Annotated in this window: 55 protein-coding genes and 1 pseudogene; 37 read left to right on the forward strand and 19 right to left on the reverse strand. The window is 69.9% G+C overall.

Annotated elements, in window-relative coordinates; genetic code table 11:
* The 17 genes from P6F26_RS15365 to P6F26_RS15445 form a co-directional block, all read left to right on the forward strand.
* Window positions 1–558 (forward strand): 3-ketoacyl-ACP reductase (locus tag P6F26_RS15365; protein WP_278029579.1); only part of this gene is annotated, 558 nt, incomplete at its 5' end.
* A 7-nt stretch (window positions 559–565) separates the two neighbouring features.
* Entirely contained in the window at window positions 566–2,155 is a 1,590-nt protein-coding gene (locus P6F26_RS15370; RefSeq protein WP_278029580.1) for a GMC family oxidoreductase, read from the forward strand.
* Window positions 2,155–3,318, forward strand: coding sequence for a dihydrodipicolinate synthase family protein (locus P6F26_RS15375; RefSeq protein WP_278029581.1), 1,164 nt, complete (start codon window positions 2,155–2,157; stop codon window positions 3,316–3,318). Before P6F26_RS15370 ends, P6F26_RS15375 begins: the two co-directional genes overlap by 1 nt.
* Window positions 3,319–3,328: 10 nt before the next feature.
* A complete protein-coding gene (locus P6F26_RS15380; RefSeq protein ID WP_278029582.1) occupies window positions 3,329–4,342 on the forward strand; it encodes a LacI family DNA-binding transcriptional regulator in 1,014 nt (337 codons plus the stop codon).
* Window positions 4,339–5,577 carry a glycerate kinase type-2 family protein gene (locus P6F26_RS15385; protein ID WP_278029583.1) on the forward strand — a complete coding sequence of 413 codons (1,239 nt, stop codon included), beginning with the start codon at window positions 4,339–4,341 and terminating at the stop codon, window positions 5,575–5,577. The genes P6F26_RS15380 and P6F26_RS15385 overlap by 4 nt, the downstream gene beginning before the upstream one ends.
* A 4-nt stretch (window positions 5,578–5,581) precedes the next feature.
* Entirely contained in the window at window positions 5,582–5,884 is a 303-nt protein-coding gene (locus P6F26_RS15390) for a Dabb family protein (RefSeq protein WP_278029584.1), read from the forward strand.
* Between the two features lie 19 nt (window positions 5,885–5,903).
* Complete coding sequence (locus tag P6F26_RS15395) at window positions 5,904–6,815, forward strand: glycosyltransferase family protein (protein WP_278029585.1); 912 nt, start codon at window positions 5,904–5,906, stop codon at window positions 6,813–6,815.
* 70 nt (window positions 6,816–6,885) lie between these two features.
* Window positions 6,886–8,403 (forward strand): AMP-binding protein, encoded by a 1,518-nt coding sequence (locus tag P6F26_RS15400; RefSeq protein ID WP_278029586.1) that lies wholly within the window; start codon window positions 6,886–6,888, stop codon window positions 8,401–8,403.
* Window positions 8,400–9,215 carry a 3-hydroxybutyrate dehydrogenase gene (locus P6F26_RS15405; RefSeq protein ID WP_278029587.1) on the forward strand — a complete coding sequence of 272 codons (816 nt, stop codon included), beginning with the start codon at window positions 8,400–8,402 and terminating at the stop codon, window positions 9,213–9,215. The genes P6F26_RS15400 and P6F26_RS15405 overlap by 4 nt, the downstream gene beginning before the upstream one ends.
* Before the next feature lie 105 nt (window positions 9,216–9,320).
* On the forward strand, window positions 9,321–10,124 hold the full coding sequence (locus P6F26_RS15410) for a S49 family peptidase (protein WP_278029588.1): 804 nt from the start codon (window positions 9,321–9,323) through the stop codon (window positions 10,122–10,124).
* The gene (locus tag P6F26_RS15415) at window positions 10,124–10,303 is read left to right on the forward strand and encodes a hypothetical protein (protein WP_430736757.1); all 180 of its coding nucleotides are present in this window, start codon (window positions 10,124–10,126) and stop codon (window positions 10,301–10,303) included. Before P6F26_RS15410 ends, P6F26_RS15415 begins: the two co-directional genes overlap by 1 nt.
* Window positions 10,304–10,306: 3 nt before the next feature.
* On the forward strand, window positions 10,307–11,275 hold the full coding sequence (locus P6F26_RS15420) for a calcium/sodium antiporter (RefSeq protein ID WP_278029590.1): 969 nt from the start codon (window positions 10,307–10,309) through the stop codon (window positions 11,273–11,275).
* 13 nt (window positions 11,276–11,288) lie between these two features.
* On the forward strand, window positions 11,289–12,065 hold the full coding sequence (locus P6F26_RS15425) for an SDR family oxidoreductase (RefSeq protein WP_278029591.1): 777 nt from the start codon (window positions 11,289–11,291) through the stop codon (window positions 12,063–12,065).
* Between the two features lie 301 nt (window positions 12,066–12,366).
* Complete coding sequence (uvrC, locus tag P6F26_RS15430; RefSeq protein WP_278029592.1) at window positions 12,367–14,235, forward strand: excinuclease ABC subunit UvrC; 1,869 nt, start codon at window positions 12,367–12,369, stop codon at window positions 14,233–14,235.
* A gap of 250 nt (window positions 14,236–14,485) precedes the next feature.
* Window positions 14,486–15,151 (forward strand): CDP-diacylglycerol--glycerol-3-phosphate 3-phosphatidyltransferase, encoded by a 666-nt coding sequence (gene pgsA, locus P6F26_RS15435; RefSeq protein WP_278029630.1) that lies wholly within the window; start codon window positions 14,486–14,488, stop codon window positions 15,149–15,151.
* Between the two features lie 8 nt (window positions 15,152–15,159).
* Entirely contained in the window at window positions 15,160–15,411 is a 252-nt protein-coding gene (gene moaD / locus P6F26_RS15440; RefSeq protein WP_278029593.1) for a molybdopterin converting factor subunit 1, read from the forward strand.
* Complete coding sequence (locus P6F26_RS15445) at window positions 15,408–15,863, forward strand: molybdenum cofactor biosynthesis protein MoaE (RefSeq protein WP_278029594.1); 456 nt, start codon at window positions 15,408–15,410, stop codon at window positions 15,861–15,863. The genes moaD and P6F26_RS15445 overlap by 4 nt, the downstream gene beginning before the upstream one ends.
* A gap of 25 nt (window positions 15,864–15,888) precedes the next feature.
* Here P6F26_RS15445 and P6F26_RS15450 read toward each other — a convergent pair whose 3' ends face one another.
* The 3 genes from P6F26_RS15450 to ubiA form a co-directional block, all read right to left on the reverse strand.
* Entirely contained in the window at window positions 15,889–16,221 is a 333-nt protein-coding gene (locus P6F26_RS15450) for a hypothetical protein (protein WP_278029595.1), read from the reverse strand.
* A gap of 6 nt (window positions 16,222–16,227) precedes the next feature.
* The gene (locus tag P6F26_RS15455) at window positions 16,228–18,168 is read right to left on the reverse strand and encodes an OmpA family protein (protein ID WP_278029596.1); all 1,941 of its coding nucleotides are present in this window, start codon (window positions 18,166–18,168) and stop codon (window positions 16,228–16,230) included.
* A gap of 81 nt (window positions 18,169–18,249) precedes the next feature.
* Complete coding sequence (gene ubiA / locus P6F26_RS15460; RefSeq protein ID WP_278029597.1) at window positions 18,250–19,230, reverse strand: 4-hydroxybenzoate octaprenyltransferase; 981 nt, start codon at window positions 19,228–19,230, stop codon at window positions 18,250–18,252.
* Window positions 19,231–19,242: 12 nt separating this feature from the next.
* Between ubiA and P6F26_RS15465 the strand changes: the two genes are divergently transcribed.
* The 4 genes from P6F26_RS15465 to P6F26_RS15480 all read left to right on the forward strand — a co-directional run bounded on the left by P6F26_RS15465 (window position 19,243) and on the right by P6F26_RS15480 (window position 22,741).
* Window positions 19,243–19,971: a 16S rRNA (uracil(1498)-N(3))-methyltransferase gene (locus tag P6F26_RS15465; protein WP_278029598.1), complete on the forward strand. Its 729-nt coding sequence runs from the start codon at window positions 19,243–19,245 to the stop codon at window positions 19,969–19,971.
* Window positions 19,968–20,789 carry a GNAT family N-acetyltransferase gene (locus P6F26_RS15470; protein WP_278029599.1) on the forward strand — a complete coding sequence of 274 codons (822 nt, stop codon included), beginning with the start codon at window positions 19,968–19,970 and terminating at the stop codon, window positions 20,787–20,789. The genes P6F26_RS15465 and P6F26_RS15470 overlap by 4 nt, the downstream gene beginning before the upstream one ends.
* A complete protein-coding gene (locus tag P6F26_RS15475) occupies window positions 20,782–21,306 on the forward strand; it encodes a hypothetical protein (protein WP_278029600.1) in 525 nt (174 codons plus the stop codon). The genes P6F26_RS15470 and P6F26_RS15475 overlap by 8 nt, the downstream gene beginning before the upstream one ends.
* Window positions 21,307–21,370: 64 nt before the next feature.
* Complete coding sequence (locus tag P6F26_RS15480; RefSeq protein ID WP_278029601.1) at window positions 21,371–22,741, forward strand: glutamate--cysteine ligase; 1,371 nt, start codon at window positions 21,371–21,373, stop codon at window positions 22,739–22,741.
* A 6-nt stretch (window positions 22,742–22,747) separates the two neighbouring features.
* Here the strand turns inward: P6F26_RS15480 and P6F26_RS15485 are convergent, their stop codons facing one another.
* The 6 genes from P6F26_RS15485 to P6F26_RS15510 form a co-directional block, all read right to left on the reverse strand.
* Window positions 22,748–23,434 (reverse strand): DUF805 domain-containing protein, encoded by a 687-nt coding sequence (locus tag P6F26_RS15485; protein WP_278029602.1) that lies wholly within the window; start codon window positions 23,432–23,434, stop codon window positions 22,748–22,750.
* 112 nt (window positions 23,435–23,546) lie between these two features.
* Window positions 23,547–24,158, reverse strand: a complete 612-nt coding sequence (plsY, locus tag P6F26_RS15490) for a glycerol-3-phosphate 1-O-acyltransferase PlsY (protein ID WP_278029631.1) — start codon at window positions 24,156–24,158, stop codon at window positions 23,547–23,549.
* Entirely contained in the window at window positions 24,158–25,438 is a 1,281-nt protein-coding gene (gene pyrC / locus P6F26_RS15495) for a dihydroorotase (RefSeq protein ID WP_278029603.1), read from the reverse strand. The genes plsY and pyrC overlap by 1 nt, the downstream gene beginning before the upstream one ends.
* The gene (locus P6F26_RS15500; protein ID WP_278029604.1) at window positions 25,435–25,890 is read right to left on the reverse strand and encodes a hypothetical protein; all 456 of its coding nucleotides are present in this window, start codon (window positions 25,888–25,890) and stop codon (window positions 25,435–25,437) included. Before P6F26_RS15500 ends, pyrC begins: the two co-directional genes overlap by 4 nt.
* Entirely contained in the window at window positions 25,890–26,420 is a 531-nt protein-coding gene (locus P6F26_RS15505) for a hypothetical protein (RefSeq protein ID WP_278029605.1), read from the reverse strand. The genes P6F26_RS15500 and P6F26_RS15505 overlap by 1 nt, the downstream gene beginning before the upstream one ends.
* On the reverse strand, window positions 26,417–27,385 hold the full coding sequence (locus tag P6F26_RS15510; protein WP_278029606.1) for an aspartate carbamoyltransferase catalytic subunit: 969 nt from the start codon (window positions 27,383–27,385) through the stop codon (window positions 26,417–26,419). Before P6F26_RS15510 ends, P6F26_RS15505 begins: the two co-directional genes overlap by 4 nt.
* Window positions 27,386–27,539: 154 nt before the next feature.
* Between P6F26_RS15510 and P6F26_RS15515 the strand changes: the two genes are divergently transcribed.
* Together P6F26_RS15515 and moaB are read left to right on the forward strand one after the other, a co-directional pair.
* The gene (locus P6F26_RS15515; RefSeq protein WP_278029607.1) at window positions 27,540–28,385 is read left to right on the forward strand and encodes a uracil-DNA glycosylase; all 846 of its coding nucleotides are present in this window, start codon (window positions 27,540–27,542) and stop codon (window positions 28,383–28,385) included.
* Window positions 28,382–28,924, forward strand: a complete 543-nt coding sequence (moaB, locus tag P6F26_RS15520; protein WP_278029608.1) for a molybdenum cofactor biosynthesis protein B — start codon at window positions 28,382–28,384, stop codon at window positions 28,922–28,924. The genes P6F26_RS15515 and moaB overlap by 4 nt, the downstream gene beginning before the upstream one ends.
* Window positions 28,925–29,121: 197 nt before the next feature.
* Here moaB and P6F26_RS15525 read toward each other — a convergent pair whose 3' ends face one another.
* Window positions 29,122–29,949 (reverse strand): protein-disulfide reductase DsbD domain-containing protein, encoded by an 828-nt coding sequence (locus P6F26_RS15525; protein ID WP_278029609.1) that lies wholly within the window; start codon window positions 29,947–29,949, stop codon window positions 29,122–29,124.
* A gap of 108 nt (window positions 29,950–30,057) precedes the next feature.
* Here P6F26_RS15525 and P6F26_RS15530 point away from each other — a divergent pair, with 108 nt between their 5' ends.
* Window positions 30,058–30,636: a YqgE/AlgH family protein gene (locus P6F26_RS15530; protein ID WP_278029610.1), complete on the forward strand. Its 579-nt coding sequence runs from the start codon at window positions 30,058–30,060 to the stop codon at window positions 30,634–30,636.
* 6 nt (window positions 30,637–30,642) lie between these two features.
* Here P6F26_RS15530 and P6F26_RS15535 read toward each other — a convergent pair whose 3' ends face one another.
* Window positions 30,643–31,602: an L-threonylcarbamoyladenylate synthase gene (locus P6F26_RS15535; RefSeq protein WP_278029611.1), complete on the reverse strand. Its 960-nt coding sequence runs from the start codon at window positions 31,600–31,602 to the stop codon at window positions 30,643–30,645.
* Window positions 31,603–31,748: 146 nt separating this feature from the next.
* Here P6F26_RS15535 and P6F26_RS15540 point away from each other — a divergent pair, with 146 nt between their 5' ends.
* From P6F26_RS15540 to P6F26_RS15555, 4 genes are all read left to right on the forward strand, one after another.
* Window positions 31,749–33,443 carry an acyl-CoA dehydrogenase family protein gene (locus tag P6F26_RS15540; RefSeq protein WP_278029612.1) on the forward strand — a complete coding sequence of 565 codons (1,695 nt, stop codon included), beginning with the start codon at window positions 31,749–31,751 and terminating at the stop codon, window positions 33,441–33,443.
* The gene (locus tag P6F26_RS15545) at window positions 33,440–34,474 is read left to right on the forward strand and encodes an MBL fold metallo-hydrolase (protein WP_278029613.1); all 1,035 of its coding nucleotides are present in this window, start codon (window positions 33,440–33,442) and stop codon (window positions 34,472–34,474) included. Before P6F26_RS15540 ends, P6F26_RS15545 begins: the two co-directional genes overlap by 4 nt.
* Window positions 34,475–34,571: 97 nt before the next feature.
* On the forward strand, window positions 34,572–34,712 hold the full coding sequence (locus tag P6F26_RS15550) for an aa3-type cytochrome c oxidase subunit IV (RefSeq protein WP_278029614.1): 141 nt from the start codon (window positions 34,572–34,574) through the stop codon (window positions 34,710–34,712).
* Window positions 34,709–35,383, forward strand: a complete 675-nt coding sequence (locus P6F26_RS15555) for a hypothetical protein (RefSeq protein ID WP_278029615.1) — start codon at window positions 34,709–34,711, stop codon at window positions 35,381–35,383. The genes P6F26_RS15550 and P6F26_RS15555 overlap by 4 nt, the downstream gene beginning before the upstream one ends.
* Window positions 35,384–35,500: 117 nt before the next feature.
* On the opposite strand, the gene rpsU is transcribed toward P6F26_RS15555, so the two are convergent.
* Complete coding sequence (gene rpsU / locus P6F26_RS15560; RefSeq protein ID WP_025310998.1) at window positions 35,501–35,707, reverse strand: 30S ribosomal protein S21; 207 nt, start codon at window positions 35,705–35,707, stop codon at window positions 35,501–35,503.
* Window positions 35,708–35,822: 115 nt separating this feature from the next.
* Between rpsU and P6F26_RS15565 the strand changes: the two genes are divergently transcribed.
* From P6F26_RS15565 to P6F26_RS15585, 5 genes are all read left to right on the forward strand, one after another.
* On the forward strand, window positions 35,823–36,527 hold the full coding sequence (locus tag P6F26_RS15565) for a COQ9 family protein (protein WP_278029616.1): 705 nt from the start codon (window positions 35,823–35,825) through the stop codon (window positions 36,525–36,527).
* Between the two features lie 115 nt (window positions 36,528–36,642).
* Window positions 36,643–37,626 (forward strand): NAD(P)H-quinone oxidoreductase, encoded by a 984-nt coding sequence (locus tag P6F26_RS15570; RefSeq protein ID WP_278029617.1) that lies wholly within the window; start codon window positions 36,643–36,645, stop codon window positions 37,624–37,626.
* Window positions 37,627–37,780: 154 nt separating this feature from the next.
* Entirely contained in the window at window positions 37,781–39,703 is a 1,923-nt protein-coding gene (locus tag P6F26_RS15575) for a PhoX family protein (protein WP_278029618.1), read from the forward strand.
* A 312-nt stretch (window positions 39,704–40,015) separates the two neighbouring features.
* Complete coding sequence (locus P6F26_RS15580; protein WP_278029619.1) at window positions 40,016–41,248, forward strand: DEAD/DEAH box helicase; 1,233 nt, start codon at window positions 40,016–40,018, stop codon at window positions 41,246–41,248.
* Window positions 41,249–41,371: 123 nt separating this feature from the next.
* On the forward strand, window positions 41,372–42,040 hold the full coding sequence (locus tag P6F26_RS15585; RefSeq protein ID WP_278029620.1) for a DUF4386 domain-containing protein: 669 nt from the start codon (window positions 41,372–41,374) through the stop codon (window positions 42,038–42,040).
* Here P6F26_RS15585 and P6F26_RS15590 read toward each other — a convergent pair.
* Window positions 42,037–42,648 (reverse strand): CDP-alcohol phosphatidyltransferase family protein, encoded by a 612-nt coding sequence (locus P6F26_RS15590; protein WP_278029621.1) that lies wholly within the window; start codon window positions 42,646–42,648, stop codon window positions 42,037–42,039. The genes P6F26_RS15585 and P6F26_RS15590 overlap by 4 nt on opposite strands.
* A gap of 10 nt (window positions 42,649–42,658) precedes the next feature.
* Window positions 42,659–43,363, reverse strand: a complete 705-nt coding sequence (locus tag P6F26_RS15595; protein ID WP_278029622.1) for an HAD family hydrolase — start codon at window positions 43,361–43,363, stop codon at window positions 42,659–42,661.
* A gap of 109 nt (window positions 43,364–43,472) precedes the next feature.
* On the opposite strand from P6F26_RS15595, the gene clpS reads away from it, so the two are divergent.
* The 3 genes from clpS to P6F26_RS15610 are packed head-to-tail and all read left to right on the forward strand — an operon-like array spanning window position 43,473 to window position 45,668.
* A complete protein-coding gene (clpS, locus tag P6F26_RS15600) occupies window positions 43,473–43,805 on the forward strand; it encodes an ATP-dependent Clp protease adapter ClpS (protein WP_278029632.1) in 333 nt (110 codons plus the stop codon).
* 22 nt (window positions 43,806–43,827) lie between these two features.
* Window positions 43,828–44,862: a class I SAM-dependent methyltransferase gene (locus tag P6F26_RS15605; RefSeq protein WP_278029623.1), complete on the forward strand. Its 1,035-nt coding sequence runs from the start codon at window positions 43,828–43,830 to the stop codon at window positions 44,860–44,862.
* Entirely contained in the window at window positions 44,859–45,668 is an 810-nt protein-coding gene (locus P6F26_RS15610; protein WP_278029624.1) for an SDR family NAD(P)-dependent oxidoreductase, read from the forward strand. Before P6F26_RS15605 ends, P6F26_RS15610 begins: the two co-directional genes overlap by 4 nt.
* A 207-nt stretch (window positions 45,669–45,875) precedes the next feature.
* Here P6F26_RS15610 and P6F26_RS15615 read toward each other — a convergent pair whose 3' ends face one another.
* Window positions 45,876–46,646, reverse strand: a complete 771-nt coding sequence (locus P6F26_RS15615) for a DUF1013 domain-containing protein (protein ID WP_278029625.1) — start codon at window positions 46,644–46,646, stop codon at window positions 45,876–45,878.
* 132 nt (window positions 46,647–46,778) lie between these two features.
* Here P6F26_RS15615 and P6F26_RS15620 point away from each other — a divergent pair, with 132 nt between their 5' ends.
* Complete coding sequence (locus P6F26_RS15620; RefSeq protein ID WP_278029626.1) at window positions 46,779–47,423, forward strand: ribonuclease T2 family protein; 645 nt, start codon at window positions 46,779–46,781, stop codon at window positions 47,421–47,423.
* A 131-nt stretch (window positions 47,424–47,554) separates the two neighbouring features.
* Here P6F26_RS15620 and P6F26_RS15625 read toward each other — a convergent pair whose 3' ends face one another.
* From P6F26_RS15625 to P6F26_RS15640, 4 genes and pseudogenes are all read right to left on the reverse strand, one after another.
* A complete protein-coding gene (locus tag P6F26_RS15625) occupies window positions 47,555–48,616 on the reverse strand; it encodes a class I SAM-dependent methyltransferase (protein ID WP_278029627.1) in 1,062 nt (353 codons plus the stop codon).
* Between the two features lie 3 nt (window positions 48,617–48,619).
* Window positions 48,620–49,237 (reverse strand): recombination mediator RecR, encoded by a 618-nt coding sequence (gene recR, locus P6F26_RS15630; RefSeq protein WP_278029628.1) that lies wholly within the window; start codon window positions 49,235–49,237, stop codon window positions 48,620–48,622.
* A gap of 9 nt (window positions 49,238–49,246) precedes the next feature.
* On the reverse strand, window positions 49,247–49,591 hold the full coding sequence (locus P6F26_RS15635; RefSeq protein ID WP_278029629.1) for a YbaB/EbfC family nucleoid-associated protein: 345 nt from the start codon (window positions 49,589–49,591) through the stop codon (window positions 49,247–49,249).
* A gap of 109 nt (window positions 49,592–49,700) precedes the next feature.
* Window positions 49,701–50,214, reverse strand: a pseudogene (locus P6F26_RS15640) (DNA polymerase III subunit gamma/tau); the annotation flags it as partial.

A 50,214-nucleotide genomic window follows, 5' to 3' on the forward strand; every position in this document is an offset into this window, starting at 1 on the left:
CCCGCGCTCGACACCGTCGAGCGCGCCGTCGGTCCCGTCACCACGCTCGTCTCCAACGCCGGCGTGCCCGCGATGGTGCGCGGCGACCTTCTGGACATCACTGCCGAAAGCTTTGATCGCTGCATGGCGGTCAATCTGAGGGGGGCCATGTTCCTCATGCAGGAAACGGCGCGCCGCATGTTGCGGGCGACGCAAGGTCCCTACCGCTCGATCCTCGTGGTCACGTCCGTCAGCGCCGGGGTCGTGTCGCCCGACCGGGCCGAATACTGCATCTCCAAGGCAGGGGCCTCGATGATGGCCAGCGCCTTCGCCGCGCGCCTCGCCCCCGAGGGCATCGGCGTCTTCGAGCTGCGTCCCGGCATCATCCGCACCCCGATGACCGACCCCGTTTCGGGCCGCTACGACGCGCGCATCGCCGAGGGCCTCGTGCCCGCCGGGCGCTGGGGCGAGCCTGCGGACGTCGGCCGCGTCGCCGTGCCGCTCGCGCGCGGGGATTTCGATTTCGCCTCCGGCGCCGCGATCCCGGTCGACGGCGGCCTTTCCATCCACCGCCTGTGAGGAGCCGATGACCGAGGGCTACGATTACATCATCATCGGCGGCGGCAGCGCCGGATGCGTGCTCGCCGCGCGTCTGAGCGAGGATCCCGCCGTCCGGGTCTGCCTGCTGGAGGCCGGCGGGCGCGACTGGAACCCGCTGTTCCACGTTCCCGCAGGCTTCGCCAAGATGACCAAGGGCGTCGGCTCGTGGGGCTGGAGCACGGTTCCCCAAAGGCACCTCCGGGGCAAGGTCTTCACCTACACGCAGGCGAAGGTGATCGGCGGCGGTTCGGCCATCAACGCGCAGATCTACACGCGGGGCAACGCGCTCGACTACGACGAGTGGCGGCAGATGGGCTGCGAGGGCTGGTCCTACGAGGACGTGCTGCCCTATTTCCGCAAGGCCGAGGACAACGACACCTTCGACGACAGGTATCACGGGCGCGGCGGCCCCCTTGGCGTGTCGCGGCCCGCGGCGCCCCTGCCGATCTGCGAGGCCTATTTCGAGGCCGCCACGCGCCTCGGCATCCCGCGGAACATGGACGTCAACGGCGAGCGCCAGGACGGCGTCGCCTATTACCAGCTCACCCAGAGGAACGCGCGGCGGTCCTCGGCGGCGATGGCCTATCTCGCGCCGAACCGGGGCCGCGCGAACCTGACCGTCAGGACCGGGGCGCAGGTGCGGCGGCTTGACGTCTCGGGCGGGCGCGCCACGGGCGTGACGCTGACGGACGGCACGCGGCTCGCGGCCGGTACGGAGGTGATCCTGTCCTCCGGCGCCATCGGCTCGCCGAGGCTGCTGCAGCTTTCGGGCATCGGTCCCGCCGACCACTTGCGCGACCTCGGGATCGACGTCGTGCTCGACCAGCCGAACGTGGGCGAAAACCTGCAGGATCACCTCGACCTCTACTGCATCTGTGAGGTCACGGGGCCGCACACCTACGACCGCTACGCCCGGCCGCTCATGTCGGCCGTGGCGGGCGTGCAGTATCTTCTGACGCGCAAGGGCCCCGTGGCCTCCAGCCTCTTCGAGACCGGGGGCTTCTGGTATGCCGACCCCGACGCAAGGTCGCCCGACCTTCAGCTTCACCTCGGCCTCGGAACCGGCATCGAGGCCGGCGTGGCGGCCATGCCCGAGGGCGGCGTGACCCTGAATTCCTGCTATCTCAGACCGCGCTCGCGCGGGACGGTGCGGCTGGCAAGCGCCGATCCCTCGGAAGCGCCGCTGATCGACCCGAACTACTGCGCCGACCCCCGGGACCTGGAAATGTCGATCCGGGGCCTGAAGCTGACGCAGGAAATTCTTGCACAAGATCCCCTGCGGCCCTTCATCCGGGCCGAACGTCTGCCCGGCCCGGAAGTGAAGACCGACTCGGACTACTTCGCCTACATCTGCCAGCACTCCAAGACGTCGCATCACGGCGCGGGGACCTGCAGAATGGGCGTCGACGCCGGCGCCGTGGTGGACCCGCGCCTGCGCTTCAACGGCATCGCTGGGCTTCGGGTGGTCGACGCCTCGATCATGCCCACGGTGATTTCCTCGAACACCAACGCAGCCGCGATCATGATCGGCGAAAAGGCCGCCGACATGATCAAGGCCGACAACGGAGGCGCGTGATGCGGCTGCCGACCTACGACGGAACGCTTCAGGACTACCGCCTGACGAGCGAGCCGCTGATCCCGCGCGCGCCGGGCGTGGCGCTGACCCGCACCGCCTTCGCCGCGGCGCACGTCATCTCGGACCCGATGGCCGAGCGCAGCCCGTGGGACACCCGGCCCGCCGTCGACTGGGATGCGACGCTGGCCTTCCGCCAGGGCCTCTGGGACCAGGGGCTTGGCCTCGCCGAGGCGATGGACACCGCGCAGCGCGGCATGGGCGTCGACTGGGCGACCGCGCTCGAGCTGATCCGGCGCACGATGGACGCCGCGCGCGGCCACCCCCTGAGCCCGTGCGTCGCCTGCGGGGCGGGGACGGACCACAAGGCGCCGGACGAGCTTCGCGACCCGCAGGCCATCGTCGCCGCCTACGCCGAGCAGATGGAGGCGATCGAGGCCGCGGGCGGGCAGATCATCCTGATGGCGACCCGCGCGCTGCCCGCCATCGGCGCGGATGCGGAGACCTACGCGAAAGTCTACGACACGCTTCTGGCGCAGGCGGCCGGGCCGGTCATCCTTCACTGGCTGGGCGAAATGTTCGACCCCGCGCTTGCGGGCTACTGGGGCACGCGCGACGTCGGGACCGCGACCGATTTCGTCCTCGACCTGATCGCGCGCAACGCCGCGAAGGTCGACGGCATCAAGATCTCGCTTCTCGACCAGGCGCACGAGGAGGCGTTCCGCAGCCGCCTGCCCGCGGGCGTGCGGCTCTATACGGGGGACGACTTCAACTACGCGCCCCTGATCGAGGGCGACGGCACGCATTTCTCGCACGCGCTTCTGGGCATCTTCGCCGCCATCGCACCCGCCGCGAGCCAGGCGCTCGAGGCGCTGGCGAGGGACGACCTCGAGACCTACCACGCGCTTCTCGCGCCGACCGTTCCGCTGAGCCGCGAGATTTTCAAGGCGCCCACGCGGTTCTACAAGGCGGGCATCGCGTTCCTGTCATGGCTCAACGGGACGCAGGCGCATTTCATCATGCCGGCGGGCTTCCAGTCCTCCCGCGAGATCGCGCATTACGCCGAGGTCTTCCGCCTTGCCGACCGGGCCCGCCTGCTGGCCCGGCCCGATCTGGCGGAGGCGCGGATGCGCACGCTTCTGGCGCTGCACGGGATCGACGGGTAGCAATGCCCCCATGAAGCGCCGCCCCACCATCACCGACGTCGCTGCGCGCGCGGGCGTGTCCAAGTCCACGGTCTCCCTCGTGCTGCAGGGCAGTCCGCAGGTGCGGGCCGAGACGGCCGCACTGGTGCGCGCTGCAATGGGCGAGATGGGCTACGTCTACAATCGCGCGGCGGCGACGCTTCGGGGGTCTTCCGTGGGGCTCGTGGGCCTTGTCATCAACGACTTGCGCAATCCCTTCTTCACGGAATTCGCCGCCTCGCTGCAGATGGCGCTTGCCTCGGAGGGCTACGCCACCGTGATCTCCAACTCCGACGAGGACCCCGCACTTCAGTCGCGGCTTGTCGCCACGATGATCGAGCATGGCGTCGACGCCGTGGTGATCTGCCCGGCCCACGGCGACGGCGTGGCCACGTTCGAGCCTTTGGCCCGCGCCGCGATCCCCACGCTCCAGGTCCTGCGCCGGATGGACGCGCGCACCGACCTGTTCCCGTTCTCGAGCTTTGACTACGCCGAAGGAAGCATGGAGGCGACGCGGCACCTCATCGGCCTCGGGGCGCGCCGCATCGCCTTCGTCGGCGGGCTCGACGGTCTGTCGGTCACGCAGGAGCGCATGGCGGGGTATTCCGCCGCGCTCGCCGAGGCCGGGCTGCCCCCGTTGCGCGTCGCGGGCCCCAGTTCGCGCGCCTTCGGGCTCGACGCGGCCGCGCGGCTTGCGGCGGAGCACCCCGATTGCGACGGCGTTCTGTGCTTCAACGACCTCGTGGCGCTTGGGCTGCTGGCCGGACTGATGCGCGCCGGGGCGGCGGTGGGCGACGACATCCGGCTGGTGGGGTTCGACGACATCGAGGATTGCGCGCTGAGCTGGCCGCAACTGTCGTCGGTGTCCTGTGACATTGCCGTTTTCGCGCGGGACACCGCGGCCACGCTCCTGCGTTGGCTGAGCTCGGGCGTGAAGCCGCCGCCCGAGCGGCGGGCGCCAGTGCACCTCGTGGCCCGCGCCTCGAGCCTTGGGGGGACCAAATGACGCCGGACGCGCTGCTTCGTGCCATGTTCGACAGGGCCGTAGAGGTCGCCGACCCGATGCAGAGCCTCGCCGCGCATCTTCCGCCCCGGCCCGAGGGGCGCGTCGTCGTCATCGGTGCGGGCAAGGCGAGCGCGCGCATGGCCGAGGCGGTCGAGGCCGAATGGGGCCCCTGCGAAGGGCTGGTGATCACCCGCTACGGCTATGCGCGGCCCTGCCGCGGGATCGAGATCGTCGAGGCGGCGCACCCCGTGCCGGATGCGGCGGGCGTCGCCGCCACCGCCCGGATGCTCGCGCTTCTGGAGACCTGTGGCGACGGGGATTTCGTGCTTGCGCTCATCTCGGGCGGCGGTTCTGCGCTGCTGATCCAGCCGGCGGACGCGATCACCCTCGCCGAAAAGCAGGAGCTGACGCAGGCGCTTCTGGCGTCCGGCGCACCGATCGGCGAGATCAACGGCATCCGCAAGGAGATCTCCGCCGTGAAGGGCGGCCGTCTCGCCGCCGCGGCCTATCCCGCGCGGATGCTGGCGCTGATGATCTCGGACGTGCCGGGCGACAGGCCGGGCGACATCGCGAGCGGGCCGACCGTGGGACACCGGGGCGACGCGGCGCGCGCGCTTTCGGCGCTGAAACGCTGGGGGGTGACGCCGCAGCCGTCCATCGCCGCCTACCTCGAGGCCGGAGGCGATCCGGTCCTGCCCGACGATCCTCGCCTCTCGCGCGTCGAGAACGTCATCGTCGCGGCGCCCTCGCAGTCGCTGGCCGCCGCCGCCGCGCTGGCCGAGGCGCAGGGCTATGCCGTGGACATGCTCGGCGACGCGATCGAGGGCGAGGCGCGCGAGGTGGCCCGCGCCCATGCCGAGCGCGCGCTGAGGGCCGCCGGCCCCCGCGTGATCCTGTCGGGCGGCGAACTGACGGTCACGCGGCGGGGTCACGGCGTCGGTGGGCCGAACGCGGAGTACGCGCTTGCGCTCGCGCTTGCGCTCGACGGCGCTCAGGGCATCCATGCCATCGCCTGCGACACCGACGGCGTCGACGGCGCGGCCGAGGTCGCCGGCGCGCTGATCGGGCCCGGCACGCTGGCGCGCGCGCGGCAGGCGGGCCGCGACCCGCGCGCCGCGCTCGACGACAATGATGCGCACAATCTCTTCGAGGCGGCAGGCGCGCAGGTCGTCACCGGCCCCACGCTCACCAACGTCAACGATTTCCGCGCGATCCTGATCGTCCCACCGGAGTAGAGCCATGCTGATTCACACCGTCCTGTTCGAACCCGCCTCGCCCGAGGCCGAGGCACGCATCGTCGAGGCCTGCGGCATCCTCGCGGGCCTCGACGTGCCGGGAATGTCGGGATTCCGCCACGGCCCGAACCGCGACTTCGAGGGCAAGTCCGCGCGCTACACCTACGGTTTCTCGGTCACCTTCGAGACACGCGACGTGCATCTCGCCTACGAGGCGCATCCCGACCACGTCCGCGCCGGCGGCATCATGGTCGAGAACAGCCGGGGCGGGCATGACGGCATCTTCGTCTCCGACCTCGAGGTCTGAGGCGGCTGGCGGACACGCCGTGACCCGCCCGCCCGGGGCTGCCCGCCTGTCGGTCCTTTTCGTGGCGGACAGCGACCGGCTTGAGACCCAGAGCTGGTTTCTCGCCGCGTCGCTCGCGCAGGTCCACGAAGGCCGGGCGCACCGGATGCTCGCCTATGTCTCCGCCGCCCGGATGCCGAAGGTGTCGCGCGTCACGCGCGATCTCTATGAGGCGTGCGGCGTCGATCTGCGCCTCCTGCCCGATCCGCCTGACTGGCGCAGGCCCTATCCGCACGGGAACAAGCTGGTGGCGGCCGCCGACCTCCGCGACACGCCGCGCGCGGTGTTCCTCGACACCGACATGGTGTGCCTCGGCCCGCTTGACGCCCTCGCGGAGCTGCCGGACGACACCGTGGCCGCCGCGCCCGAGGGGGTGGCGACCTGGGGCGGCGAGGGCGACAGATGGGCGCGGGCCTATGCCCATTTCGGGCTGCCGCTCCCGCAGGAGCGAATCCGCCTTCTGCGCGGCCGCAAGCGCGAATTCGTGCCCTATTTCAACGCGGGTCTCGTCGCCTTTCCCGATACCTCCCGGACGGATGGCGCACCGCGCTTCGCCGAGCGCTGGATCGAGACGGCTGTCGATTTCGACAGGACCTGCAGCATAGGCGGCAAGCGTCCCTGGCTCGACCAGATCACCCTTCCGCTGACGCTTGCCCGGTTCGGCTACCGCACGCGGGTGCTGGACGGGACGTGGAACCACTCGCTAGCGCGGCGCAGGGACCCCGAGGCTGCGCGTGCGGCGCGGGTGCTGCACTACCACAGGTTCCGCCATCTCGCCGAGGGGCCCGCGTGGCCCGAGATCCTCGAGGGGTTCCGGGCGAGGCTTCCCGCGCGCCACCACGCCGCTGCCGAGGCCGTCCTCGCCGCCGAGGGCCTTGTGCCCGCGCGATGACGAGGGGCTTGCCGCAGGGGCGCCTCCCGTGGTGATCTTCTCGGGTGAAACCATCGCGGGAAGAGGGCGCATGAACCTTGCGTTATGGCTGGAGCGCACCGCCCGTGTGATGGGCGCGCGAAGCGCGCTGGTGCTGGGCGACCGGGAGGTTGCGGACTACGCCACCTTTGCGCGGCGCGCCGCCGGCCTTGCCGCCGCCCTGACCGGACGGGGCGTGGCCCCCGGCGACCGCGTCGGCATCTTCGCAAGGAACGTGCCGGACTACCTGACCTGCTTCTACGGCATCTGGCGCGCGGGTGCGGTGGCGGTGCCCGTCAACGCCAAGCTGCACCCAAGGGAGGCCGCGTGGATTCTCGGCGACGCGGGCGCGCGGATCTGCTTCGTGACCGACGACCTCGAGGCCGGCATCGCGCAGGCGGGTGCGCTTCATGCCCTGCGCATCGGGGACGCCGCCTTCGAGGCGATGTGCGCCGAGCCTCCCGGACCCGCCGTGCCACGCCAAGAGACCGACCTCTGCTGGCTGTTCTACACGTCCGGGACGACCGGCAAGCCCAAGGGTGTGCGGATCACGCACGGAATGGTCGCCGCGACCTCGCTCTGCTACCCGGTGGACGTCGATCCCGTCACTTGCGCCGACGCGGCCCTCTATGCCGCGCCGATGAGCCACGGCGCCGGTATCTACGCGCCCATCCATGTGCGCATGGGCGCGGCGCATGTCGTCCCGACCTCCGGCGGCTTCGACGCGGACGAGGTCCTGCAGCTGTCGCGGGCGCATGGCTCGACCTCGATGTTCATGGCGCCAACGATGATCCGCCGGCTGACCGACGCGGCCAAGGCCTCGGGGGGCAGGGGCGAGGGCATCCGCACCATCGTCTACGGCGGCGGACCCATGTACCGCGCCGACATCGAGGAGGCCGTGGACTGGTTCGGCCCGAAGTTCGTCCAGATCTACGGGCAGGGCGAATGCCCCATGGCGATCTCGGCCCTCTCGCGGGGGGAGGTCGCGGACCGCAGCCATCCGCGCTGGCGCGAGCGTCTCGCCTCGGTCGGCCGGGCGCAAAGCCTGGTCGAGGTGGCGATCGGCGACGGGGCGGGCGGCATCCTCGCACCCGGCGAGACCGGCGAGATCATGGTCCGCGGCGCTCCCGTCATGCCCGGCTACTGGAACAACCCCGAGGCGACGGCGAAGACGCTGGTCGACGGCTGGCTGATGACCGGAGACGTCGGCCGTCTGGACGCGGACGGCTACCTGACGCTCGCCGACAGGTCGAAGGACGTCATCATTTCGGGCGGCACCAACATCTACCCTCGTGAGGTGGAGGAGGTCCTGCTGACGCATCCCGGCGTGCACGAGGTCTCGGTCGTGGGGCGGCCTTCGGCGGAATGGGGCGAGGATGTCGTGGCCTTCGTGGTGCCCGCGCCCGGGTCGCGGCTGGATCCCGAGGCGCTCGATGCGCATTGCCTCGAGGCCATCGCGCGGTTCAAGCGCCCGAAGCACTACATCGCGGTGCCCGAGCTGCCCAAGAACAACTACGGCAAGGTTCTGAAGACCGAATTGCGCGAACGGCTGGAAAGGGAGGAGACATGACGGATCTTTCGGGCAAGACGGCGCTCGTCACGGGGTCGGTGCAGGGGATCGGCCTCGCCATCGCCGAGGCCTTCGCCGAGGCGGGCGCGCGGATCGCGGTCAACGGGCTCGCTGGGGATGCGCAGATCGAGGAGGTCTGCCACCATCTCCGCGACAAGGGCACGCCGCAGGCCGAGTTCTTCGACGGCGACCTGCGCGACCCCGACCGCATCGACGGGCTGATGCGTGCTGTCGCCGCGTGGTGCGAGCCGTCGGGTGGGCCGGACATCCTCGTGAACAACGCGGGCATCCAGCACACCGCGCCGCTGGCCGAGATGCCGCGCGCCGCGTGGGACGCGATCCTCGGCGTGAACCTGTCCGCCGCGTTCCACACCATGCAGCACGCTATGCCGGGCATGGCCGCGCGCGGCTACGGACGGGTCATCAACATCGCCTCGGTGCACGGCCTCGTGGCCTCGAGGGACAAGGCGCCCTACGTCGCCGCGAAGTTCGGGCTGGTGGGCCTCAGCCGGGTGGCGGCGCTGGAATACGCGGCCGCCGGCGACAAGGCGCGCGGCGGCGTGACGGTCAACTGCATCTGTCCCGGCTGGACCGAGACGGCGATCATCCAGCCGCAGATCGAGGCGCGCGCGGCCCTTCACGGCGGCGACCGCGACCTCGGCATCGCCGAGCTTCTGGCCGAGAAGCAGCCCAGCCTGCGCATGTCCGATCCCGCCGAGATCGCCGCCCTCGCCCTGTGGCTCTGCGCGCCCATCGCGCACAACGTCACCGGGACGGCGATCCCCATCGACGGCGGCTGGACGGCCCGGTAGGCGCGGGCCTGCGCCGCCGGAAAACGCGCGCGCCGCCGCCACAGTTTTCGGCAATTCCGGGGGCGCGCCTTGCTGCCCCGCACCCGCGCCTCTACATCGCCCAGCATGAGACGCTTCATCCCCTTCGTAAAATCCGACCCGTTGGTGGCCGTCGTCCGCCTTCAGGGCGCGATCATGGCCAATCCGAGGGGGGCGGGCCTCAACGACCAGGCCGTCGCGCCGGCGATCGAGCGCGCGTTCCGTCGCGGCAAGCCGGCCGCCGTCGCGCTGGCGATCAACTCGCCCGGCGGCAGCCCGGTGCAATCCTCGCTGATCGCGGCGCGCATCCGGCGTCTCGCTGACGAGAAGAAGGTCCCCGTGCACGCCTTCGTCGAGGATGTGGCGGCGTCCGGCGGCTACTGGCTGGCCTGCGCCGGAGACAGGATCTGGACGGACCATTCCTCGATCGTCGGCTCGATCGGCGTCATTTCAGCGGGCTTCGGCTTTCACGACGCGATCCAGAGGATCGGCGTGGAGCGGCGGGTCTATACCTCGGGCGAGTCGAAATCGATCCTCGATCCCTTCCGCCCTGAACGGGCCGAGGACGTCGTCCGCCTGAAGTCGCTTCAGGGCGACATCCACGAGGCCTTCATCGCCCATGTGAAATCGAGCCGCGGCGACCGCCTGAGCGACGACCCCGAACTGTTCACCGGGGCGTTCTGGACGGGAGCGAGGTCCGTCGAGCTCGGCCTCGCAGACGGGATCGGCCACGTCGTGCCCAAGATGAAGGAGCTGTTCGGCGAACGGACCCGCTTCGCCGTCTACGGCCCTCGCCGCAGCCTGTTCGGCCGCATCGGCGTCTCGCTGGCATCAGAAGTCGCGACCGGCCTCGAGGAGCGCGCAGCCTACGCGCGGTTCGGCCTGTCGTGATGCTCAAGATCGTCACCCTTTTCCTGGTGTTCATGGCCGTGCTCGCGATGTTCGGGCGGCTTCGCCTGCCGAGGATCGGGCGTGGAAACGGGCTGCCGAAACCGCGCCTGTGCCCCGATTGCAAGCGCTACAACCTCAAGGGCGGCCCCTGTCCGCACTGCAACGAAGGTCAAGGCTGACGCATGGCGGCAGAATTCGCTCTGGCGGGGCTTGGCCTCGTCATCCTTCTCCTCGCCGGCGACATTCTCGTGAAGGGCGCGGTGAACCTCAGCCTGCGCCTTGGCATCCCGGCGCTGATCGTCTCGCTGACCATCGTGGCCTTCGGCACCTCGGCGCCCGAGCTTCTCATCTCGATCAAGTCCATCCTCGACGGCGCTCCGGGCCTTGCGCTCGGCAACGTCGTGGGATCGAACACGGCCAACGTCCTGCTGGTGCTGGGCATCCCGGCCATGCTTTCGGGCCTTCACGCGGCCAGCGACACGCGGAGCACGTTCCTGTTCATGATCGGCGGAACCCTGGTGTTCATCGCCCTCGCCTTCGCGGGGCCGTTCACGTGGTGGCACGGGCTGATCCTGCTGGCGCTCCTGGGCGGCATCCTGTTCGACGCGGCCCGCAGCGCCAACGCGCACCGGGTCGCGGCCCACGGCGCGGCCCAGGCGGCGCCTCCGCTCGAGGACGACGCGCTGGACGAGGCCGACCCGGACATGCCGTGGTGGAAGATCGGCCTCTACGTCGCGCTGGGCCTTGCGGGCCTGCCGATCGGCGCGGACCTGCTGGTGGACAGCTCCATCGCGATCGCCTCCGCCTACGGGGTCAGCGAGACCATCATCGGCCTGACGCTGGTGGCCGTCGGAACCTCGCTGCCCGAGCTTGCGACCACGGTGATGGCCGCCATCCGAAGGCATACCGACGTCGCGCTCGGCAACGTCATCGGGTCGAACCTGTTCAACCTTCTGGGCATCATCGGCATCTCGTCCTTCGTGGGCCAGATCCCGGTCGACAGCGAGATCATGCGCTTCGATCTTTGGGTCATGCTGGCCGCCTCGCTGGCGCTGGCGCCCTTCGTGTTCCTGCGCTGGTCGATGGGGCGGCTCGTGGGCGTGATCTTTACCGCCCTCTATGCGGGCTATATCACGCTACTCCTGCTGTAGGGGAGATGGGCGGATGACGGCACTTGTGACGGGCGCGGCGAAGCGTCTTGGCCGCGCGATGGCGCTTCGGCTTGCGGAACGGGGACACGACGTCGCGGTCCACTACTCCGGAAGCGTGGACGAGGCCGAGGCGACGGCGGCCGACATCCGGGCGTTGGGGCGCAGGGCCGTGACGCTGCAGGCGGACCTCACCGTCGAGGCCGAGATGCAGGCGCTTCTGCCGCGCGCCGCCGAGGCGCTGGGATCGCCCATCACGGTCCTGGTGAACAACGCCTCGATCTTCGAGTACGACACGATCCAGAGCGCGACCCGCGACAGCTGGGACCGTCACATCGAATCCAACCTGCGCGCGCCCTTCGTCCTGACGCAGGCGCTGGCCGCGCAGATCCCGGCCGCCGCCGAGGACGAATTCGGCGAGCCCGAGGCGCAGGGTCTCGTGGTCAACATGATCGACCAGCGGGTGCGCAAGCTCACGCCCGAGTTCATGAGCTACACCATCGCCAAGATGGGGCTCTGGGCCTTCACCCGCACCGCCGCACAGGCGCTGGCGCCGAACGTGCGCGTGAACGCGATCGGTCCGGGCCCCACGCTGCAGGGCGCGCGGCAGACCGAAGTGCATTTCGCCCGCCAGCGCGCCGCGACGGTGCTTGGCCGCGGCGCGGACGCGGAAGCGATCTGCGCGGCGCTGGATTACCTCCTGACCGCGAGGGCGGTGACCGGCCAGCTCATCTGCGTGGATGGCGGTCAGCACCTGGCCTGGCAGACGCCGGATATCCTTGGGGTTGAGTAGCGACCCCCGGATACACCAAATTCCACTTCTCCACTGAGGCCGGTGAGGTAACAGAGGCGTTAACCTTCGGTAACAGTCTTGTAAAACCAGTTGGCGGGTTAAAAATAACATCATTAAAACAAGGCATTACAAAGATGCCTAAAAAGGGTGCAATCCCCAGAAGCCTGCCGAATACAAGGGAAATTTCAGGTGACCCAAGATTTCTCCGCAAGGTTATCCACATTGGTGGGGGATTGTTGCCGCCTTGATTTCGCCCACCTTGCATTGCAGCCGCGACCAGAATCGAATTGAGCACTGATCCATGCCCGAAGAGACCCAGACACACGCCGTGACAGGCCACGAGGTGATCCGGGATTACCTGCGCTCGATCGACAATTCGCCGGGCGTCTACCGGATGCTCGATAGCCAGTCGCGGGTGCTGTATGTCGGCAAGGCGCGGGCGCTCAAGAAGCGGGTGTCGTCCTACGCCAAGCCGACCGGCCACTCGCCCCGGATCGCGAGGATGATCCGCGAGACGGCCTCGATGATGTTCCTGACCACCCGGACGGAAACCGAGGCGCTCCTGCTCGAGCAGAACCTCATCAAGCAGCTGAAGCCCAAGTACAACGTGCTTCTTCGCGACGACAAGAGCTTCCCCAACATCCTCGTGAGCCGCGAGCACCCCTTTCCGCAGATCAAGAAGCATCGCGGCGCCAAGAAGGAAAAGGGCGAGTATTTCGGCCCCTTCGCCAGCGCCGGCGCGGTGAACCGGACGCTCAACCAGCTGCAGAAGGTGTTCCTGCTGCGCAACTGCACCGACGCGGTCTTCGACAGCCGCACGCGCCCCTGCCTGCTCTACCAGATCAAGCGGTGCAGCGGTCCCTGCGTCGGGCATATCAGCGAAAGCGACTACGCCGCCTCGGTGTCGGATGCGGTGCGGTTCCTCAAGGGCGACACGACCGATCTGCAGGCGCAGCTGGCGACGCAGATGGCGAAGGCCTCCGAAGAGATGGAGTTCGAGCGCGCCGCCGCGCTGCGCGACAGGATCAGGGCGCTGACCAACGTGCAGTCGGCGCAGGGCATCAACCCGCGCGGCGTGCGCGAGGCCGATGTCGTCGCGCTTCACATGGAGGGCGGGCAGGCCTGCGTTCAGGTCTTCTTCATCCGCGCCAACCAGAACTGGGGCAACAGGGATTTCTATCCGCGCATCGGTCCCGACATCGACGAGCCGGAGGTGCTGGAGGCCTTCCTCGGCCAGTTCTACGACCAGAAGGAACCGCCGAGGCAGCTTATCCTGTCCCACCAGATCGAGAACCCGGACCTCATGGCCGATGCACTCGGCCAGAAGCTGGGTCGCAAGGTCGAGATCCTCGTGCCGCAGCGAGGCGAGAAGGCCGAACTGATCGATGGCGCGCTGCGCAACGCGCGCGAAAGCCTCGCGCGGCGCCTCGCCGAGGGGCAGGCGCAGACGAAGCTGCTGGACGGCCTGGCCGAAGCCTTCGGCCTCGATGCGCCGCCGCGCCGGATCGAGGTCTACGACAACAGCCACATCCAGGGATCGAACGCGGTGGGCGCCATGGTGGTCGCAGGCGCCGATGGCTTCGTGAAGTCGCAGTATCGCAAGTTCAACATCCGTGGCGACAGCCTGACGCCGGGCGATGACTTCGGCATGATGAAGGAGGTGCTGACCCGCCGGTTCCAGCGCCTGCTGAAGGAGGACCCCGATCGCGAGGGCGAGGCCTGGCCCGACCTTTTGCTGATCGACGGCGGAGCGGGGCAGGTTTCGGCGGTGAAGGAGATCCTCGACGAGATGGGGATCGACGACGTGCCGTTCATCGGCGTGGCCAAGGGCATCGACCGCGACCTCGGCAAGGAGGAGTTCCACCGCCCCGGCGCCCCCGCCTTCGCGCTGAGGCGCAACGATCCCGTGCTCTACTTCGTCCAGCGCCTGCGCGACGAGGCGCACCGCTTCGCAATCGGCGCGCATCGCCAGAAGCGCGCGAAAGCCGTGGCCGCCACGCCGCTGGACGACATTCCGGGCGTGGGCGCGACCCGGAAACGCGCGCTCCTGACCCATTTCGGCAGCGCCAAGGCGGTGTCGCGCGCCAACCTCGCCGACCTCAAGGCGGTGGACGGCGTGAGCGAGGGCCTGGCGCAGAAGATCTACGACTACTTTCACGAGCGCGGCTGAGGGGGAAGCCTCGTCGCGGGACCGGAGGCCCCTTGCCGAGGCTGGTGCCTCCGGCGGGAGTTTTTCGCAAGGATGAAGACCGCCGCGGGTCGCGGAATGGGGAACCCGGCGGCGGACGGGCGTGTTTCCCGCAGGTGAGAGCACAACCACACAGCACCCGCCGGCACATGGCCGCGCCCGCGAGCACTTGATGGCGACGCGCCGAAAGACAGGCATTCCATCGGGACGCCACGCAAGCTACACCGGCGCCATGCGCTGGTCCCTGCCCAACATCCTGACGGTACTGCGTCTTGCGGCGGCGCCGCTCGTGGGGCTCGTGTTCCTTGTCCTGCCGCGGCCGGCGGCGGACTGGTTCGCCCTGATCCTGTTCCTCTTCGCGTCGCTGACCGACTATCTCGACGGGTGGCTCGCGCGGAAATGGGGGCAGGTCAGCCGTTTCGGCGCCATGCTGGACCCGATCGCGGACAAGGCGATGGTGGTGATCGCGCTGGCGGTGCTGCTGGGGCTGCACGGGATTTCCGACTGGACCCTCATCCCGATCACCGCGATCCTGTTCCGGGAAGTCTTCGTCTCGGGGCTGCGCGAGTTTCTCGGGGCGACGGCGAGCCTTCTGAAGGTGACGCAGCTCGCCAAGTGGAAGACCACCGTGCAGATGGTCGCGATCGCGCTCCTCTTCACATGGGGGCTGTTCGATCATTATTTCGTCATGCAGACCTTCGGCATGTCGCCGGAGATCGTGAACGGCATCCTATCGGGCGAGATCGAGGACGACGTCGGACTGGGCTGGAAATATCTTGGCCTCATCGCGGCGTCCTACGGCGGGCTGGTCCTGCTGTGGATCGCGGCGGGGCTGACGCTTGTGACGGGCTGGGACTATTTCAGGAAGGCGCTGCCTTACCTCAGGGACGGGGGCTGAAACCGACCATGAAACTCGACATTCGGTATTTCGCCTGGATCCGGGAACGCCTTGGCACCGGCCACGAGAGCGTGGAGACCGAGGCGGGCACGGTGGCCGACCTGATCGACGAGTTGCGCGCCCGCGATGAGGCCTATGCGCATGCCTTCGCGGACACGCGCGCGATCCGGGCTGCGGTCGACCAGGACCTCGTGGGGTTCGACGCCGCGCTGGCCGGCGCGCGGGAGGTCGCCTTCTTTCCGCCGATGACCGGCGGATGAGCGCGATGGAGACGGTCCGCGTCCAGGAGGCGGCCTTCGACATGGGGGCCGAGTTGAACGCCTTCGCCGCCGCGGTCGAGGGGGCGGGGGCGGTGGTCAGCTTCTCGGGCCTCACGCGCGACCTTGCCGCGGGCGGGCTCGAGGCGATGGAGATCGAACACTACCCCGGCATGACCGAGAAGGCGCTGGGCGCCATCCGGGCCGAGGCGATCGCGCGGTTCGGGCTGGCGGAGGCGATGATCCTGCACCGCCACGGGCGGCTTGCGCCGGGCGAGCCGATCATGATGGTCGCGACCGCCGCGCGGCACCGGGCTGACGCCTTCGCGGCGGCGGAGTTCCTGATGGACTACCTCAAATCGCGCGCGCCCTTCTGGAAGAAGGAAATCTCGGGCGGGGGCGCCGAATGGGTGGCCGCGCGCGACGAGGACGAAGACGCGCTTTCACGCTGGTAGGGCCTGAGCGCGCCGTCGGGGCGGTTCAGCCGTGGTTCCGGTCGGTCTGTTCGATGTAGAGGCGAAGCTCTTCCGATTCCGCCCGCGCCTCGCGCAGGCCGTCCATCGTGGCGCGCAGTTCTGCCTCCGTCTGGCTGAGCTGGCTCGTCAGTTCCGTCTCGCGCTGCTGCAGGTAGGCGATCGCCTGGTCGCGCGTCTCCTCGGCGTCGTGCAGGGCGCGTGCGAGGGCCTCCATCTCGCCGAGGTCGGCGCTCGAGACCCGGCTGAAGCGCGCCACGAGCCAATGCGCCAGCCATCCGAGGCCGAAGGCCACGAAAAGGATGATGGCGATGGCGATGATGAACTGAAGCCGATCCATGCGCCGTTACTCCTCCTCTGGCGGGGCGGCCGCGGCGGCGGCCTCCGCGATACTGTCGGGCCGGGGTTCCGGGCGAAGCGCGAAGGCTTCGGCGCGCGCCTCGGCTTGGGCTTCGGCCTCGGCGCGCGCTTCGAGCGCGTCGACCTGATCTTGCAGGCGGAACTCGATGCGGCGGTTTCGCTCGCGTCCGGCTTCGGTGCCGTTGTCGGCGATGGGCTGGCTCTCGCCATAGCCGCGCGCCGTCAGGTTCGAGACCAGCACGCCGCGCGCCAGTAGGCCGTTCAGGACCGCGTCGGCGCGGCTCTGGCTGAGGCCGAGGTTCATCTCCTCGCGGCCCTGGCTGTCGGTGTGGCCGCCGATTTCCATGGCGACGTGCATGCAGTTCGGCAGGATCTCGGCGATCTGGTCGAGGATCTCCCCGGCCTCGTCCGTGATCTCGACCGATCCGGGTTCGAACACGATCTTCCGGTCTTCCTGCACCGACTGGATCGAGGCGACGCATTCCTCGGCCGTGGGCATCGAGGCGATCGGGTCGAGTTCCTCGTCGTAGCGGATGTCGAGCTGGAAGTCGGCTCCGGCGCCGAGCGCGTCGCTCAATTGCCGCGTCAGCTCCGAGCGCAGGTCGGCGTCGCCGGTCCGCCCGCGGATCCGGAGCGTGTCCGGCTCCAGCGTCAGTTCGCCTTCGTGGAGCTGCGCCAGCGCCCTCAGGCCCGCCATGGCGCGCACCGACCAGCCCTGCGGCAGGTCGGGCACGGCGCGGGTGGCCAGATCGGTGCGCTCCCGCCCGAAGACGGCGACGGCGAAGGCCGCGACGGACTGGCCGACGGGTCCTTCGGGCAGTCGGCCGCGCAGGCGCACGCCGGTGTCCGCGTCGAGATTGGCGAAGAAGCGGGCGGGGCCGCCGGCGTCGTTCTCGGCCTCCGGAAGCACGCCCTGAAGCGTGAAGACCTCGGGAAGGGCCGCGTCCAGCTCGCCGATCACGCGGTCGAATTCGTCCTGCCCTGTGCCCTGCGCCGCGACCAGCGTGACGTAGGCGTCCGAGAAGGTGAGCGTCCCGCCGGGAAGCTCGTGCAGCGCATTCAGGCCGATCTCCACCGCCTGCGCCCAGCTGGGGCTGGGCACGCCGAGGCCGATGGGGCAGGCGATGTCGCCCTCCATGCCGGCCGCGCGGGCCGCGGCGAGGATCCTTTCATGCGCGCGGGCGGTGTCGGCGGCGCAGGCCTCGAACCTCGATCCCTCGGCGTCACGCACCGCGCGCAGCGTGAAGGGCGAGAAGACCGGCCGGGGCGCGGAGATGTCGAGCACGACCTCCACTCCGGCGGGACGCGCGGCCTGAAGGTCCGCGATCCACTCGGATTGCTGCTCGGGGCTGTCGCTGATCGCCTCCACCTCGACGCGGTCGGCGTAGACGGTGACCTTCGAGCGCGGCAGCTGCCTGAGCGCCCTCAGGCCATAGCCGAGCGCCGAGATCCATGTGTCGGGCGCCGGGTAATCGGCCGTCTCGACCATGTCCGTCACCTCGGTTCCGTCGGCGATGCTCTCGATCGCGTCGGCAATCTCGTCGCCGCCGTCCACGCCGGGCACGAGGCCGATGATCTGGATGCCGTCGCCGTTGCGCAGCATGTCGAGGGAGAAGCGCGGCGCGGCGGCAGTGTCGCGGATCTCGATCGCCGCCTCGTTGACCACGCGGTCCCCGTCGATCACCGAGCCTGCGCGCGATTCCGCCAGAAAGCGGCTCGCCTCGTCGGGGGCCGTGCCGCGAAGGAAGATCTGAAGCCCGTCCGCGTCGACCTCGGCCCAGTGGAAGCCTTCCTCCTCCAGCACCTCGCTCACCGCCTCGATCGAGCGCCGTTCGATCGTGATCGCCGCGACCACGGCGACGCCCAGCGACAGGGCGCCGGCGGCGATGAAGGACAGGATGACGGCGAAGAAGGGAGTACGGATCATGCGCGGGGTCTGTCGTCCGGGCCCGGGACGGGCTCGCGCCGGGTTAGCGCGTTGCGCCCGGGGGTTCAATCTCGGTCGGTCTCAGAGGAAGGCCGCGACGGCGAAAAACAGCGCAGGCAGAAGCCCGGTGTCGCGGTTGGACCTGAACATCCGGAGGCAGACGCCGCCGTCGTCGATGTCGAGCCGGCCAAGCTGCCAGGCCATGTGCCAGCCCATCGCCCAGACGCCCGCCAGCGCCACGGCGAGGGCAAGGACGTCGCCGCCCGGCACCAGCGCCAGCAGCACCCCCAGCGACAGGAGCGCGACCGCGGCCATCATGAAACCGCGCAGCCACGGCATCGTCGCGGCCCCGAACAGGAGCGCCGTGGACTTCACGCCGATCAGCGCGTCATCCTCCTTGTCCTGGTGGGCGTAGATCGTGTCGTAGAACAGCGTCCACGCGATGCCGCCGAGATAGAGGGCCACGGCGGGCCATCCGAGCGATCCGGTGTGGGCGGTCCACGCCAGCAGCGCGCCCCAGTTGAACGCGAGGCCGAGGAACACCTGTGGCCACCATGTGAAGCGCTTGGCGAAGGGATAGACAGCGACCGGCGCGAGCGCGAGGATGCCAAGCGCGATGGCGGCCCCGTTGAAGGTCAGGAGGATGCCGAACGCGAGCAGTGCCTGGACCACCAGCCAGCCGAAGGCGCGGCGCGGCGTGACCTGCCCGGAGGGGATCGGCCGCGACCTGGTGCGGGCCACGCCCGCGTCGATGTCGCGGTCGGTGATGTCGTTCCACGTGCAGCCCGCGCCGCGCATCAGGAAGGCGCCTATGGCGCATCCCGCCACGATCCACAGGTCGAGCGGGCGCAGGCCCGAGGGATCCGCGGCGGCGGCAAGCATGACCCCCCACCAGCAGGGCAGAAGCAGCAGCCATGTCCCGATCGGCCGGTCCGCCCGGCTGAGCCGCAGGTAGGGACGCAGGGCGGCCGGTGCGCGCGTGTCGACCCAATTGCCGGAAACGGCGTCGTAGACCTGTCCGTCGGCGGCCGGTGCCTCTGGCCTTCCCTGCGCGTCGCCCATAGGTTTCGCCTCATGTCGCGTCCCAAGATACGGCTCCATGTAGAGCATCCCCTGAGCGAAGGGCAAACGGTCGACCTGACGCGGGAGCAGGCGAACTACCTTTTCGCGGTCATGCGCCTGTCGCCCGGCGACGCCATCGCGCTGTTCAACGGGCGCGACGGGGAATGGCGCGCGGACATCACCCAGGGCAGCAAGCGCGGAGGGACGCTGACGATCGTCGAGCGGACGGCGCCGCAGATGGACCCGCCGGACCTGTGGCTTCTGTTCGCGCCGATCAAGAAGGCGCGCACGGATTTCATCGTCGAGAAGGCGGCCGAGTTGGGCGCGGCGCGCATCCTGCCGGTCCAGACCGACTACACCAATTCCGAGCGCGTTCGCCGCGACAGGCTTCAGGCCCACGCGATCGAGGCGGCTGAGCAGTGCGGCGGCACCTACGTGCCCCCCGTGGAGGAGTTGCAGCCGCTTTCGGCGCTACTGGACGCATGGCCCGAGGGGCGGCGCCTCGTGTTCGCCGACGAGACGCTGGCAGGGTCGAGGCAGGCGCTTGCCGCCGCGTCCGACGCGTCGGGATGGGCGATCCTGATCGGGCCGGAAGGCGGCTTCTCCGAGGCCGAGCGCGAGCGCCTGCGTGCGCTGCCCTTCGTGACGTCCGTTTCCCTCGGCCCGCGCGTCCTGCGCGCAGACACCGCCGCCGTCGCGGCCATGGCGCTCTGGCAGGCCGAAAGGGGGGATTGGCGGTGAGACGCGCGAGCGCCTGCGACCGGGAGGCGATCGAGGCCTTCCTTCGCCGGGATCCGGCGCACGCGATGTTCCCGCTGTCGAACCTGTTGCGCCACGGACTGGGCGAGGGGCCGGGACGCGCGATGAACCGCGGCGCGCTTCGGGGTGTTCTGGGCGTCACCGGCGACGGGATGATCCTGCCGGTCTGCCCCGCGACCGCCCCGCAGGAGATGGCGCGCGCGCTCGCCGGACGGCGGATGATCGGCATCATGGGCGCCGGACCGCAGGTGCGCCCCCTCGCGGCGCTTCTGGGGCTGGACGGGGCGGACAGGGCGCTGGACGAGGACGAGGCGCAATTCGTGCTCGACCTTGACGATCTGGTCGTTCCGGGCGGTCCCGGGCGGCTGGTGCCGCTGGCCGATCTCGACGCCGAGACCCGCGTCGCGTGGCGACGGGACTACTGTATCGAGACGCTCGGCACCCCGCCCGAACGCGCTGCGGCCACGGCCGAGGCCGACGTGGCGCACTACCTCTCGGAAGGGTCGCACCGGGCGCTGATCGACGGTGGCATGCCCTTGGCCATGACCGGTTTCAACGCGCGCCTGCCCGACATCGTGCAGGTCGGCGCGGTCTACACGCCACCCGCCCTGCGCAATCGCGGCCACGCCCGGCGGGCCGTCGCCCTGCACCTTGCCGAGGCGCGGGATGCGGGCGTGCGGCGCGCCACGCTCTTCACGTCGGGGCCGGCGGCCATTCGCGCCTACGAAGCGCTCGGATTTCGCCGCTCGGGGACCTGGACGGTCATCCTTCCGGCCCGGCCCGAGGTGATCCATGGCTGAGTTCCTCCGCCCCGAGGCCACCGCCGCGCTGCGCCGCTGGCGCGAGGTGCTTCTGGTGCTGGCCGTCGTCGCCGCGGGCCTCTGGATCGCGCTGCGGCCCGGACCCGTCGTGCAGGGGTTCGGCTGGCTTCTTGCCGCCCTCGGCGCGTTCATGCTGGTGCCCGCCATCCGCCGCGCCCGCTTCGCCGCGTCGGGCGACGCGCCCGGCGTCGTTCAGGTGGACGAGCGGCGGATCCTCTACATGGGTCCGACGCATGGCGGCGCGGTCGCGCTCGACGAGCTGGAGCACCTGTCGCTGCGCCGGACCGAGGACGGCCGCGCGGCATGGGTGCTGGTGGAGGGCGGCACGCTCCTGGTGATCCCGGTCGAGGCGCGTGGGGCCGAGGCGCTGTTCGATGCGTTCACGGCGCTGCCGGGCCTTTCCGCGAACGCGATCCTCGCCGCGCGTGAAGGCACGGCGCGCGGCACCACGCGACTGTGGACGCGCGCACAGAACCTTGCCCTGAACAAGCCTTGACACGCCAGAAGCTCCGGGCCACCTCTGCGCTCCGAACCCTCGTCAGCAGCGCCCGGAGCCCCGCATGTCCATTCCCCAGTCCGGCGGTGGCCCGATCGAGCGGCCCGAACAACTTGCCGAATACCTCGAAGCGGGCTGCAAGCCGCCCGAGGATTGGCGCATCGGGACCGAGCACGAGAAGTTCGGCTACACGAAGGACACGCTGCGTCCCTTGCCCTATGACGGCCAGCGGTCAATCAAGGCGGTTCTCGAGGGGCTTCGGGAGCGCTTCGGCTGGACGCCGGTGCTGGAGGGCGGCAACATCATCGGCCTCGAGAAGGACGGCGCCAACGTCAGTCTCGAACCCGGTGGCCAGCTCGAGCTGTCAGGCGCGCCGCTGGAGACCATCCACCAGACCTGCGACGAGGTGAACGAGCACCTGCGCGAGGTCCGCGAGGTCGCCGACGCGATCGGCGTGGGCTTCATCGGCCTCGGCGCCGCGCCGATCTGGCACCACGAGGACATGCCGATGATGCCCAAGGGGCGCTACCGGCTGATGACCGACTACATGGACCGGGTCGGAACGCTCGGGAAGACGATGATGTACCGCACCTGCACGGTGCAGGTGAACCTCGACTTCGCCTCGGAGGCCGACATGGTCCAAAAGCTGCGCGTGGCCTTCGCGCTGCAGCCGGTGGCGACCGCGCTCTTCGCCAATTCTCCGTTCATCGACGGCGCGCCCAACGGCCACAAGTCGTGGCGCAGCCGCGTCTGGCGCGACCTCGACCCCGACCGGACCGGGATGCTGCCCTTCGTGTTCGAGGAGGGCATGGGGTTCCAGCGGTGGGTGGACTACGCGCTCGATGTGCCGATGTATTTCGTCTACCGCGACGGCAGATACATCGACGCCCTCGGCCAGTCCTTCCGCGACTTCCTGAAGGGCAGGCTTCCCGCGCTGCCGGGCGAGGTGCCGACGCTCAGCGACTGGGCCGATCACCTGACCACGATCTTCCCCGAGGCGCGGATCAAGAAGTTCATAGAGATGCGCGGCGCCGATGGCGGGCCGTGGCGGCGGCTTTGCGCGCTGCCCGCGTTCTGGGTGGGGTTGACCTACGACCAGTCCGCGCTCGACGCCGCTTGGGACCTCGTGAAGGGCTGGGATGACGAAACGCGCGAGGAGCTTCGTGTCGCGGCCTCGGTCCACGCGCTCGACGCGCGCGTCGGCACGATCGACATGCGCACGCTCGCCCGAGACGTCGTCGCCATCGCCGAGGAAGGCCTGCGCGCGCGGGCGCGTCCCGGCGCGGGCGGCCTCATCCCGGACGAGACGCATTTCCTTGCTGCGCTGAAGGACAGCGTCGATACGGGCAAGGTGCCCGCCGACGAATTGCTGGAGCATTACCGCACCGACTGGGCGGGCGACCTCAGCCGCATCTACTCGGAATACAGCTACTGAGGGGCCTCAGGTCCGGCGCACGGACTTGTTGCGCTCGATCGCGGGCAGCACGCGCGCGCGGTAGTAATCCTCGAACTCGGACTTGCGCTGCTGGGCGACCTGTCGGCCAAGGTCGTCTTCCTCGGCCTTGATGCGCGCCTTCTTGTGCGCCTGCCTCTGCCGGCCCTCGACGGGATCGGGCCCGAAGCGGTTCTCGCCGCGTGTGCCCGGCAGGCAGAGCACCACGATGAACCATATCGAACAGAGCGCCGGCACGGCCGTGGCGGCGAGGGCCATCGTCTCGGCTGTGTCCTGCGATGCGCTGCGCGACGCCAGCGTCACGAGCCCCAAGACCGCGAGGAAGCCCAGGATCAGGGGCTTGAACATCCACCACCCCCTGCGTCCGGTGTCGTGGAGACGGCGCACCGTCACCGCGAGGTAGGGGATCCAGTAAAGGAACAGGGTCGCCACGAGGTAGACGGCCGAATAGCGCCGGAACAGCGCCTCGTAGTCCTTGATCATCGCCTGAAGCGCGGGCCCGTCTCCGGTGGCAACCTGCGGCTGGGTGAGGACCCAGAAGATCGCCGCGCCCTGCAGAAGCAGCGCCACCACGAAAGTGAAAAGCACGAACCACCAGTATTCCGCGCGCCGCGCGCGGCCCGAGAAGTCGAACATGTTCCGGTAGACCGACCCGACGGCGCCGAACATTCCCATGATGACCGCCCACCCCCTCGCCGATGGATGTTGCCGTTTCGCCGGGGATACGGGGTGAAAATGGCCGGAGAATGGCATCTTGGGGACATGGCGCGGGTCCGGCCCGCGCGGGTCAGGTCTTGCGGCCGATCCTCGGCTCGGTGCCGGCCCTGAGGCGCGCGATGTTCTCGCGGTGACGCCAGACGATCAGGGCGGCAAGAAGCGTACAGAGGACGGCCAGTTCCGGATGCCCCAGAAGCCGGGCCCATACCGGCGACAGGACCGCCGCGACCAGTGCCGCGAGCGACGAGAAGCGGCCGACGCCCGCCACGACGAGCCATGTGGCGCCTGCCGCAAGGCCGAGCGGCCACCAGAGCGCGAAGAGCGTGCCGAAGAACGTCGCCACGCCCTTGCCGCCCCGGAAGCGGAGGTAGACCGGGAAGCAGTGCCCGAAGAACGCCGCGAACGCCGCGATCTGCGCCGCGTCCTCTCCGCCCACGAGGGCCCGCGCGAGAAGGACGGCGATGCCGCCCTTGCCCGCGTCCAGGATCAGCGTCAGCGCGGCGGCCGTCTTGTTGCCCGTGCGCAGGACGTTCGTCGCGCCGATGTTGCCCGATCCGATCTTGCGCAGATCCCCCAGCCCGAAGGCCCGCGCCATCACGATCCCGAAGGGCACCGACCCCAGAAGGTAGGCCAGGAGGGCCACCAGCGAAAGCGTGGCGGCGCCGCTGTCGAATGCTGGCATCATGCCGAGGCTCCGGTCCTGTCGAAGACGCGCACGCCCCCGACCCATGTTCCCGCGACGCGCCCCTGCAGGAGCGCGCCGTCGAAGGGCGTGTTCTTGGATTTCGACCTGAGCGTGCTCCGGTCGAGGCGGAACGGCGCCTCGGGGTCGAACAGGACAAGGTCCGCCGGCGCGCCCTGCGCGAGCCGCCCGCCCGGAAGCCCGAAGCGCCGCGCCGGGTTCAGCGCGAGGGCGGCGAAAAGCTGCGGCAAGTCCAGCGCGCCCGCATGGTAGAGCCGCATCGCCGCGGGCAGCAGCGTCTCGAGGCCCACCGCGCCGCTGGCCGCGGCCTCGAAGGGAAGGCGCTTGGATTCCTCGTCCTGCGGCGTGTGCATCGAGCAGATCACGTCGATCGTGCCGTCCGCCACGGCCTCGACCATGGCGAGCCTGTCGTCCTCGGACCTGAGCGGGGGCTTGAGCTTGAAGAAGGTGCGGAAGTCGCCCACGTCGAGCTCGTTCAGGGTCAGGTGGTGGATCGACACGCCGGCGGTCACGTCGAGGCCCGCCGCCTTCGCGCGCCGCAGGGCGGGCAGCGCGGCGGCGGTCGAGAGCTGATCGGCGTGGTAGCGCACGCCCGTCATCTCCACCAGCGCGAGGTCGCGCTCAAGGCCCATGCGCTCGGCCATCGGCGGCGACGAAGGCAGCCCCTTGAGCGCGGCGAACTTGCCCGAGGTCGCGGCCGCGCCGCGGCTCAGCCCCGGATCCTGCGGGTGGCCGAGGATCAGCGCGCCGAGCCCGCGGGCATAGGTCATGCAGCGCGACAGGACGCGCGTGTCCCCGGTCACGGCGTCGCCGTCCGAGAACGCCACCGCGCCCGCATCCAGAAGGAACCCGATCTCGGTCATCTCGTGGCCCTGCCGGCCCTTCGTCAGGGCGGCCATCGGGCGCACGCGGACCGGCGTCTCCTCGAGTGCGCGCCGTGTGACGAATTCAAGCACCTCGGGCGTGTCGATCGGCGTCAGCGTGTCGGGCCGGGTGATCATCGTGGTGACGCCGCCCGCCGCCGCGGCAAGGCCCGCGGTGCGCAGGCTTTCCTTGTGGCGCTCGCCCGGCTCGCCAACCTTGACGCCCACGTCCACGATCCCCGGCGCAAGGCACAGCCCGCCGCAATCCGTGCCGCCCTGGCGCGGGCCGGTGCCGGTCTCGGCGATCAGGCCGCCTTCGATCCTGACCCAGCCCCGGGTTTCCGTTCCGGCCTCAGGGTCGATCAGAAGGGCGTTGTGCAGAAGGGCGTTCGTCATGCAGGCCTCCGTCCGCGCGCATCGTCGATGCCCGCGATGACCGCACCGGGGTCGGCCTGGTATTTCAGAAGATGCTTGTCGCCCGAAACCGTCACGACCTGCACCGCCGAGAACAGGCCGCGCACGGCGTCCACGTTCTCCAGCGCGACCGCCCGTGCGCCGGGGCCCAGAAGCCGCCGGTCCGTCAGCCACCACTCCATCCGGATCTCGTCCGAGGCGAGGTAGAAGGCTCGCACCGCGATGGCGAAAAGCCCGCCGACGGCTCCGGTCCAGACATGCGGATTGCCGAGCGCCCAGAGGATCGCCATCCCCGCCGCCATCGCGACCGCGGCGATCCAGGCGTGTTCGCGCCAATAGGTGGCGCGGTCGCCCCTGAACGTGGCGAGCCGCCGCTCGCCCGGTTTGAGCGCGGTCGCCGGCGTGAACACGGTTCGGGTCGACGTGACGTCCATCAGCCGTCCAGCAGGATGTAGAGCAGGACGAAGATCGCGATGAAGATCGCGAATTTCGCCCATTGCGGGATCCCCTTTCCCGAGCCGCCCGCGCGTTCGGGCGGGAAGCGGTCGGGCCCCGGGGCGGGATAGGGCGTGACATCGGCCCGCGGCAGGTCCGCGTCGTGATCGGGCAGCGCGAGAGAGAGCGTCGCGATCCTCGTGAGTTCCGCGCCGGGGTGGAAGACGCCGGTGAACGCGGTGTCGGGCACCAGCAGGACCGACCCGTCCAGCGCGTCGAGGCGCGCTGCCGTCGCGGTGTCGATCAGGGGCACGGGATCGAAGGCCATCGTGACGTATTGCGACAGTCGCGTCCCGTCGAGTTCCTTCAGCGGAAACAGCTCGATCCTGTCGGTGTCCAGCGTCTCGACGCCCAGCCATCGGCGCAGGTCCGGCAGCTCGGGCGCTTCGCCCTTCGCGCGCGAGAGGTGGGTGTGGCGCAGGTCGCTGTCGCCGTTCACGGCAAAGATGTGGAGGGTCTTCGCGCTCATGCCATGATCCCCCTGCGATCGGCGGCGTCCGCCCGCGCCGCGCGAAGGTTCGCGGCAAGAAGGTCCATCGCGGCCATGCGCACGGCGACGCCCATCTCCACCTGCTCCTGGATGACCGAGCGGTTGATGTCGTCGGCCAGCGTGCCGTCGATCTCCACGCCGCGGTTCATCGGGCCGGGGTGCATCACGATGGCGTCGTCCTTCGCCGCGCGCAGCTTGGCGGCGTCCAGCCCGAAGCGGTGGTAGTATTCCCGCTCGGACGGGATGAAGGCGCCGTCCATGCGCTCCTTCTGCAGCCGCAGCATCATCACCACGTCGCAATCCTTCAGGCCCTGTTCCATGTCCTCGAACACCTCCACGCCCCAGTCGGCCGCCGCCGCAGGCATCAGCGTCGGCGGGCCGATCAGCCTCAGACGGTTTTCCAACTTGCCCAGAAGGTGAATGTTCGACCGCGCCACGCGGGAATGAGCGATGTCGCCGCAGATCGCGATGGTCAGCCGGTGCAGCCGCCCCTTCTCGCGCCGGATGGTCAACGCGTCGAGAAGCGCCTGCGTGGGATGCTCGTGCCGTCCGTCGCCCGCGTTCAGGACCGCGCAGTTCACCTTCTGCGCCAGAAGGTCCACCGCGCCGGAATGGGGGTGCCGGACCACCAGGATGTCTGGGTGCATCGCGTTCAGGGTCATCGCCGTGTCGATCAGCGTCTCGCCCTTCTTCAGGCTCGAGGCCTGCATCGCCATGTTCATCACGTCCGCGCCCAGCCGCTTGCCCGCGATCTCGAAACTCGCCTGCGTGCGGGTCGAAGCCTCGAAGAACATGTTGATCTGGGTCAGCCCCTCGAGGACGCGGCCATGCACGCGGTCGCCGCGCTCGGCGTCGGCATAGCGGTCGGCGAGGTCGAGGATCGCGTGGATCTCCTCGGGGTGCAGGGGCTCGATGCCCAGAAGGTGCTGCTGCCGGAAGCTCATGGCATGATCCCGTTGTCCGCCTCGCCGCTTATAGGCGCGGGCGGCGCGTCGCGGCAAGGTCGGGAGGGCGATGACGGACCGTCCCGTCGCAAGGAGCGCCGCAGGGCCGCAAGCCCCCTTCCGCTCGCGCCCGCGCGGCCCTACCTTTGCCGGCATGGATGCAACGGAGTCGCACGACGCGCTGGCGCAACTCGCCTGGCAGGTGGAACTTGGCGCGGACGAGGCGATCCTCGACGCGCCGGTCAACCGCTTCGACCTGCCCGAGACCGCGCGGAAGGCGCCCGCACCTGCCGCGCCCGCACCTGCCGCGCCCGCGCCCGCGGTGCCCGGCCCTGCCGCCCCTGCGGTGGTGGCCCCGGCGGCGGCCGTGGTGGACGAGAAGGCCGTGGCGGACGCCGCGACGGCGCTCGCCCGCGACACCGCCGCCGCCGCCGGCAGCCTGCAGGACCTGCAGGCTTCCCTTGCCGCGTTCGAGGGATGCGAGCTGCGCCACGGCGCGCGCAATCTCGTGTTCTCCGACGGCGACGCGCGCGCGCGGGTCATGGTCGTGGGCGAGGCGCCCGGCCGCGACGAGGACCTGCAGGGCAAACCCTTCGTGGGTCGCGCGGGGCAGCTTCTGGACGCGATGTTCGCCGCCATCGGCCTTTCGCGCCACGCCGAGACGCCCGAGGCCGCGCTTTACATCACCAACATGCTGCCGTGGCGTCCGCCGCAGAACCGCGATCCGACCCCCGAGGAGATCGCCATCCTTCTGCCCTTCGTGCGTCGCCATGTCGAGCTTGCCGATCCCGAGGTTCTCGTGCTGATGGGCAACTGGGCCTGCCAGGGCCTTCTGGGCCGGCGCGGCATCATGCGCATGCGCGGCACATGGGATGAGGCGGTGGGCCGCCCCGCGCTGCCGATGTTCCATCCCGCGTTCCTGCTGCGCCAGCCCGCCGAGAAGGCGCGCGCGTGGGAGGACCTCCTGTCGCTGAAGGCCCGCCTGAGGGGAACCGCATGAGCCGCATCGACGAAAGCCGCCCGTTCAAGCCTGTCCGCATCGCGATCCTGGCGGTTTCCGACACGCGCGGGCTGTCCGAGGACAAGTCCGGCGCCGTCCTCGTCGAGCGCCTGACCGAGGCGGGGCACATCCTCGCCGCGCGCCACATCCTGCCCGACGAGCGCGCACAGATCGCCGATCAGCTGCGCGCCTGGGTGGCAGATCCGGGCATCGACGTGATCCTGACGACCGGCGGCACCGGACTGACGGGCCGCGACGTGACGGTCGAGGCGCACCGCGATGTCTACGAAAAGGAGATCGAGGCCTTCGCCACGGTCTTCACCATGGTGTCGATGCAGAAGATCGGCACCTCGGCGGTGCAGTCGCGCGCCACGGGCGGCGTGGCCAACGGCACCTACCTCTTCGCGCTGCCGGGATCTTCGGGGGCGTGCCGGGACGCGTGGGACGAGATCCTGAAATGGCAGCTCGACTATCGGCACCGGCCCTGCAACTTCGTCGAGATACTGCCCCGGCTGGACGAGCACCTGCGCCGGAAATGACGCTTTCGTGCGCCTGACGCGGCCACGCCTCAACCGGACGGCGGCGGCGTCTGCGACCGCCTCGGGCCCGTGCTGCCGACGACGCTCACGACCGTGCCGGGCGTCGGGATGGTGGTCGTGCTTCCGGTGTTGGGTCAGGACGCTGCCCCGCAGGCCGCTCGTGGCCCTCTCCGCGCTCAGCCGGACTGCCTGAGCGCTCAGCCCCTGCAGCCGTCCAGTTCCACGACCATGCGCGAGCCGATCACCGTGATGCGAAGGTCGCCACGGTTCAGCGCGAAGGGCCCGTGGTCAGACGGCACGACATCGGCCACGGCGGTCATCGTCCCGCCATCGCGCCGGCTCGCGGCCTCGGACACCCAGATCTGCGGGTCGCGATGCTCCAGCACCAGCGTTTCGTCGCTGCCGGTCGGCGGCACGTCCGCCGTCACCGTCACGCGCAATCCGTCCGAGATGGGCTCGACCGAACAGCGCGCGTCCCCCGCCCCGGCCTCGGTCGCGGTGAGCGGCCGGTTCGACAGGGCGCGGCCGATGGCCCGGTCCCGCTCGCGATCCGGCAGAAGTTCACCCTCGATGTCGAGGCTGATCGGAAGGCAGATGTCGAGGCAGACCCCCATGTCGAGCCTGCCCTCCAGACGGTGCGCGCCGCCGTCCGACAGGGCGAACTCGACCGGCAGAACGACGTCGTCGCGGTATCCGATCGACCTGAGTCCGTTGGTGAAGAAGATTTCGGGCGCGGGCCAGTGGATCGCCATGCCCTCGATCCCCTCAGCCGAGCGCAGGCGCAGGACCGTGGGAACGCCGCCGTCGCCCGGCGCGCGCCAGTAGGTCTTCCACCCGGGCGCGAGCGTGATGCGGATGCCGGCCATGTGCCGCCCGTCCTCCATCCGCCAGCCCTCGATGAGCGACACCTGCACGACCTCGTCCACGCTTCGGCCCGCGAACTCGGCCGACGCCGGCGCGGGCGGAAAGCAGGCAGCGGCCGCGACGAGCGACGCGAAACCGAGTGTGTGCAGGGCCCTGAGCATGGATCGGGGGTAGACAGTCGCAGATGAAATGAAAAGTCACGTTTTGGGGAACCCGTGCGCCATCACGGGCGGGTTGATTGAAATCCGCAACAGCCCCATGCTCGGGCGATGCAGACGCCGTCCGCCCCCGAAGAGCTGACTGGAAAGCTCCTGATCGCCATGCCCGGCATGGGCGACCCGCGCTTCGCGGGCGCCGTGGTGTTCCTGTGCGCCCATTCGCCCGAAGGCGCGATGGGCCTCATCGTCAACAAGCGCATGGACGAGGTGACGTTCTCGGAGTTGCTGGAGCAGCTCGAGATCGCAAGCCCCGGCGCCGTGCGCGACGTGCCGGTCTGCTACGGCGGGCCGGTGGAGATGCGGCGGGGCTTCGTCCTGCACTCGTCGGACTATGCGGCGCACGGCGATGACGGGCTGGTGGTCGACCCGCGTTTTTCCATGACGGCGACGCTCGACGTCCTCGAGGACATCGCGAACGCGCGCGGGCCGCGACAGGCGTTGCTCGCGCTCGGCTATGCCGGCTGGGGGCCGGGCCAGGTCGAGGCCGAGATCGCGCAGAACGGCTGGCTGACCGCCGAGGCGTCGCCCGAACTCGTCTTTGCCGCGTCGATGGAAGGCAAGTGGGAGGCGGCGCTCAAGTCGCTCGGCATTCACCCCCTGATGCTCTCGTCCGAAGCGGGCCACGCCTGAGGCCGTTCAGGCCTCGGGAACGGCGGCGCGGCGCAGCCGGTCGTTGATCGCGCGCCCGAGCCCGGTGTCGGGAACCTTGGCGACGCGGATCGCTTGCGCCTGCGTCCGGCGCGCCATCGCGTCCGCCTCGTGCAGGACCGAGAACAGCCGCGCGGCCGCCTCCACGAGGTCGCCGGACGGGGACAGCGACAGGTCCGCATCGCCGGGGCCGAACCCGATCGTGACCTCGCCGGGCTGCGGCGTTCCGCCAAGGACGAGGCGTACGCCGGGGGCGTAGTGCCGTTCCATCTGGCCCGGCGCCTCGATCCGGCCCGGCGTCAGGTCCGCCGTCAGGGGGCCGGCCACTGCCTCCACCGCCTCGCGGGGGATGCCGCCTTCGCGCAGCAGGCGCACGCCGGCTTCGCCGGGTGCGAGGATGGTCGATTCGACGCCGACGGGGCAGGGGCCCGCGTCCAGCACCGCGTCCACCGCCGCCCCGAGGCCCTCGAGGACATGCGCCGCCTCGGTCGCGCTGATCCGTCCCGAGGGGTTCGCCGACGGCGCGGCGACGGGGCGCCCCAACTTCTCCAGAACCGCGCGCATGACCGGATGGGCCGGCACCCGCACTGCGACGGTCGCAAGTCCCGCCGTGACCAGCGGCGAAAGCCCGGCATCGGGCCGGAGCGGCAGCGCCAGCGTCAGGGGCCCCGGCCAGAAGGCGTCGGCCAGCGTCCGGGCGGCGCCGGTCATGACGGCGATGCGCCCCACGGCCTCGACGTCGGGCACATGCACGATCAGCGGATTGAAGCTGGGCCGTCCCTTCGCCTCGAAGATCCGGGCCACCGCGCGACCGTTCGCGGCGTCGGCGGCGAGGCCGTAGACCGTCTCGGTCGGGACGGCCACGAGCCCGCCCGCCGCGAGGATCGACGCGGCGCGCGCGATGCCTTGCGCGTCGGGGGAAAGAAGCTCTGGACTTGACGCGGACATCCGTGACGTAACGTTGAGGTTGATCCGGACCCGCGCGCGACCCTAGCTCTCGCGGGCGACAGGAGGACTGGCGCGGGCCAGGGCGGGCGTAGCGCGATTTCGACGCGCCTGCAAACCCGGACCGCCCAGAGACGAGGGAGTTTGCCATGCCATACCGCGCGCCGGTTTCCGAGATAATGTTCTGCCTCGAGAAGATCGTGGGCTTCGACAGGGTCGCCGCGACCGACCGTTTCGCCGAGGCCACGCCCGAGACCGTGGCCGCGATGCTGACCGAGGCCGGCCGCATCTGCGAGGACGTGCTGGCCCCGCTGAACCGCGCGGGCGACCTGCACCCCGCCCGGCTGGAGAACGGCGTCGTGCGGACCCCGCCCGGCTATGCCGAGGGCTGGAGGGCGATCTCCGAGGCGGGATTCGTGGCCCTTGCGGCCGACCCCGCGCATGGCGGTCTGGGAATGCCGATGGCGGTGACGAGCGCGGTCAACGAGATGATCGCCTCGGCCTGCCTCGCGCTGCAGCTTGCGCCGCTGATGAGCCAGGGCCAGATCGAGGCGCTGGAGCATCACGCGAGCGACGGCTTGAAGGCCGTGTACCTGCCGAAGCTGGTTTCCGGCGAATGGAACGCCACGATGAACCTGACCGAGCCGCAGGCGGGCTCGGATGTCGGCGCGCTGCGGACGCGGGCCGAGCCGCGGGGCGACGGCACCTACGCGATCACCGGGCAGAAGATCTACATCTCGTGGGGCGACAACGACTTCACCGAGAACACGGTGCACCTCGTGCTCGCCCGCCTGCCGGACGCGCCGCAGGGAACGCGGGGCATCAGCCTTTTCCTCGTGCCGAAGCGCCTGCCCGACGAGAACGGCGAGGCGGGCGTGGCGAACGGCCTCCGGGTCGTGTCGCTGGAGCACAAGCTGGGCCTGCACGGCAGCCCGACCTGCGTGATGGACTACGACGGCGCCACGGGCTGGCTGGTGGGCCCGGAGGGCGGCGGCATGGCCGCGATGTTCACCATGATGAACAACGCCCGCCTCGGCGTCGGCGTCCACGCGCTCGCCGTGGGCGAAGCCGCCTTCCAGCATGCGCTGGCCCATGCGGCCGACCGCGTGCAGGGCCGCCCGATGGTGGCCGGGGGGACCGGCACGATCCTCGACCACGCCGACGTGCGCCGGATGCTGACGGGCACGAAAGCCGAGGTCTTCGCCGCCCGCGCCATGGCGCTCGACCTCGCGGTGTCGATCGACATGGCGAAGGCCACGGACGACGCCGCATGGAAGGCGCGCGCGGCCTTCCTGACGCCCATCGTCAAGAACTACGGCAGCGAGACCGGCATGGCCGCCGCCGACACCGGCATCCAGGTGCATGGCGGAATGGGCTTCGTGGAAGAAACGGGCGCTGCGCAATACGCCCGCGACGTGCGCGTGACGGCCATCTACGAAGGCACCAACGGCATCCAGGGGATGGACCTCGTTGGGCGCAAGCTGTCGGACGGCGGTGCCGCGGCTTTCGCGCTGCTCGACGAGGTGGCCGAGACGGCGGAGCGGGCGGGGAGCGACGCGCTCGCCGCCGCGGCCTCGGCGCTGCGCGGGGCGACCGAGCGGATGCTGGCGCTGGAGCCGAACGACCGGTTCGCGGGCTCGGTGCCCTTCACCCGCGCCTTTGCGCTGACGCTGGGCGGGCACTACCACCTGCGCGCCGCCCTGGCCGAGCCCGACAGCCCGCGCACACGCCTCGCGCAGAGCTTCCTCGCCCGGCAGATGGCCGCCGTTCCGGGGCTGCTGGCGGAGGCCGTGCAGGGGGCAGGCGACCTCTATGCGCTGTCGCCCGACGATCTCGCGGCGTGATCGTCTACCCGCACGAGACCCACCCCGAGCCGGGGGCGGCGGTCGAGGTCGCCCCCGACATCCTGTGGCTGCGCCTGCCGCTGCCGATGGCGCTTGATCACGTCAACGTCTACGCGCTGCGCGATGCCGACGGCTGGACCCTGATCGACACCGGCCTGAACGCGCGCCGCTGCCGCACGGCGTGGGAGGCGGCGACGGCCGGCGCGCTTGCGGGGGCGCCCGTCGTGCGCGTTCTCGTCACGCATCACCATCCCGATCACGTCGGCCTCGCGGGCTGGTTCCAGGACCGCGGCGCGGAACTTCTGATGACGCGCACCGCGTGGCTGTTCGCGCGGATGCTGACCCTCGACGCTCAGGACCGTGCGACGCCGGAACAGGTCGCGTTCTGGCAGGGCGCAGGCATGGCGCCCGACATCCTCGAGAAACGGAGGGAGGAGCGTCCCTTCAATTTTGCCGACATGGTCGCGCCGATGCCTCTGGGCTTCACCCGGATCGACGAGGGGCAACGCCTGCGCCTCGGAGGGCGCGACTGGATCGTCCGCCTCGGCCACGGCCATGCGCCGGACCACGCGACGCTCTGGTGCGAGGACGGCGACCTCGTGATCGGGGGCGACCAGCTTCTGCCCTCGATCTCGCCGAACCTCGGCGTCTACGCGACAGAACCGATGGCCGACCCGGTCGCGGACTGGATCGGCGCCTGCCTGAAGCTCCGGCCCCACGCGACCGAGGCCCAGCTGGTCCTGCCGGGCCACAAGCTGCCGTTCACCGGGCTGCCCGACAGGCTGCGGCAGATGATCGAGAACCACGAAAGCGCGCTCGACAGGCTGCGGGCACATCTGGCGGAGGCCCCGCGCACGGCTGCGGAATGCTTCGCCCCGCTGTTCCGGCGGAGGATCGACGAGGGCACCTACGGCCTCGCGCTGGTCGAGGCTGTGGCGCACCTGAACCACCTGCTGCACCTTGGCGAGGTCACGCGTGAACGGCGCGCGGACGGCGCTTGGCTGTGGTCGCCGGCGGTGTCCTCCCCCTGACACCGCGCCGCACCCGGAAGGTCGCCGCGGGGCTGACAGGCATGGCCAAATCGGCTATCGCAAGGGCGAAACGCCAGCACAGCCCGAGGGAACGACCATGGCCGAAAACGACTACAAGCCCGGTGAGATGGACATCAGCGAGCAGGAAAAGACGTTCGCGGGTTTCATCCGCTGGGCGATCAACATCGCGATCGTGTGCATCGTGATCGTCCTCTTCCTGGCCATCTTCGCGAGATGACCTCCCGGCCGGCGCGCGCGCTGACGCCGCGGGCCCTGGGCCGTGTCGTGGTGCTGGGCATGGTGCTCGGGCTTGCCGCCTGCGGCAGCGCGGAATCGGTCTGGGCCCCGGACGAGGTCGTGGCCCAGTCGCGCTACATCCCCGAAGGTCCGTCGCGCGTCACGCTGATCACCGTCATCTCCAACCGGGACGGGTCGGGCGGTCATTCGGCGCTCCTGATCGACGGCCCCGAGAGGGTGCTGTTCGACCCGGCCGGAAGCTGGCGCCACCCCCTCGCCCCCGAGCGCAACGACGTCCTCTACGGGATGACGCCGCAGCTCTATGATTTCTACATCGACTACCACGCGCGCGAGACCTACCACGTCGTCGAGCAGGAACTGGACGTGACGCCGCTTCAGGCCGCGACGCTGATCGAGGCGGTCGAGGCCTACGGCCCGGTGCCCCGCGCCCAGTGCTCGGTGTCGATCTCGTCCATCCTCGCGTCGGCTGACGGGTTCGAGCCCGTTTCGCGCAACTGGTTCCCGACGCGCACCATGGCCGCGTTCGGCGAGATCCCCGGCGTGCGCGCGTCGACCACCTACGACGACGACTCGGACGACAACTACGAGATGCTCAACGCGCAGGCCGCCGCGCAGGCGCGGATGGAGCGCGTGCGCGCGCAGCTGGAGTGATCCCGCGGGTCCCCTGCCGGGGCGCCTGAAACGAAAAACCCCCGAGGCTCGGCCGCGGGGGTGTTCCGTTCACCTTGCGGGAGATCCCGCAACAGGCTCGCTTGTCGAAAAGGGGCTTCAGAGAAGACCTTCGCGCTGCGCCTTCTTGCGCGCCAGCTTGCGGGCACGGCGAATGGCCTCGGCCTTCTCGCGCGCTTTCTTCTCCGAGGGTTTCTCGTAATGCTGCTTGAGCTTCATCTCACGAAAAACGCCTTCCCGCTGAAGTTTCTTCTTCAGCGCGCGGAGCGCCTGATCGACATTGTTGTCGCGAACACTGACCTGCATGTGGTTGTCACCACCTTTCTAGGTTGAAGTTGCGTAGCATTGCAGGAGGTGGCCCTATAGCAAAGGGCCCCTACGTTGTCCAGACAACCGCACCACAGCCGCAAGGAGCCGTGACATGACCCAGACCGCGACGGAAACCGGGATCGCGGACGCCGACCGCATCCTCGACGCCGCCCTGATGCACGTCCCCTTCGACGGCTGGTCCGAGGCGGCGTTTCGCGCCGCGGCGGCGGATGCCGACGTGGAGCTTTCGGCGGCGAGGGCGCTCTTTCCGCGCGGCGCCGTCGACCTCGCCATGGCCTTCCACCGCCGCGGCGACCGCGAGATGGCCGAGACGCTCCGCGCAGAGGACCTGTCGGGAATGCGCTTCCGGGCCAAGGTCGCCCACGCGGTGCGCCTGCGCCTCGACCTCGCCGAGCCGCACAAGGAGGCGGTGCGCCGCGGCACGACCCTCTTTGCGCTTCCGATGCACGCGCCCGACGGCGCGAGGGCCCTGTGGGAGACGGCGGACGCGATCTGGACCGCGCTCGGCGACACGTCCGACGACCTGAACTGGTACACCAAGCGCGCGACGCTTTCGGGCGTCTACTCGGCGACCGTTCTCTACTGGCTGGGCGACCAGTCGGCGGGGCACGCGGCGACGTGGTCCTTCCTCGACCGGCGCATCGACGACGTCATGCGCTTCGAGACCCTGAAGAAGCAGGTCCGCGAGAATCGCTTCCTCAAGCCGTTCATGGCCGGCCCAGACTGGATCGCGAAGCGCGTGCGCGCGCCCTCGGGCACCGCGCCGGCCGACCTTCCCGGACGCTGGCGGTCCTGACGCCGGGCCGGGTGCGACTGCGGCCGGGGCGCCGGGCACGGGTCCGCGCCCCTTGCCCCGCGGCGCACGAACGGCCATCCCTTGTGCCTGACGGCAAGGATACGGAGACAAGGCGATGACCGGCACGATGCGCGCGATCGAGATCACCGAACCCGGCGGCCCCGAGGTGCTGAAGCCCGCAACCCGCCCCGTTCCCGAGCCGATGGCCGGGCAGATCCTCATCGCCATCGATCATGCCGGCGTGAACCGCCCCGACGCGCTGCAACGTGCAGGCAACTACGCGCCGCCGCCCGGCGCCTCGGACCTGCCGGGGCTGGAGGCTTCGGGCACCGTGGCGCGGGTTGGCCCCGGCGTCACCCGCTGGAAGGAAGGCGACGCGGTCTGCGCGCTTCTGCCTGGCGGCGGCTACGCGGACTACGCCGTCACGCATCAGGATCATGCGCTTCCCGTGCCAGCCGGCCTGGGAATGCGCGAGGCGGCTGCGCTTTGCGAAACCTTCTTTACCGTCTGGTCCAACGTCTTCATGCGCGGCAAGCTGAAGGCCGGCGAGCGTTTTCTCGTCCATGGCGGATCGTCGGGCATCGGCACGACCGCGATCCAGCTTGCCCGGCACTTCGGCGCACGGGTCTTCGCCTCCGCGGGCTCCGACGACAAGTGCCGCGCCTGCGCCGAACTGGGCGCGGAGCGCGCGATGAACTACCGAGAGGAGGATTTCGTCGAGATCCTGCGCGCAGAGGGCGGCGCGGACCTGATCCTCGACATGGTCGGCGGCGACTATCTTCCGCGCAACGTGAAGGCGCTCGCCGATGACGGGCGGCTGGTGCAGATCGCCTTCCTGCAGGGGCCCAAGGTCGAGCTGAACTTCGCGCAGGTCATGGTCCGGCGGCTGACGATCACCGGTTCGACGCTTCGCCCGCAGTCGGACGCGGCCAAGGCCGACATCGCCGCAGAGCTCGCCGAACACGTCTGGCCCCTGCTCGAGGCCGGCCGGATCGCGCCCGTGATGGACCGGGTCTTCGCGCTGGAGGAGGCCGCGGCCGCGCACGCCCGGATGGAAAGCTCGGCCCATATCGGCAAGATCGTGCTGCGCGTGTCCTGAGGTGCGCCCGCCGGCCCTTCGCGGACATGCCCGCCCCTTGCCCGACTGTCACAAGGACGTCACGCAAGCGCCTTAGCTCCCGCAGTGTGGGACCGATGCGCCGACTCGCGCGGCATCGGTCCACGCCAGCAATATCAAGCCAGGGAGCTCCGACATGAAAGATGTCGACACCACGAAGATGTCCGCCGACGACTGGGACGAACTGAATTTCCCCCGTCCCGAAGTGCAGGAATTCGACCGCGTGGTCGAACGCGCGATCTCGCGCCGCGGCTTCCTCGGTGGCGTTCTCGCCTTCGGATCGGGCGCGGCCGTCATGGGCACGTCGTTCCTGAAGGGCACCACCGCCGTCGCGCAGCAGATGTCGCGCTTCGCCTTCGAGCAGCTCGCCCCGCAGACCGACGGCACAGTCCACGTCCCCGAGGGCTACAGCTGGAACGTCCTCGTGCGCTGGGGCGACCCGCTCTTTTCCGACGCCGAGGGCGCCTTCGATCCGCAGAACGCCGTCTCCGTCGAGATGTCGGACCGCGTCTTCGGCGAGAACACCGACGGCATGGAGCTGTTCAACGTCGACGGCCACGAGGTCCTCGTCGTCAACAGCGAATACACCAACCGCGACATCAACCTGCCGCACACCGATGGCGGCACGCCCGGCTCGCTCGATGACGTGCGCATCCTGCAGAATTTCCAGGGCGTCTCGGTCATGGAGATCGCCGAAGGCGAGGCCGGCTGGTCCGTCGTGGTCGACAGCCCCTTCAACCGCCGCATCACGCATCTGACGGACATGACCTTCGACGGCCCCGCCGCCGGTCACGACCTTCTCAAGACGGACGCGGACCCGACGGGCATGGCCTCGATGGGGACGTTCAACAACTGCGGTTCGGGCCGGACGCCGTGGGGCACCTACCTGACCTGCGAAGAGAACTTCAACGGCTACTTCGGCGCGACCGGCGACATGCCGTCGGACGAGGTCGTCGCGGCCGGCTACCGGCGCTATGGCATCGGCGCCGACGGCTGGGGCTACGACTATCACAAGTGGGACGCGCGCTTCGACGTGACGATGAACCCCAACGAGCCGCACCGCGCCGGCTGGATCGTCGAGATCGATCCGGCGAACCCGGAGGCCACCCCGGTCAAGCACACCGCGCTCGGCCGCTTCAAGCACGAGAACGCGGCCTATGCGCTGGCGCCCGACGGCCGCGTGGTCGTCTACATGGGCGACGACGAGCGGGGCGAGTTCATGTATCGCTGGGTCAGCCGCGACGTCTACGTTCCGGGTGGCGACACCTCCACGCTGCTCAGCGAGGGCACGCTGTCGGTCGCCGTCTTCGAGGACGACATGACCGGCCGCTGGGTCGCGCTGACCCCCGAGGCGACCGGCATGGACGCGGCGTCGATCGCCGTCTTCACGCGGACCGCCGGATCGGCCGTGGGTGCCACGACGATGGACCGCCCCGAGTGGATCGCCGTCAACCCGACCGCCACCGAGGCCTATTGCTGCCTGACCAACAACTCGCGCCGCGGCGTGACGACGGATGACGGCAGCGTGCGCAGCAACGCAGGTGGCGACCCGATGACGGTAAACGCGGTCAACCCGCGCGAGGCCAACGAGTTCGGCCAGATCGTGCGCTGGCGGCCCGAGGGTGGCGACCATGCCGCGGACGGCTTCTCGTGGGATCTCTACGTCATGGCGGGCAACCCCGAGGTCCATGCGGACGGCCCCTATGCGGGGACCGCGAACATCAACGCGGGCAACCTGTTCAATTCGCCCGACGGGATGCAGATCGATACTTCGGGCCTGATCTGGATCCAGACCGACGGCGACGACTCGAACGAGGGCGAGTTTGCCGGCATGGGCAACAACCAGATGCTCGCGGGCGACCCCGCGACGGGCGAGATCCGCCGCTTCCTGACAGGGCCCAAGGGCTCGGAGGTGACGGGCCTCACCTGGTCGTCGGACCGCCGCACCATGTTCGTCGGCATCCAGCATCCCGACGCGCCGTTCCCCGACGGCGAGGGCGCGCTGCCGCGCTCGGCAATCGTCGCGGTGAAGCGGGACGACAACGCCCTCGTCGGCTGAGCGGTTGTTCGTAGCGAGTACGGGGGCGGCGTTCCGGCGCCGCCCCCCTTTTCGTTCACTTGGTCCTTGACGCGGGGGGGCCGCGTCGCTACCTGCCATTCACGTCCTATGCGCCCTGCCGCGTGAGCAGGCCCCGGCGTCGTGCCGGCATCATGCGCAAGGACGACAGATTTCCCGACATCACGCGAGGGGAGAACGGCCGCCGCAGGCGCGCGCCCTCCTTTGGTGCGCCCCGGCCCGGCCCCCGCCTGTCCCGCCGATTTCCGGCGGGGCCTTTGCATGGCCGCCGAAAATGGTGGCCGAAAGGACAAGATGACTGATTTTCAAAGCCTTGGCGTTCCTGCCGACATGGTCGACCGCCTTGCTTCCGCGGGTCTGAAGACCCCGACCCCGATCCAGGAGCGCGCGATCCCCGCGGCGCTGGGCGGACGTGACGTTCTCGGCCTCGCACAGACCGGCACCGGCAAGACGGTGGCTTTCGGCGTGCCGCTGATGCTGGCGCTGGCCGACCGGCAGGGGCGACCGGCCCACAAGGCCCCGCGCGGCCTGATCCTCGCACCGACGCGGGAGCTGGCGAAACAGATCGCCACGGCCCTCGACCCTCTCAAGGGCACGGGCAAGCTGTCGGTGGTTCTGGTGGTCGGCGGCGCATCGCTGAACGCGCAGGCGGGACGCCTCGCGCGTGGAGCGGACCTCGTGGTCGCCACGCCCGGCCGCCTGATGGATCTGATGGAGCGGCGCGCGATCGACCTCGCGCAGGTCCGCCAGCTGGTGCTGGACGAGGCCGACCAGATGCTCGACCTCGGCTTCATCCACGCGCTGCGCAAGATCGCCACGGTGCTGCCGAAGGACCGGCGCACGATGCTGTTCTCGGCCACCATGCCCAAGACGATGGAACAGCTCGCCGCAAGCTTCCTGCGCGATCCCCTGCGCATCGAGGTGACGCCGCCCGGACGCGCGGTCGACAAGATCGTGCAGTCGGTGCACTTCGTGACCAAGGACGAGAAGACCGGACGCCTCATCGGCCTGCTCGACGGCCACCGCCAGGAGCGGGCCATCGTCTTCGGACGCACCAAGCACGGCTCGGAGAAGCTGGCCAAGAAGCTGGAGGCCGAGGGGTTCGCCGTCGCCTCGATCCACGGCAACAAGAGCCAGGGCCAGCGCGACCGCGCGATCAGCGCCTTCCGCGAAGGCAAGGTGCGGGTTCTCGTGGCGACGGACGTCGCGGCGCGGGGCATCGACATCCCCGACGTGAAGCACGTCTACAACTACGATCTGCCGAACGTCCCCGAGATCTACGTCCACCGGATCGGGCGCACGGCGCGCGCGGGCGCGGACGGGGCGGCCATCGCCTTCTGCACGCCCGAGGAAATGGGCGAGCTGCGCGACATCCAGAAGGTCACGGGCCTGTCGATCCCCGTGGGTCACGGCACCCCGTGGGAGCGTCATGACGCGCCCCGCAAGGCCGGTGGACGCGGTGGCGCGGCCAAGCCCGCACACCCCCCGCGCCGCCGCCGTTCGCAGCGCCGCTCGAAGGCCGCCTGACGCGATGATGACATCACATCCATGCGCATTGGCATGGATTTGATGCAATAACGGGGAATTCCCCGCCGCTTTTGCATGGAATAGGCCGGGAGCAGGTCACACGCGCTCCCAAGGAGGCCCGACATGCAAGCGCCCACCCTTCCCATGTTCCGCCTCGCGGGGCTTTTCTATCTCGTGATCATCGTCTTCGGCATCTCGTCGGAGGTGCTGTTGCGCGGTCCCATCCTTGCGGCCGGCGACGCGGAGGCGGTGGCCGCCTCGATCGCCGCCGCCCCCGGCCCCTTGCGCCTGTCCATCGTGGCCGATGCCGTCATGGCGATGTGCGACGCGGCCCTCGCCGTCCTTCTGTTCCTGATCCTGCGGCCGCTCGGCGCGGGCCTTGCGCTGGCCGCGATGGTCTTTCGCCTGATGCAGGGCGCGGTGATCGCGGCGAGCCTGATGTTCCTTCTGGCCGCCCTCCGGCCCGATTTCGCGCCGGCAGCCCGCGCCCTGATCGAGATGCACGGGGTGGGCTACGACCTTGGCCTCGCCTTCTTCGGCGTGAACTCGGTGCTGACGGGGATGCTGCTGTGCCGGCTTGGCGGGGCCGCGCGGGTGATCGCGGCCGGCATCGCGATGTCGGGCCTCGTCTACCTCACGGGAAGCGCGCTGCGCCTTGCGGATCCTGCGCTCGCGGCCGCCTTCGCGCCGGCCTACGCGCTGCCGGTTCTTGCGGAAAGCGCGTTCTGTCTGTGGCTTCTGTTCGCGGGGGCGGGCGCGCGGCGGCTGCTGGCACCGGTCCCGAGCGCCTAGCGGCCGGGAAACATCGCCCAACCCGCGGCATAGCGGGTGGCGCCGGTCACGGCGCAGGCCGCTGCGAAGACCAGCGCGATGACGGGAAACGCCTGCGGGAACAGGCAGAAGGCGGCGAAGACGGCGATCGTCTCGGCGCCTTCGGTCAATCCGCCGAGATAGTGGATCCCCTTGGAGGGATAGGCCGTGGCCGCGATCCCGCGCCGCTCGGCGATGATGGCGAAGGCGAGGAACGAGGTTCCCGTCAGCACGAAACTCGCGATCAGGACCGCGCCGGGCAGCGCATTCGCCGCGGGGTCGGCGAGAACGAAGCCCAGCGGAAACGCCGCGTAGAACACGAAGTCGAGCGCGATGTCGAGGAACGCGCCCCGGTCCGTGGGCTGGGTCAGCCGGGCCACCGCGCCGTCCAGCCCGTCCGCCAGCCGGTTCAGCACCAGACCCGCAAGGGCGAGCCAGTAAAGCCCCAGCGCGGCCGCCCCGGCCGCGAGAAGGCCGACGCCGAGCCCTGCGAGCGTCACATGGTCGGCGCGGACGCCAATCTGTGCCAGAAGCTCGGCCGGCGGCTGCATCAGCCGTCGCTGCAGCGGGAGGATGGCGGCGTCGATCATCGGTTCGGGATCAGTCCTCGATTTCGCGCAGCAGATCTAGCACGCCCCCGAGATCGGGCAGTTCACGAAACCGAGGCTGCCCCTCGGGCGCGGCGGCATGTTCGATCTCCCACGTCAGGCCGTGCGGCACGAAGACGCCCCATGCCCCCGCCTCGATCGCGGGGATCACGTCCGAGCGCATCGAATTGCCGACCATCATCGCGCGGGCAGGTCCGTCGCCGTGCGCCGCGAAGGCCCGCGCATAGACGCCCGGCGTCTTGTCCGAGACGATCTCGACCGCGTCGAACACCTCGCCGAGGCCCGATTGGGCCAGCTTCCGCTCCTGGTCCAGCAGGTCCCCCTTGGTGATCAGCACCAGCGTATGGCTTTCGGCAAGCCTGCGCACGGTCTCCTCGGCCTGCGGCAGAAGCTCGATGGGGTGGGCCAGCATCTCCTGGCCCGCCAGGAGGATCTCGGAGATGACGCTGGCCGGCACGCGCCCTTCCGTCACCTCGATGGCCGTCTCGATCATCGAGAGCATGAAGCCCTTGATGCCGAAACCGTAATGCCCGAGATTGCGCCGCTCGGCCTCGAGGAGGCGCGTCGCGAGGTGACCCGCGTCCGTGTAGGACGACAGCAGGCTGGCGAACCGGTCCTGTGTCATGCGGTAGAAGGTCTCGTTCTGCCACAGCGTGTCGTCGGCGTCGAAACCGATGGTCGTGACCTGGGTTGTCATCCGGGGCGCCGCCCTCTTTTCTGAATCGCTCAGTGGCATATATATTGCCGCCAAGCGACAGACCACGCAGACGAACGGACCGCCGATGCGCACGGACGAATGGACGATGATGGCGGACAAGCCCACCGACCCTCCCGGGAACGAGGGCGACACCAATGTCATCACCAAGACGAAGCCAAAGACGCAGCGCCCGCCGATGTACAAGGTGCTGCTCCTCAACGACGACTACACGCCGATGGAATTCGTCGTGCACGTTCTCGAGCGGTTCTTCGGGGTCAGCCACTCGCAGGCCGTCGAGATCATGCTGACGGTGCACAAGAAGGGTGTGGCGGTCGTCGGCGTCTTCTCCTACGAGATCGCCGAGACCAAGGTCGCGCAGGTGATGGATTTCGCGCGGCGCAACCAGCATCCCCTGCAATGCACGATGGAGAAGGAGGACTGAGTTTCGGTTCTCCGCCCGCACCATGACCCCTGACAGATGGACCCTCGCGCTGGAGAACGGCGCGCTCGCCCCCGCCGGGGGCCGGCTTCTGGCGCTCATGCCGAGGGGGGAGGCAGACCTCGCCGCCTTCGCCGGTGCCGACATCACCGCCGTACAGGGCTTCCGGCCCGACCACGACAGGCTTCAGTCGCGCGGCTTCGATGTCGTGCCGGAGCTTGAAGATGCCGCGCCCGGCTTCGACGCAGCACTCGTCCAGATCGTCAAGTCCCGCGTCCGCACCCTCGCGGCCGTGGCAGAGGCGCTGTCGCTGCTGAAGCCCGGCGGGCTCCTGATGGTCGACGGCGCGAAGGAGGAGGGCATCGAGGCGATCCTGAAGGCGGTGCGGGCGCTGCTGCCGGTCGACGAGGTCTATTCCAAGGCCCACGGCAAGCTGTTCTGGCTGCACCGGCCCGAGGAGTTGCCCGGCGAACTGGCGGAGTGGATCGCGCTGCCCGAGACGATCGCGGCGGGCTACGTCACGGCCCCCGGCGGCTTTTCCGCCGATGCGCCCGACCGGGGCTCGGAAATCCTCGTGGCGCTCGCCCCCGCGCTCAAGGGCCGCGTCGCCGACCTCGGCGCCGGCTGGGGCTACGTCGCGGGCGAGGTTCTGGCCGAGCAGGAGGGGATCGAGTACCTCGACCTCATCGAGGCGGACCACGCCATGCTGGAGGCCGCCCGCGCCAACGTCGACGATCCCCGCGCCGCGTTCCACTGGGCCGACGCCACGCGCTTCGAGCCGTCCGAACCCTACGACGCGATCCTGTGCAACCCGCCGTTCCACACGGGCCGCCGCGCCGATCCCGACCTCGGCCGCGCCTTCATCGCGGCGGCGACGCGGATGCTGTCGCCCTCCGGCAAATTCATCATGGTCGCCAACCGCCATCTGCCCTATGAGGCGGCCCTCAAGGAGGCGTTCGCCACCGGCCGGCAGATCGGCGAGCTCGAGGGCTACAAGCTCTACGAGGCGTCCAAGCCACGGCGCGCGTCCGGACGGACATCCGGGGGACGGAAACGATGACACTTTCGATCCAGGGCAAGACCGCGATCATCACCGGCGCCGCGAACGGCGTCGGCCTGGCCATCGCGCGCCATTTCGTCGATCGCGGCGCGAACGTGATGTTCGCCGACCGCGACGAGGCGCGCCTTGCCGACGAGTGCGGCGAGATCGAGGACGACAAGGGGCAGGTGCGCTACTTCGCCGGCGACCTGCGCGAGCGGCTGACGGTGGCGAACCTTCTTTCCGCGACGCTCGACGCCTTCGACCGGATCGACGTGCTGGTGAACGCCAGCAGGCAGATCCTGCCGACCGACCCGCTGGACCCGTCCGACGGCTCGGTCGCGGCGCTTCTCGAGCAGAACATGTTCGCCGCCCTCCGCCTCAGCCAGGCCGTCGCCAACCGCATGATCGCCCAGGCCGAGGCCGAGGGCGCCGAGGAAGGGCCCGTAGGCTCCATCGTCAACATCTCGTCCATCGCCGCGCGGCGGACGCATCCCGACCTCATGGGCTACTCCATTTCGTGCGCCGCCCTCGACCAGGCGACCCGCAGCCTCGCCGTGGCGCTCGCACCGCACCGCATCCGGGTCAACGGCGTGGCCTTCGGGTCGGTCATGTCGACGAGCCTGAAGGAAAGCCTGAACGAGACCGAGGGCCTCCGGCAGGAGATCCGGCAATGCACTCCGCTCGGCCGGATCGCCAGCGCCCGCGAGGTGACGGCGGCTGTCCAGTTCCTCGCCTCTGACGGCGCGGGGTTCGTGACAGGTGAGGTGCTGACAGTGGATGGCGGCCGGACGCTTCTGGACAACGTCAGCATCGCCGCGCACTAGCGCCATCCGGCGACGCGCTCGGCCGGTCCTTGCGCTTGGTGGGGAATTGGCGGACCGACATTCGTCCGCGCGGTGCCGATGACGATGCCACGATCAACCGGGCAGGGGCGCCCTTGTGGATGGTTCGGCGCCCGAAGGCTCGCGACGCGGGAGAGGCGCGGCGAGGCCCCCCGGAGCATGCCGGGGAAGCCTCAGGGACCCGACGCCTCAGCGGCGGCGGTCGTCGTCGTCATCCTCGTCGTCGTCGCTGTCGGGCAGGTTGAAGAGGCTGTCCGCATCGACGGTGCGCTGCGGCTTGTCGTCCTCAACGTCATTGTCCTCGCTGTCGCTGAGCGAGAACGTCTCGAGCCCGGAAATCGACGAGGGCACCCTCGGCTCGGTATCCATCCCGAGGCTCTGCTCGGTCGAGACGAGCTTGCGGCGCTCGTCGTCGGACATGACCTCGCCGTCGCGGGCCCGCTTGGCGTTGGCTTTCTGGACGGCAGCGTCCAGTTCGCCCTGCTTGCACAGGCCGAGCGCGACAGGGTCGATCGGCTGGATGTTGGAGATGTTCCAGTGCGTGCGCTCGCGGATCGACTGGATCGTGGGCTTGGTCGTGCCGACCAGCTTCGAGATCTGGCTGTCGGTCAGCTCGGGGTGGAACTTCACCAGCCACAGGATGGAGGCCGGCCGGTCCTGCCGCTTGGACAGGGGCGTGTAGCGCGGTCCGCGCCGCTTCTCCTCGCCGACGGCGGCGGGATTGTGCTTGAGCTTCAGCTTGTGCAGTGGATCGGCCTCGGCGGCGTCGATCTCTTCCTGGGTGAGCTGGTTGTTGACGATCGGATCGAAACCCTTGACGCCCGCGGCCACGTCGCCGTCCGCGATGCCCTGCACCTCCAGTTCGTGAAGGCCGCAGAAATCGCCGATCTGCTTGAAGCTCAGCGTGGTGTTGTCGACGAGCCAGACGGCGGTGGCCTTGGCCATGATCGGTTTGTTCATGTCTGTCGCCTCCTTGGACGCGGGTATACGAGTGACGGGCCGTCGGAGCGGCTGCGGGTCTGTCCCGCCGGTCCTCGATTTCGGGGAAATCGCACCGTATATAGGCACGGTCGCATCGGGAGGGAAGGGGAAATGCGTCAGGCATGGATGGCGTTGGCGCTTGCGCTTTCGCTGTGGCCCGGAGCCTCCGGCGCCGAGGGAGAACCCGCGGGCACGTTCGACTACTACGTCCTGGCGCTCAGCTGGACGCCGACATGGTGCGCTCTGGAAGGCGACGCGCGCGACAGCCCGCAATGCGATGCGGGCCGGGGCTTCGGGTTCACGCTGCACGGCCTCTGGCCCCAGTTCGAGGATGGATGGCCAAGCTGGTGCCCGACCGCGCGGCAGCCGCCGTCGCGCGCCGCAACGGCCGCGATGGCCGATATCATGGGCACGTCGGGCCTTGCCTGGCACCAGTGGCGCAAGCATGGTGTCTGCTCGGGGCTGTCTTCGGCGGACTACTTCGACCTGTCGCGCCGCGCCTACGAGCGCGTCCGGCGCCCCGAGGTCCTGCGCCGTCTCGACCGCGAGGTGCGGCTTCCCGCCCGCGTGGTCGAGGAGGCCTTCCTCGAGGCGAACCCTGAACTCGGGGCCGACATGCTGACGGTGACATGCCGTCAGGGCCGGCTGCAGGAGGTCCGCCTGTGCCTCACCCGCAATCTCGAGCCGAGGACCTGCGGCGCGGACGTGGTGCGCGACTGCACCATGGAGGAGGCGCTCTTCAGCCCGATGCGGTGACACCCGGCGGCGGCTGGCAGGATTGCGTATTTGAAGAAAGATGAAGACGAAGCGCTTTCATCTTTCCCGAAATACGCACTTCGGGAGCGCGGTCGGACCCGACGCGCCGGCCCCGGTCGCTCCGGGGAGCGTCACGAGCGGAACACGAAGTAGATGTAGGGGGCCACGGGCGCCGTCTCGGGGAGGGCGCCGAAGGTCTCCTCGAGCGCCTCGAAGACGGGCGCGTAGCGGTCGAGGGTGCCCTTTTCGGTGCCGAGAAGCCCGTCGAGCGCGTTTCGCAGGCGCCGCAGCGGCGTCACGTCCTCCTGCGGCTGGTCGATCGGGTAGCACTCGGCATAGCCGATCTCGTATCCCAGGTGCGTCAGCGCCGAGATGTCGAAGACGCGGTCCTCGCCGGTTCCCTCGCCCCGCGCGCCTCGCAGGACCTGGCGCGTCGCGCCCTCCAGGCGCATCTGCGCCAGCTGGCTCAGGCCCTTTCGCGCGGCCTTGCGCCCGAGAAAGCCGCCTCCGCCGCCGTTCTCGTCGCCATTCGCGACGCCGCCCCCCTGCGCCTCGAAGCGCCGGATGAGGTCCATGACGAAGGCGTTCCAGATCTTGCCCTGCAGGCAGGGTTCGAGGAATATCGCCACCCCGCCCGGCTTCAGCCAGCGGCGCACGTTGGCCAGAAGGTCCTGCGGGTCGCTTTCGCGGGCCAGCGCGCCGCGTCCGAGCACGAGATCGAGCGCGCCCATCTCGATGCCGAGGCCCCCGGTGCCGCTGTCGAGCACGAGCGCCGCGCCGCCTTCGGTGATCTCGGCCAGGTGCGCCAGAGCCGTCGTGGAGGTCTCGGTCGCGTAGAGCCGCCGGACCCGCTCGTCATGCGCGAGGCCCCAGGTCCAGGCTCCGCCAGCCGCCCCGATCTCGAGGACCTCGCCGAGGTTCTTCCGCCCGAGCACCTGCCCGAGGATGATGTCGAGATCTCGGTAGTGCCCGATGCGCGCCGCTTCGGTTGGAAAGAAGGCGCGGGCGATGCCCTCGGGCGCGCCCGGGGCGGGCGGGACCTCGCCATAGGCCGGGTTGAGCGCGTGGACGCCGTTCTCGGAGGCCACGACGTGGCCGCAGCGCCGGCATTCCAGCCCGTCTTCGGTCAGCCAGAGCTGGTTCTCGGTGCATCCGGGGCAGAGGAGCGCCGTGTATCCGGGAGCGATCGGCATGGTTCAGAGCGCCTTTCTGGCCTTGAGGGCGGCCGAGATCGTGCCGTCGTCGAGATAGTCGAGTTCGCCGCCGATGGGCACGCCCTGCGCCAGCGAGGTGATGGAGACGCCGGTGCCTTCCAGCGCGTCGGCGATGTAGTGGGCCGTGGTCTGGCCGTCGACAGTCGCGTTGAGCGCGAGGATGACCTCGCGCACGCCCTCGCCGGCGATGCGGTCGACCAGGCGGGGAATGTGCAGGTCCTCGGGTCCGACGTCGTCAAGCGCCGAGAGGGTGCCGCCCAGCACGTGGTAGCGTCCCGCGAAGGCATGGCCGCGTTCCATCGCCCAGAGGTCGGCCACATCCTCGACCACGCAGATCTGCCCGTTCCTGCGTTCCTCGTCGGCGCAGATCGGGCAGAGGTCGGCGGTGCCGACGTTGCCGCAGTTGAAGCAGGTGCGCGCGGTTTCCGCGACCTTCGCCATCGTCTCGGCGAGCGGCGACATCAGCGTGCCGCGCTTCTTGAGCAGGTGCAGCACCGCGCGCCGGGCCGATCGGGGCCCAAGGCCCGGCAGGCGGGACAAGATCTCGATCAGCGCCTCGATGTCGCGGGGCGCGCCGTCATGGGACGGGGGAGGGGCCAAGGAGTTACCTCAGAACGGCAGCTTCATGCCCGCGGGCAGGCCCAGTTCCTCGGTGATCTTCGCCAGTTCCTCCTGGCTTCTTTCCTGCGCCTTCGACTGCGCATCCTTGATCGCGGCGAGGATCAGGTCCTCGACGACTTCCTTGTCGTCCTGGTTGAAGATCGACGGGTCGATGTCGAGGCCGGTCAGCTCGCCCTGGGCCGTCGCCGTGGCCTTCACCAGGCCCGCGCCGGACATGCCGGTGACAGTGATGCTGCCTAGGCCTTCCTGAAGCTCGGCGACCTTCGCCTGCATCTCCTGCGCCTGTTTCATGAGCTTGGACATGTCGCCCAGCCCGCCCAATCCTTTCAGCATGTCGGTCTTCCCCCTTTTCGGTTTCGTTTCAGATACGCGCCGTGCGCGCATGTAACAAGGCGTTGCGGCGCGCGCGGGGCGCGATGCGGCGCCGCGCCGCTCATGGGCGTCAGTCGTCCTCGAAGGGATCCCAGTCGTCGGGCGTGTCGTCGGCCGCGTCATCGGGGTCGGGCAGGCAGGGCAGCGCCTCGGCTTCGGCCTCGCGGGCCAGCTCGTCGCGGGTGCGGATGCCGGTGATCCGCGCCTCGGGGAAGGCGGCCGTCACCGCCTGCAGCAGGGGGTGACGCGCGACGCTCCGCTCCAGCGCGCGGCGCGCCTCCTCCTCGCGCTCGGCCTCGGTGGGCGCGCCGCCGGAGCCGACCGTGATCGCCCAGCGGGCGCCCGTTGCGGTCTGCAGCATGCGGCCCAGCCGGGGCAGCAGGTCGCGCGGGGCGTTCCCGGTCGGCTCGACCTCGATCCGGCCGGGGGCGTAGGACACAAGCCGCAGGCAGGACTTCACCTCGATCAGGAGCTTGATGTCGCGCGCGCCTTCCACCAGCGCCACGACGCTGTCCCAGGTCGGATAGCGCGCGAGATCGGGGCCGGGCGCGCGGGCGAGCGCGGCCTGCGGTCCGCCGCCGCCG

The organism is Roseicyclus salinarum, assembly GCF_029624655.1.
Lineage (GTDB): Bacteria > Pseudomonadota > Alphaproteobacteria > Rhodobacterales > Rhodobacteraceae > Roseibacterium > Roseibacterium salinarum.

Excerpts from the sequence above, each read along its gene's own strand:
- P6F26_RS15370 (WP_278029580.1), top strand. The coding sequence starts at position 566 with ATGACCGAGGGCTACGATTACATCATCATCGGCGGCGGCAGCGCCGGA.
- P6F26_RS15375 (WP_278029581.1), top strand. The coding sequence starts at position 2,155 with ATGCGGCTGCCGACCTACGACGGAACGCTTCAGGACTACCGCCTGACG.
- P6F26_RS15380 (WP_278029582.1), top strand. The coding sequence starts at position 3,329 with ATGAAGCGCCGCCCCACCATCACCGACGTCGCTGCGCGCGCGGGCGTG.
- P6F26_RS15385 (WP_278029583.1), top strand. The coding sequence starts at position 4,339 with ATGACGCCGGACGCGCTGCTTCGTGCCATGTTCGACAGGGCCGTAGAG.
- P6F26_RS15390 (WP_278029584.1), top strand. The coding sequence starts at position 5,582 with ATGCTGATTCACACCGTCCTGTTCGAACCCGCCTCGCCCGAGGCCGAG.
- P6F26_RS15400 (WP_278029586.1), top strand. The coding sequence starts at position 6,886 with ATGAACCTTGCGTTATGGCTGGAGCGCACCGCCCGTGTGATGGGCGCG.
- P6F26_RS15405 (WP_278029587.1), top strand. The coding sequence starts at position 8,400 with ATGACGGATCTTTCGGGCAAGACGGCGCTCGTCACGGGGTCGGTGCAG.
- P6F26_RS15410 (WP_278029588.1), top strand. The coding sequence starts at position 9,321 with ATGAGACGCTTCATCCCCTTCGTAAAATCCGACCCGTTGGTGGCCGTC.
- P6F26_RS15415 (WP_430736757.1), top strand. The coding sequence starts at position 10,124 with ATGCTCAAGATCGTCACCCTTTTCCTGGTGTTCATGGCCGTGCTCGCG.
- P6F26_RS15420 (WP_278029590.1), top strand. The coding sequence starts at position 10,307 with ATGGCGGCAGAATTCGCTCTGGCGGGGCTTGGCCTCGTCATCCTTCTC.
- P6F26_RS15425 (WP_278029591.1), top strand. The coding sequence starts at position 11,289 with ATGACGGCACTTGTGACGGGCGCGGCGAAGCGTCTTGGCCGCGCGATG.
- uvrC (WP_278029592.1), top strand. The coding sequence starts at position 12,367 with ATGCCCGAAGAGACCCAGACACACGCCGTGACAGGCCACGAGGTGATC.
- pgsA (WP_278029630.1), top strand. The coding sequence starts at position 14,486 with ATGCGCTGGTCCCTGCCCAACATCCTGACGGTACTGCGTCTTGCGGCG.
- moaD (WP_278029593.1), top strand. The coding sequence starts at position 15,160 with ATGAAACTCGACATTCGGTATTTCGCCTGGATCCGGGAACGCCTTGGC.
- P6F26_RS15445 (WP_278029594.1), top strand. The coding sequence starts at position 15,408 with ATGAGCGCGATGGAGACGGTCCGCGTCCAGGAGGCGGCCTTCGACATG.
- P6F26_RS15450 (WP_278029595.1), bottom strand. The coding sequence starts at position 16,221 with ATGGATCGGCTTCAGTTCATCATCGCCATCGCCATCATCCTTTTCGTG.
- P6F26_RS15455 (WP_278029596.1), bottom strand. The coding sequence starts at position 18,168 with ATGATCCGTACTCCCTTCTTCGCCGTCATCCTGTCCTTCATCGCCGCC.
- ubiA (WP_278029597.1), bottom strand. The coding sequence starts at position 19,230 with ATGGGCGACGCGCAGGGAAGGCCAGAGGCACCGGCCGCCGACGGACAG.
- P6F26_RS15465 (WP_278029598.1), top strand. The coding sequence starts at position 19,243 with ATGTCGCGTCCCAAGATACGGCTCCATGTAGAGCATCCCCTGAGCGAA.
- P6F26_RS15475 (WP_278029600.1), top strand. The coding sequence starts at position 20,782 with ATGGCTGAGTTCCTCCGCCCCGAGGCCACCGCCGCGCTGCGCCGCTGG.
- P6F26_RS15480 (WP_278029601.1), top strand. The coding sequence starts at position 21,371 with ATGTCCATTCCCCAGTCCGGCGGTGGCCCGATCGAGCGGCCCGAACAA.
- P6F26_RS15485 (WP_278029602.1), bottom strand. The coding sequence starts at position 23,434 with ATGGGAATGTTCGGCGCCGTCGGGTCGGTCTACCGGAACATGTTCGAC.
- plsY (WP_278029631.1), bottom strand. The coding sequence starts at position 24,158 with ATGCCAGCATTCGACAGCGGCGCCGCCACGCTTTCGCTGGTGGCCCTC.
- pyrC (WP_278029603.1), bottom strand. The coding sequence starts at position 25,438 with ATGACGAACGCCCTTCTGCACAACGCCCTTCTGATCGACCCTGAGGCC.
- P6F26_RS15500 (WP_278029604.1), bottom strand. The coding sequence starts at position 25,890 with ATGGACGTCACGTCGACCCGAACCGTGTTCACGCCGGCGACCGCGCTC.
- P6F26_RS15505 (WP_278029605.1), bottom strand. The coding sequence starts at position 26,420 with ATGAGCGCGAAGACCCTCCACATCTTTGCCGTGAACGGCGACAGCGAC.
- P6F26_RS15510 (WP_278029606.1), bottom strand. The coding sequence starts at position 27,385 with ATGAGCTTCCGGCAGCAGCACCTTCTGGGCATCGAGCCCCTGCACCCC.
- P6F26_RS15515 (WP_278029607.1), top strand. The coding sequence starts at position 27,540 with ATGGATGCAACGGAGTCGCACGACGCGCTGGCGCAACTCGCCTGGCAG.
- moaB (WP_278029608.1), top strand. The coding sequence starts at position 28,382 with ATGAGCCGCATCGACGAAAGCCGCCCGTTCAAGCCTGTCCGCATCGCG.
- P6F26_RS15525 (WP_278029609.1), bottom strand. The coding sequence starts at position 29,949 with ATGCTCAGGGCCCTGCACACACTCGGTTTCGCGTCGCTCGTCGCGGCC.
- P6F26_RS15530 (WP_278029610.1), top strand. The coding sequence starts at position 30,058 with ATGCAGACGCCGTCCGCCCCCGAAGAGCTGACTGGAAAGCTCCTGATC.
- P6F26_RS15535 (WP_278029611.1), bottom strand. The coding sequence starts at position 31,602 with ATGTCCGCGTCAAGTCCAGAGCTTCTTTCCCCCGACGCGCAAGGCATC.
- P6F26_RS15540 (WP_278029612.1), top strand. The coding sequence starts at position 31,749 with ATGCCATACCGCGCGCCGGTTTCCGAGATAATGTTCTGCCTCGAGAAG.
- P6F26_RS15550 (WP_278029614.1), top strand. The coding sequence starts at position 34,572 with ATGGCCGAAAACGACTACAAGCCCGGTGAGATGGACATCAGCGAGCAG.
- P6F26_RS15555 (WP_278029615.1), top strand. The coding sequence starts at position 34,709 with ATGACCTCCCGGCCGGCGCGCGCGCTGACGCCGCGGGCCCTGGGCCGT.
- rpsU (WP_025310998.1), bottom strand. The coding sequence starts at position 35,707 with ATGCAGGTCAGTGTTCGCGACAACAATGTCGATCAGGCGCTCCGCGCG.
- P6F26_RS15565 (WP_278029616.1), top strand. The coding sequence starts at position 35,823 with ATGACCCAGACCGCGACGGAAACCGGGATCGCGGACGCCGACCGCATC.
- P6F26_RS15570 (WP_278029617.1), top strand. The coding sequence starts at position 36,643 with ATGACCGGCACGATGCGCGCGATCGAGATCACCGAACCCGGCGGCCCC.
- P6F26_RS15575 (WP_278029618.1), top strand. The coding sequence starts at position 37,781 with ATGAAAGATGTCGACACCACGAAGATGTCCGCCGACGACTGGGACGAA.
- P6F26_RS15580 (WP_278029619.1), top strand. The coding sequence starts at position 40,016 with ATGACTGATTTTCAAAGCCTTGGCGTTCCTGCCGACATGGTCGACCGC.
- P6F26_RS15585 (WP_278029620.1), top strand. The coding sequence starts at position 41,372 with ATGCAAGCGCCCACCCTTCCCATGTTCCGCCTCGCGGGGCTTTTCTAT.
- P6F26_RS15590 (WP_278029621.1), bottom strand. The coding sequence starts at position 42,648 with ATGATCGACGCCGCCATCCTCCCGCTGCAGCGACGGCTGATGCAGCCG.
- P6F26_RS15595 (WP_278029622.1), bottom strand. The coding sequence starts at position 43,363 with ATGACAACCCAGGTCACGACCATCGGTTTCGACGCCGACGACACGCTG.
- clpS (WP_278029632.1), top strand. The coding sequence starts at position 43,473 with ATGGCGGACAAGCCCACCGACCCTCCCGGGAACGAGGGCGACACCAAT.
- P6F26_RS15605 (WP_278029623.1), top strand. The coding sequence starts at position 43,828 with ATGACCCCTGACAGATGGACCCTCGCGCTGGAGAACGGCGCGCTCGCC.
- P6F26_RS15610 (WP_278029624.1), top strand. The coding sequence starts at position 44,859 with ATGACACTTTCGATCCAGGGCAAGACCGCGATCATCACCGGCGCCGCG.
- P6F26_RS15615 (WP_278029625.1), bottom strand. The coding sequence starts at position 46,646 with ATGAACAAACCGATCATGGCCAAGGCCACCGCCGTCTGGCTCGTCGAC.
- P6F26_RS15620 (WP_278029626.1), top strand. The coding sequence starts at position 46,779 with ATGCGTCAGGCATGGATGGCGTTGGCGCTTGCGCTTTCGCTGTGGCCC.
- P6F26_RS15625 (WP_278029627.1), bottom strand. The coding sequence starts at position 48,616 with ATGCCGATCGCTCCCGGATACACGGCGCTCCTCTGCCCCGGATGCACC.
- P6F26_RS15635 (WP_278029629.1), bottom strand. The coding sequence starts at position 49,591 with ATGCTGAAAGGATTGGGCGGGCTGGGCGACATGTCCAAGCTCATGAAA.